This is a genomic window from Streptosporangium sp. NPDC003464 (genome assembly GCF_053588315.1).
In genome coordinates, this window is sequence record NZ_JBSFPS010000053.1 from 1 (window position 1) to 41,534 (window position 41,534).

The 41,534-nt window shown below is 71.3% G+C and carries 43 protein-coding genes, 1 tRNA gene and 1 riboswitch; of the genes, 22 read left to right on the top strand and 22 right to left on the bottom strand.

Going from position 1 to position 41,534, the window contains the following annotated elements; translation table 11 throughout:
- Positions 1 to 213: 213 nt before the first annotated feature.
- On the top strand, positions 214 to 726 hold the full coding sequence (locus tag ACWDS7_RS14525; RefSeq protein WP_451929663.1) for a hypothetical protein: 513 nt from the start codon (positions 214 to 216) through the stop codon (positions 724 to 726).
- A gap of 26 nt (positions 727 to 752) precedes the next feature.
- Here ACWDS7_RS14525 and ACWDS7_RS14530 read toward each other — a convergent pair whose 3' ends face one another.
- On the bottom strand, positions 753 to 1,880 hold the full coding sequence (locus ACWDS7_RS14530) for a sensor histidine kinase (RefSeq protein ID WP_451929664.1): 1,128 nt from the start codon (positions 1,878 to 1,880) through the stop codon (positions 753 to 755).
- On the bottom strand, positions 1,877 to 2,572 hold the full coding sequence (locus ACWDS7_RS14535; RefSeq protein ID WP_451929665.1) for a response regulator transcription factor: 696 nt from the start codon (positions 2,570 to 2,572) through the stop codon (positions 1,877 to 1,879). Before ACWDS7_RS14535 ends, ACWDS7_RS14530 begins: the two co-directional genes overlap by 4 nt.
- Before the next feature lie 117 nt (positions 2,573 to 2,689).
- On the opposite strand from ACWDS7_RS14535, the gene ACWDS7_RS14540 reads away from it, so the two are divergent.
- The 3 genes from ACWDS7_RS14540 (at position 2,690) to ACWDS7_RS14550 (ending at position 3,878) form a co-directional block, all read left to right on the top strand.
- Positions 2,690 to 2,857 (top strand): hypothetical protein, encoded by a 168-nt coding sequence (locus ACWDS7_RS14540; RefSeq protein ID WP_306861838.1) that lies wholly within the window; start codon positions 2,690 to 2,692, stop codon positions 2,855 to 2,857.
- On the top strand, positions 2,854 to 3,120 hold the full coding sequence (locus tag ACWDS7_RS14545; protein WP_451929666.1) for a DUF6412 domain-containing protein: 267 nt from the start codon (positions 2,854 to 2,856) through the stop codon (positions 3,118 to 3,120). Before ACWDS7_RS14540 ends, ACWDS7_RS14545 begins: the two co-directional genes overlap by 4 nt.
- A gap of 68 nt (positions 3,121 to 3,188) precedes the next feature.
- Complete coding sequence (locus ACWDS7_RS14550) at positions 3,189 to 3,878, top strand: YidC/Oxa1 family membrane protein insertase (protein WP_451929667.1); 690 nt, start codon at positions 3,189 to 3,191, stop codon at positions 3,876 to 3,878.
- Positions 3,879 to 3,927: 49 nt separating this feature from the next.
- Here ACWDS7_RS14550 and ACWDS7_RS14555 read toward each other — a convergent pair whose 3' ends face one another.
- Positions 3,928 to 4,416: an ATP-binding protein gene (locus ACWDS7_RS14555; RefSeq protein ID WP_451929668.1), complete on the bottom strand. Its 489-nt coding sequence runs from the start codon at positions 4,414 to 4,416 to the stop codon at positions 3,928 to 3,930.
- A gap of 124 nt (positions 4,417 to 4,540) precedes the next feature.
- Positions 4,541 to 6,463, bottom strand: a complete 1,923-nt coding sequence (locus tag ACWDS7_RS14560) for a PAS domain S-box protein (RefSeq protein WP_451929669.1) — start codon at positions 6,461 to 6,463, stop codon at positions 4,541 to 4,543.
- A gap of 74 nt (positions 6,464 to 6,537) precedes the next feature.
- Between ACWDS7_RS14560 and ACWDS7_RS14565 the strand changes: the two genes are divergently transcribed.
- Positions 6,538 to 7,122 carry a methylated-DNA--[protein]-cysteine S-methyltransferase gene (locus tag ACWDS7_RS14565; RefSeq protein WP_451929670.1) on the top strand — a complete coding sequence of 195 codons (585 nt, stop codon included), beginning with the start codon at positions 6,538 to 6,540 and terminating at the stop codon, positions 7,120 to 7,122.
- A gap of 30 nt (positions 7,123 to 7,152) precedes the next feature.
- Here ACWDS7_RS14565 and ACWDS7_RS14570 read toward each other — a convergent pair whose 3' ends face one another.
- From ACWDS7_RS14570 to ACWDS7_RS14585, 4 genes are all read right to left on the bottom strand, one after another.
- Complete coding sequence (locus ACWDS7_RS14570; RefSeq protein WP_451929671.1) at positions 7,153 to 8,502, bottom strand: purine-cytosine permease family protein; 1,350 nt, start codon at positions 8,500 to 8,502, stop codon at positions 7,153 to 7,155.
- Positions 8,493 to 8,632: riboswitch (TPP riboswitch) on the bottom strand. It overlaps the preceding gene by 10 nt.
- A 45-nt stretch (positions 8,633 to 8,677) precedes the next feature.
- A complete protein-coding gene (locus ACWDS7_RS14575) occupies positions 8,678 to 9,010 on the bottom strand; it encodes a rhodanese-like domain-containing protein (protein ID WP_306861827.1) in 333 nt (110 codons plus the stop codon).
- Between the two features lie 102 nt (positions 9,011 to 9,112).
- Positions 9,113 to 9,718 carry a TenA family protein gene (locus tag ACWDS7_RS14580; RefSeq protein WP_306861825.1) on the bottom strand — a complete coding sequence of 202 codons (606 nt, stop codon included), beginning with the start codon at positions 9,716 to 9,718 and terminating at the stop codon, positions 9,113 to 9,115.
- A gap of 208 nt (positions 9,719 to 9,926) precedes the next feature.
- Positions 9,927 to 10,523 (bottom strand): DM13 domain-containing protein, encoded by a 597-nt coding sequence (locus tag ACWDS7_RS14585; protein ID WP_451929672.1) that lies wholly within the window; start codon positions 10,521 to 10,523, stop codon positions 9,927 to 9,929.
- Between the two features lie 109 nt (positions 10,524 to 10,632).
- On the opposite strand from ACWDS7_RS14585, the gene ACWDS7_RS14590 reads away from it, so the two are divergent.
- Complete coding sequence (locus ACWDS7_RS14590; RefSeq protein ID WP_451929673.1) at positions 10,633 to 11,286, top strand: GOLPH3/VPS74 family protein; 654 nt, start codon at positions 10,633 to 10,635, stop codon at positions 11,284 to 11,286.
- 118 nt (positions 11,287 to 11,404) lie between these two features.
- Here ACWDS7_RS14590 and ACWDS7_RS14595 read toward each other — a convergent pair whose 3' ends face one another.
- Positions 11,405 to 12,385 carry an LCP family protein gene (locus tag ACWDS7_RS14595; RefSeq protein ID WP_306861819.1) on the bottom strand — a complete coding sequence of 327 codons (981 nt, stop codon included), beginning with the start codon at positions 12,383 to 12,385 and terminating at the stop codon, positions 11,405 to 11,407.
- A 634-nt stretch (positions 12,386 to 13,019) separates the two neighbouring features.
- On the opposite strand from ACWDS7_RS14595, the gene ACWDS7_RS14600 reads away from it, so the two are divergent.
- Both ACWDS7_RS14600 and ACWDS7_RS14605 read left to right on the top strand, forming a co-directional pair.
- Positions 13,020 to 14,462 (top strand): hemolysin family protein, encoded by a 1,443-nt coding sequence (locus tag ACWDS7_RS14600; protein WP_451929674.1) that lies wholly within the window; start codon positions 13,020 to 13,022, stop codon positions 14,460 to 14,462.
- A complete protein-coding gene (locus ACWDS7_RS14605; RefSeq protein ID WP_451929675.1) occupies positions 14,459 to 15,493 on the top strand; it encodes a hemolysin family protein in 1,035 nt (344 codons plus the stop codon). The genes ACWDS7_RS14600 and ACWDS7_RS14605 overlap by 4 nt, the downstream gene beginning before the upstream one ends.
- A 328-nt stretch (positions 15,494 to 15,821) precedes the next feature.
- On the opposite strand, the gene ACWDS7_RS14610 is transcribed toward ACWDS7_RS14605, so the two are convergent.
- Positions 15,822 to 15,904, bottom strand: a tRNA-Leu gene (locus ACWDS7_RS14610).
- A 157-nt stretch (positions 15,905 to 16,061) separates the two neighbouring features.
- Here ACWDS7_RS14610 and ACWDS7_RS14615 point away from each other — a divergent pair.
- From ACWDS7_RS14615 to pknB, 7 genes are all read left to right on the top strand, one after another.
- Positions 16,062 to 16,802: an FhaA domain-containing protein gene (locus ACWDS7_RS14615; RefSeq protein ID WP_306861813.1), complete on the top strand. Its 741-nt coding sequence runs from the start codon at positions 16,062 to 16,064 to the stop codon at positions 16,800 to 16,802.
- 17 nt (positions 16,803 to 16,819) lie between these two features.
- Positions 16,820 to 17,287 carry an FHA domain-containing protein FhaB/FipA gene (locus tag ACWDS7_RS14620; RefSeq protein WP_306861810.1) on the top strand — a complete coding sequence of 156 codons (468 nt, stop codon included), beginning with the start codon at positions 16,820 to 16,822 and terminating at the stop codon, positions 17,285 to 17,287.
- Positions 17,284 to 18,621, top strand: coding sequence for a Stp1/IreP family PP2C-type Ser/Thr phosphatase (locus ACWDS7_RS14625; RefSeq protein WP_451929676.1), 1,338 nt, complete (start codon positions 17,284 to 17,286; stop codon positions 18,619 to 18,621). Before ACWDS7_RS14620 ends, ACWDS7_RS14625 begins: the two co-directional genes overlap by 4 nt.
- Before the next feature lie 4 nt (positions 18,622 to 18,625).
- Entirely contained in the window at positions 18,626 to 20,005 is a 1,380-nt protein-coding gene (locus ACWDS7_RS14630) for an FtsW/RodA/SpoVE family cell cycle protein (protein ID WP_451929677.1), read from the top strand.
- On the top strand, positions 20,002 to 21,471 hold the full coding sequence (locus ACWDS7_RS14635) for a peptidoglycan D,D-transpeptidase FtsI family protein (RefSeq protein WP_451929678.1): 1,470 nt from the start codon (positions 20,002 to 20,004) through the stop codon (positions 21,469 to 21,471). Before ACWDS7_RS14630 ends, ACWDS7_RS14635 begins: the two co-directional genes overlap by 4 nt.
- Positions 21,468 to 22,907 (top strand): serine/threonine-protein kinase, encoded by a 1,440-nt coding sequence (locus ACWDS7_RS14640; RefSeq protein ID WP_451929679.1) that lies wholly within the window; start codon positions 21,468 to 21,470, stop codon positions 22,905 to 22,907. Before ACWDS7_RS14635 ends, ACWDS7_RS14640 begins: the two co-directional genes overlap by 4 nt.
- 82 nt (positions 22,908 to 22,989) lie before the next feature.
- A complete protein-coding gene (gene pknB, locus ACWDS7_RS14645) occupies positions 22,990 to 24,861 on the top strand; it encodes a Stk1 family PASTA domain-containing Ser/Thr kinase (protein WP_451929680.1) in 1,872 nt (623 codons plus the stop codon).
- Positions 24,862 to 25,212: 351 nt separating this feature from the next.
- Here the strand turns inward: pknB and ACWDS7_RS14650 are convergent, their stop codons facing one another.
- Genes ACWDS7_RS14650 through ACWDS7_RS14660 form a run of 3 tightly spaced genes read right to left on the bottom strand, consistent with a single transcriptional unit; the run spans position 25,213 to position 26,580 of the window.
- Positions 25,213 to 25,785, bottom strand: coding sequence for an anthranilate synthase component II (locus ACWDS7_RS14650; protein ID WP_306861796.1), 573 nt, complete (start codon positions 25,783 to 25,785; stop codon positions 25,213 to 25,215).
- On the bottom strand, positions 25,785 to 25,940 hold the full coding sequence (locus tag ACWDS7_RS14655) for a hypothetical protein (RefSeq protein ID WP_306861794.1): 156 nt from the start codon (positions 25,938 to 25,940) through the stop codon (positions 25,785 to 25,787). The genes ACWDS7_RS14650 and ACWDS7_RS14655 overlap by 1 nt, the downstream gene beginning before the upstream one ends.
- A 10-nt stretch (positions 25,941 to 25,950) precedes the next feature.
- Complete coding sequence (locus ACWDS7_RS14660; protein ID WP_306861792.1) at positions 25,951 to 26,580, bottom strand: class E sortase; 630 nt, start codon at positions 26,578 to 26,580, stop codon at positions 25,951 to 25,953.
- Between the two features lie 209 nt (positions 26,581 to 26,789).
- Between ACWDS7_RS14660 and ACWDS7_RS14665 the strand changes: the two genes are divergently transcribed.
- A complete protein-coding gene (locus tag ACWDS7_RS14665) occupies positions 26,790 to 27,035 on the top strand; it encodes a cell division protein CrgA (RefSeq protein WP_451929681.1) in 246 nt (81 codons plus the stop codon).
- A 49-nt stretch (positions 27,036 to 27,084) separates the two neighbouring features.
- On the opposite strand, the gene ACWDS7_RS14670 is transcribed toward ACWDS7_RS14665, so the two are convergent.
- Together ACWDS7_RS14670 and ACWDS7_RS14675 are read right to left on the bottom strand one after the other, a co-directional pair.
- Complete coding sequence (locus ACWDS7_RS14670) at positions 27,085 to 27,843, bottom strand: rhomboid family intramembrane serine protease (RefSeq protein ID WP_451929682.1); 759 nt, start codon at positions 27,841 to 27,843, stop codon at positions 27,085 to 27,087.
- 240 nt (positions 27,844 to 28,083) lie between these two features.
- Positions 28,084 to 28,620, bottom strand: coding sequence for a peptidylprolyl isomerase (locus ACWDS7_RS14675; RefSeq protein WP_370879681.1), 537 nt, complete (start codon positions 28,618 to 28,620; stop codon positions 28,084 to 28,086).
- 243 nt (positions 28,621 to 28,863) lie between these two features.
- On the opposite strand from ACWDS7_RS14675, the gene ACWDS7_RS14680 reads away from it, so the two are divergent.
- Positions 28,864 to 29,391, top strand: a complete 528-nt coding sequence (locus ACWDS7_RS14680) for a hypothetical protein (protein WP_451929683.1) — start codon at positions 28,864 to 28,866, stop codon at positions 29,389 to 29,391.
- 131 nt (positions 29,392 to 29,522) lie between these two features.
- The gene (locus ACWDS7_RS14685) at positions 29,523 to 30,614 is read left to right on the top strand and encodes a hypothetical protein (RefSeq protein ID WP_451929684.1); all 1,092 of its coding nucleotides are present in this window, start codon (positions 29,523 to 29,525) and stop codon (positions 30,612 to 30,614) included.
- A 195-nt stretch (positions 30,615 to 30,809) separates the two neighbouring features.
- On the opposite strand, the gene ACWDS7_RS14690 is transcribed toward ACWDS7_RS14685, so the two are convergent.
- Positions 30,810 to 31,430, bottom strand: coding sequence for a hypothetical protein (locus ACWDS7_RS14690; protein WP_451929685.1), 621 nt, complete (start codon positions 31,428 to 31,430; stop codon positions 30,810 to 30,812).
- A 101-nt stretch (positions 31,431 to 31,531) separates the two neighbouring features.
- Between ACWDS7_RS14690 and ACWDS7_RS14695 the strand changes: the two genes are divergently transcribed.
- Both ACWDS7_RS14695 and ACWDS7_RS14700 read left to right on the top strand, forming a co-directional pair.
- Positions 31,532 to 32,224, top strand: a complete 693-nt coding sequence (locus ACWDS7_RS14695) for a response regulator transcription factor (protein WP_451929686.1) — start codon at positions 31,532 to 31,534, stop codon at positions 32,222 to 32,224.
- 1 nt (position 32,225) lies between these two features.
- Positions 32,226 to 33,836 carry a sensor histidine kinase gene (locus tag ACWDS7_RS14700; protein ID WP_451929687.1) on the top strand — a complete coding sequence of 537 codons (1,611 nt, stop codon included), beginning with the start codon at positions 32,226 to 32,228 and terminating at the stop codon, positions 33,834 to 33,836.
- A 78-nt stretch (positions 33,837 to 33,914) separates the two neighbouring features.
- Here ACWDS7_RS14700 and ACWDS7_RS14705 read toward each other — a convergent pair whose 3' ends face one another.
- From ACWDS7_RS14705 to ACWDS7_RS14725, 5 genes are all read right to left on the bottom strand, one after another.
- Positions 33,915 to 34,877, bottom strand: coding sequence for a GNAT family N-acetyltransferase (locus tag ACWDS7_RS14705; RefSeq protein ID WP_451929688.1), 963 nt, complete (start codon positions 34,875 to 34,877; stop codon positions 33,915 to 33,917).
- Positions 34,878 to 35,018: 141 nt separating this feature from the next.
- On the bottom strand, positions 35,019 to 36,239 hold the full coding sequence (locus ACWDS7_RS14710) for a hypothetical protein (RefSeq protein WP_451929689.1): 1,221 nt from the start codon (positions 36,237 to 36,239) through the stop codon (positions 35,019 to 35,021).
- Positions 36,236 to 36,748, bottom strand: coding sequence for a SigE family RNA polymerase sigma factor (locus ACWDS7_RS14715; protein WP_451929690.1), 513 nt, complete (start codon positions 36,746 to 36,748; stop codon positions 36,236 to 36,238). Before ACWDS7_RS14715 ends, ACWDS7_RS14710 begins: the two co-directional genes overlap by 4 nt.
- Positions 36,749 to 36,849: 101 nt before the next feature.
- Positions 36,850 to 37,386: a DUF6609 family protein gene (locus ACWDS7_RS14720; protein WP_451929691.1), complete on the bottom strand. Its 537-nt coding sequence runs from the start codon at positions 37,384 to 37,386 to the stop codon at positions 36,850 to 36,852.
- A gap of 152 nt (positions 37,387 to 37,538) precedes the next feature.
- A complete protein-coding gene (locus ACWDS7_RS14725) occupies positions 37,539 to 38,456 on the bottom strand; it encodes a LysR family transcriptional regulator (RefSeq protein WP_451929692.1) in 918 nt (305 codons plus the stop codon).
- A gap of 70 nt (positions 38,457 to 38,526) precedes the next feature.
- Between ACWDS7_RS14725 and ACWDS7_RS14730 the strand changes: the two genes are divergently transcribed.
- Both ACWDS7_RS14730 and ACWDS7_RS14735 read left to right on the top strand, forming a co-directional pair.
- The gene (locus ACWDS7_RS14730; protein ID WP_451929693.1) at positions 38,527 to 39,465 is read left to right on the top strand and encodes an NAD-dependent epimerase/dehydratase family protein; all 939 of its coding nucleotides are present in this window, start codon (positions 38,527 to 38,529) and stop codon (positions 39,463 to 39,465) included.
- An 11-nt stretch (positions 39,466 to 39,476) separates the two neighbouring features.
- Complete coding sequence (locus ACWDS7_RS14735; RefSeq protein ID WP_451929694.1) at positions 39,477 to 40,370, top strand: aldo/keto reductase; 894 nt, start codon at positions 39,477 to 39,479, stop codon at positions 40,368 to 40,370.
- A gap of 76 nt (positions 40,371 to 40,446) precedes the next feature.
- Here the strand turns inward: ACWDS7_RS14735 and ACWDS7_RS14740 are convergent.
- Positions 40,447 to 41,534: hypothetical protein (locus ACWDS7_RS14740; RefSeq protein WP_451929695.1), on the bottom strand; the 1,088-nt coding region annotated here is incomplete at its 5' end.

The following is a 41,534-nucleotide window of genomic DNA, read 5'->3' on the forward strand; positions in this document are numbered from 1 at the left end:
TAGCGGCGCGGAGGCCGCTGGTCACGTTCTCTCGACTAACCCGAGTCGTCGGCCCTTTGTCCCCCGTTTCGCCCTCATGGAAACCGCGAGTGCGCGAAACTTGACACTGTGCAACACCGGCTTAGCCGGAAAGGGGGGAGACCCGGAATCTCCCGACCGTCCCTGCGCTACGTCAGTGGCGGCCGTTGAGTAGAAACGGGCTCGAACGCATCAATGAACACCGACCTTCCTGAGGATCCCCAGCGACAGCGGCTCCGGGAGCACCTGGAGTCCATGATCACCCGCACCGAGAAGGCCACCTCGTGGCACGATGCGGCCAACTCCCTGCGCGGCCTGGTGAACCGCGAGGGATACGTCCCCATCAGAACCCGCCTGGCGAGCGAGGACCTCGACTTCCTCGAAGGCGCGCGCGAGGAGCTGCTCGGCTTCGCCGCCCTCGGGGTCAGGCTCCTCGACCTGCACCAGCCCCGCGACGCGGGCGGCATCACCAGCGACGCGGCACGCCCGATCCTGCGCTGCCGCAGCTGCATGTGGCGCTGGCCGTGCCCTACCTTCCGCGCCATGGCCGAGTCCTTCGGCAGTCCCCGGCCCCCCACCTCCTGCCAGCACGTCGAACCCGACGACGGCGAGAGCGGCGACGACACGCAGGTGACGCTCGTCATACCGGTCCGGCCCGAGGGCGAGGTCGCGGTGCTGACGACCCGCACGGGGCGGCGGGAGACATGACCGCCTGACCCGGCCGCGGCCGGGGCTCAACCGGACAGCGGGAGCCGGATCTCGAACCGGCAGCCGGGCCCGGCGTTGACGACGTCGATGGCCCCCTCGTGGGCCTCGACGATGCCGCGGGCGATCGCCAGGCCGAGCCCGGCTCCCGTACCGTCCGCGGTCGGGGTCCGGGCCGCCTCGCCGCGGAAGGCGACGTCGAACACGCGGGGCAGGTCGTCGGCCGGGATGCCGCCGCAGCAGTCGGCGACCTGCAGGCGGGCGACCCCGCCCTCCGCCAGCGCGCGCACCCGGACCGTGCCGTCGCCCGGGGTGTGCCTGATCGCGTTGACCACCAGGTTGCGCAGGGCCCGGGACAGCTCCCCGGCGTCGGCCTGGACCGGGACCGCCTGGTCGACCTGGCCCGCCAGCCGTACTCCCTTGGCCCGGGCCAGCGGCTCCACCCCGGCCAGGGCGTCGGCGACCAGGTCGCCGAGGCCGATCCGCCGCCGGGACAGGCGCAGCGCGCCCGCGTGGATCCTGGACAGCTCGAACAGGTCGTCCACCATGCCCGACAGCCGCTCCACCTCCAGGCGGATCTGCGTGTGGTAGCGGCTCACCGTCCCCGGGTCGGCGACCACCCCGTCCTCCAGGGCCTCGGCCATGGCCCGCATGCCGGCCAGCGGGGTGCGCAGGTCGTGGCTGACCCAGGCGACGAGCTCGCGGCGGGCGCTCTCCAGGGCGCGCTCGCGCTCGTGGCCCAGGCGGAGGCGCTCGTATGCCTGCTCCAGCGTCCTGGCGATGGTGTCGAGCTCCGCGGGCAGGCCGCGGGGCGGCACGAACTCCCCCGAGGGCGGGACGGCGTGCACGGCGGCGACCAGCCTGCGGCTGGCCGCCACGACCCGGCGGGCGAGCACCGTCGCGACCCCCATGCCGACCAGGCCGCCGACCACGACCACGCTGAGCACGATGTCCCTGGGCGTGCCCTCGATGATCATCTTCAGGGTGATGGCCACCACGCCCCCCACCGTGGCCAGGACCGTCACCACGGCGACCACCGCCAGCATCACCCCGATCGACCGCTCCCGCAGCAGCCGCATCACGCCGAGCCCGGCCAGGGCCACCAGCAGGCCGAGCCCGGCCGTGACGGCGACGATCAGCAGGATCTCGGGGATCATGTCTGCGTCAGGGGTTCGTAGCGGTAGCCGACACCCCACACCGTGACGATGCGCCGGGGGGCGGTCGGGTCCGGCTCGATCTTCTCGCGGAGGCGGCGGACGTGGACGGTCACCGTGGAGGAGTCGCCGAAGGACCACCCCCAGACCTGGTCGAGCAGGGCGGAGCGGCTGAAGGCCTGGCGGGGGTTGCGCATGAGATGGGCCAGGAGGTCGAACTCCCGGGCGGTCAGCGTGATCTGGTCGTCGCCGAGCCGTACCTCGTGGGCGCCGACGTCGACCACGAGGGCGCCGTCCCTGAGCACGCCGGTCCCGGCCGGCACCGAGGCGCCGCGCGCCCGCCGCAGCACCGACTGCACGCGCAGCGCCAGCTCGCGGGGGCTGAACGGCTTGGTGACGTAGTCGTCGGCGCCGGTCTCCAGGCCCACGACCCGGTCGATCTCCTCACCCAGCGCGGTCAGCATGATCACCGGGACGGGCCAGCGCTCCCTGAGCTTCCTGCAGACCTGGAGCCCGTCCATCTTCGGCAGCATGAGGTCGAGCACCAGCAGGTCCGGCGGGTTGGACAGCGCGCGCCTGAGCGCCTCGGCGCCGTCTCCCACGCACTCGACCTGATGGCCGTCGCGCTCCAGGTAGCGGGCCACGACCTCGGCCACCGTCGGGTCGTCGTCGACCACCAGAATCCGCGTGCTCATGGTCCCCACGGTAGGCCCGGGCGCGGCCGATCCCTATGCCGCGTCACCACTCCGTAAGCACTGGATCGTTATGGTTCCGGCCTCCATCGGGCCGGTCGCCGGACGTACGGTGGCCTCATGAGTCGTACCGTGATGGCAGTCCTGGGCGTCATCCTCGCGCTCTACGTCGTGTTCGGGCTCGTGCTGCCCGCGCTGTTCGGGCTGCTGAAGTTCCTGGTCGTGCTGGCACTGGTCGCCTTCGTGGTCGTCGCCGTGGTCACGGTCGCGGGCAAGTTCGCCAAGTGAGCCTCCTGCTCGCCCTCCAGACGCTGTCGGTCTGGATCTTCGACGGCGGCGGCGCCGTGACGGCGACCGCCGTGGTCGGGCTGGGCGTGCTCCTGCTCGCCTGGGCGCTGCGCGTGCTGCCCCTCGCCTCCGGGGCGGGGCGGGGAGCGCCGCTGTCCCGGCGCGAGCGGGCCAGGCGGACCCTGTTCGTCCGGCAGCGCGACCCCGACGCGGCCGGGCGGTCACGGCCGAGAGCACCGTCAGCGGGCCCGGCGCCCGCGTAGCACCGCGTCGACACGTCCGGACCGCGGGCGCCTTCTGTGCTGATCCCACACCAGTCAGAAGGGCTCCCATGTTCGACCCCGTCATCGAGTTCACCGCCGGTCTCATCACCGCGCTCGCCGGGCCGCTGGGCTCCACCGCGCCGGCGATCGTCCTGTTCACCCTCGCCGTCCGGCTCCTGCTGCTGCCGCTCAGCGTCATGCAGGCCAGGGGCGAGCGGGTCAGGGCACGGCTGGCCCCCCGGCTCCAGGAGCTGAGGAGCAGGCACGGCCGCGACCCCGAGCGGCTCCGCCGGGAGCTGGCCGCGCTCTACGCCGAGGAGAAGGCCTCCCCGCTGGCCGGCTGCCTGCCGGGCCTGGCCCAGCTGCCGTTCCTCATGGTGACGTACCGGGTCTTCACCTCCTCGGTGATCGCCGGGCACGCGAACGCCCTGCTCACCCACGGGCTGTTCGGCGTGCCGCTGGGCCAGCAGCTCGCCGGCGCGGTCGCCGGGTACGGGCTGCTCAGCGGGCCGACGCTGGTCTTCGCCGGTCTCTTCCTGCTGCTGCTCGCCGTGGCGTCGGTCACATCGCGCCGGATGCGGCGCACGATGGGCGACCAGGTCCAGCCGGAGGCGCTCCGCAGGGTGATGCCGCTCCTGCCGTACGCGACGGTGCTGGCCGCGGCCGTGCTCCCGCTCGCGGCCGGGATCTATCTGCTGGTCACCACGGCGTGGACGGCCGGCGAGAGGGCGCTGCTGTACCGTCCGGCCCCCGCCTGAGAATAATCACGATCTTGTCCCGCTTCACGGCGATGAAGCGGGACAGGACCTATCCGCACTCCCGCAGCGCGGGCTCGGGCATGGAAACCTGACCATTACCGTTACTCACAGTGCTGACAGTCGTGACCACCGCCCAGACAGTGGTGATCTCACCGTCGTGCCTGACCCCCCATTTGGCGGCCAGATACTCGACGATGCCGAGACCCCTGCCCCCCAGTGAGGAGAGCGTGGGCCGTCCGGCGCGCGGCTCTGTGGCGGCCCCTCCGTCACTCACCGCAACCTCGACGTATCCGTCAGTCCAGCGCCACGCCACCCTGATCTGACCGGACGGTAAAGGATGCGCGTGCCGGAGCGCGTTGCTCAGCAGCTCGCTCACCACGAGGACCGCATCATCTATCGCGGTCTCGTAGACCCCCCATTCCTGCAGGTCAGAGCAGAGGCGTTGGCGTGCGACGGCGACGCTGGACGGTGCATACGGCAACAACACGACGCTCGACGCACTCACCTCCCCGTATCCCTGTTCCCCCCTGAGGAACACACCCCAGTACGACCGAAATGCCCCGTTAGATGGTCTTAGAAACCGGGCGTCAATTACAGCTTGTGCACATTCGACAATAGATCAGCTCATCCGTTACCGGGTCGTTACCGCATCGGCGTGTCACTTAGGTAAGGGCGCCTGGCGTGTCGGCAATGCGTAGGGCCAGGCGCATGCGGGTGCCGCCGCCCGGCCGAGGGTGCGCCGACACCTCGGCCCCCTGGGCCTGGGCCAGGCTGCGCACGATGTAGAGGCCCAGGCCGACCCCGCCGAACCGGCGGCGGTCGCTGCTGTCTCCCTGGACGAAGCGCTCGAAGACGCGTTCTCTGCTGGCCGGGGCGATGCCCACGCCCTCGTCGTCGACGACCACCACCACCCGGTCGCCGGCCGCCCAGGCCTCGACCCTGATGAGGCCGCCGTCCGGCGAATACTTGAACGCGTTCTCCAGGAGCTGGCCGAGCATGATGTCGGTGGCCAGCGCGTCGCCGGAGACCGGGGGCAGGTCACCGGGGACGCTCACCTCGACCCGGTGCAGGTCCGACAGGACCGGCAGGCCCAGCGTGGCGGTCCGGAGCAGCTCGCCGAGGTCGAAGCCCTCGATCTTGAGAGTGAGCTCGCCCGCCCCGGCCCGGGAGCCCAGCAGCACGTGGTCCATGAGCTGGCCGAGGGAGCGCGCCCGCTCGGCGATGGTGTGCACCGCGGCCCGGCGCTCGACGTCGGTCATGCTGTCCCAGCGCGAGTCGAGCGTGCCGGCGAAGCCGCGTACCACTGTGATCGGGGTGCGCAGCTCGTGGCTGGTGGTGGCGAGGAAGAGATCTTTGGCCTCCTCCAGCTCCTTGGCCCGGGTGATGTCGCGGAAGTCGACCACGATCTCGCCCGTCTCCACGATCTCCGCGCAGAGCACGTCCAGCCAGGCGCCCGAGGGCAGTTGGAGGGTGAGCTTGTCACCCGGCTCCGGCAGCGGGAACGGCGGCGGCCCGCCGATCACCTCGGCCGCGGGGAAGCCCGTCAGCTCGCCGGCCGCCGGGTTCCACTGGATGACCCGGCCGGTGCTGTCGAGGACCGCGATGCCGTCGGCGCTGGCGTCGAACACCGCCCGCTCGTGGGCGCGCTGCCGTACGGCCTCCTGGTAGGCCATGGCGTTGCCGACGGCGATCCCGGCGTGCCCGGCGAGGAGTTCGAGCAGCTCCAGCTCGACGTGGCCGGCCTTGCGCTTGGCGAACAGGGCGTACAGCGCGCCGTACGGCCGGCTGCCCACCGCCGCGACGCCGAGCGCGATGGTGTGCAGGCCGGGCAGCTGCGACCAGATCAGCTCGTCCAGCCGGGCCTGGTCACCGGTCTCCAGCATCACGGTCCGGCCGGTGCGCAGGAGCTTGCCGACCAGGCTCGTGCGCAGGTCGGCGGTGGAGTCGCGCAGCGAGTCGGGGAGCCGGTGGCTGGCCACGAGGCGGACCCGGTCGCCCTCGATGAGCACGAACCCGCCCGCGTCGGCCCCCGTCAGCTCGGCGAGGCTGGCGGCGATCCGGTCGAGGACCGCGGGCAGCTCCCGCTCGGCGTTGATGTCGGCGACCACGTCGGTGAGCCTGCGGACCAGCTGCGCCCGGCGGACGACCCGGTCCTGGGCCGTCTCGTCGTCCTGGGTCAGGTGGTAGACGCTGACGTAGCCGAGCAGGGCCCCCGCCTCCGACCGCAGCGCGCTGGTGTCGACCCGCACGTCGACCAGGCTGCCGTCCCGGCGGAACCGCTTGGTCCGCAGCGAGACCTGGCCGCCGGTGCGGACCCGCTCCAGGACCGCGTTGTGCTCGGCCATCAGCTCCTCGGGCACCATCGGGGCGCGGCGGCCGAGCAGCTCCTCCGCCGGCCAGCCGAACAGGCGTTCGGCGGCGGGATTCCAGGCCAGGACCGTCTGGTCCCGGTCGAGGGCGACGATCGCGTTGGGCGCGCCGGCGACGACCGCACGGCCGATGCCGTCGTCACTGGCGGCCCTGATGTCACCCACACACCCATAGTGCCGTGTCAACCGGCCTGATCTTGGCACTTTCGTCCGCATGTGCTGACACTCGTTGGGGTGATCCGTCCGATACGCTGCGGTCACCACACGCCTGGATACGAAAGGGTGGGGCCATGTCATCCGGTGACATCGACGCGCTGCTACGGGTGACCTCGCCCGACTACATAGGGAACACCCACCCCGACATCGCGTTCGGCACCCTGGACGGCCCGGTGGGGCGTCTCGTCCTGGCGGTGACGCACCGGGGGGTGGTGGCGTGCAGCTACGAGGACGAGAACGTCGTCTTCGAACGCGTCAGCCGGGAGGTCGGCTCGTTCATGGGGCCGGACGCGCGGCGGCTCGACCCGGTCCGCCGGGAGCTGGACGCCTACTTCTCCGGACGGCTGCGTGCCTTCACCATCACGGCCGACCTGCGGCTGGCGACCCCGTTCGCCAGGACCGTGCTGCAGAAGATGATCGCCGTCCCGTACGGGACGGTGACCACCTACCGCGAGATCGCCGAACGGCTCGGCCGGCCGCGGGCGCTGCGCGCGGTCGGCAACGCGCTGGGCAGCAACCCCGTCTGCGTGATCGTGCCCTGCCACCGGGTGGTCGAGAGCGAGGCCGTCCTCGGCGGCTACGCGGGCGGGGCGACCGCCAAGGAGCGGCTGCTGCGCGTCGAGGGGGCGGGCCGGGGCCGGCCGCCCGGCACCCCGTAGCCCCGGGACCCGGGCGGGCGGCCCCGCCCGCTACGGGCGGCGGCGGCGGAGCGCGCCGAGGCCGAGGGTGACCAGGCCGGAGACGACGAACGCGCCGACGGCCGCGCTCATCCACGGCTGCGGGGTGAAGCCGACGGCGTCCCGGGCGCCGGTCCAGATCGCCGCCCACCACGACACGGTCGAGGGCGCGGCGAGCATCCACCAGGTGACGAAGCCCAGCAACCACGGGACCACCATGAGCCAGCGGGAGGGCGCGTTCTCGGAGGTGTCCCAGTCCTTGCCGTGGCCGAGCAGGAAGTAGTCGACCGCCAGCACGCCGAGCATCGGCACGAACACCGCGCCGATGATGCCGAGGAAGGCCCCGTAGGAGTTGACGTCGACGACGAGGGCCATGCCCGTGGTCAGCACTCCGATGCCCACGGAGAAGATCCGACGGTCCACCCGGGGCATCAGGTTCTGCAGCGACATCGCGGTGGAGTAGACGTTCGCGAACGACTGGTCGGTCTCGCGCAGCACGAGGACGCCGAAGAACAGCGCGCCGAGCGGGGCCGCCACGAACGGGGCGAACACGGCGGTCGGCTGGCCCAGCACCGCGCCGTGGCCGGCGAGCGCCACCGCGTAGACGCCGACGGCCAGGCACGCCACCTGGGCGACGGTGTAGCCGCCGACGACGCCGGTGAAGGCCGCGCGGCTGGAGCGCGAGTGCCTGGCGTAGTCCGCCGCGACCGGCACCCACGACACCGACAGGGCGATCACGAAGTCGACGGCCGAGGCGAAGGCGTCCCAGGATCCGCCGGTCTGGGCGGGGGTCTCGCGGACGAACACCACCGCGAACCAGACCACCGAGATGATCACGCCGGCCGTGACGAAGCGCCGGATCAACCGGATGGCGCCCAGGGGATAGATGGTCAGCGCCGTCGTCAGGACCCCGGCCGCGATCGCCCAGACCGCGTAGGGGACGGACGTTCCGAAGATCGCCTGCGCGCCCATCGCGACGACCCACAGCTCGAACGCGCCCCAGCCGATCATCTGGATGATGTTGAGCACGGTCGGGACGGCCGAGAGTCTCGCGCCGAACAGCCCGCGCAGCAGCACCATCGCGGGCTGGCCGGTCTGCGCGCCCGGGACCGCGGCGAGGCCGACCATGGCGGTGCCGATGAGGCTGCCGACCAGGGAGGCGACCAGCGCCGCGGTGAAGGTGAGCGGGTTGTCGTCGAGCAGCGGGTTGATCAGGAAGAGCGCGAAGGAGAACCCGAGCAGGCTGACGCCCAGATTGGCCCAGAACGCGCCCTGGTCGAGCGCGCCGAGGGTCTTCGGCGGAGCTTGGTCGAGAGTGAGAGGCGCCTCGGCATGCTTGGCATCGATGACGTCAGACGTCATGGAAAGCTCCCTACGCCGGCATTACCCGGACAGGTTCATGCGGTCGGCGGCGCGTCGGAGGGCCTGCCCGGCCCTCTACGTGGTTCCGCCCTCTCAGCCCGGTTGCGCCCGAGCTCCCGCGGTAGATGATTCGCCGTGAATTATGTCATTTCCTCCCTTCTGCGCAAGGGCCGGGTCAGGCCACGAACGGGTCCTGCCCGCTCTCGCTGACCATCGGACGGCCGGCGGACTCCCAGGACTGCATGCCACCGCCCACGTTGATCGCGTCCCAGCCGACGTGCCCGAGCCAGGCGGCGGCGTGCGCGGAACGGCCGCCCACGCGGCAGACCACGTAGACGGGCGCGTCCTTCGGCACCTCGTCCACCCGGGCCTGAAGCTCGCCGAGCGGGATGTGGACGGCCGCCGGCGCGTGCCCGGCCCGCCACTCGTCGTTCTCTCGTACGTCAAGCAGGAACGCACCGTCCGGCACGTCCCGCGCATCGACCTCAGGAACACTCATGACAACCATTCTTTCAAGTCCGTCACCAGATGGGGGGTAAAGCGGCTCGTCCGCCCGTGACCCCGCCAACATATGCGCGCGGGCCACCTGGACCGGCCCCGGAGGGCCAGGTCAGGGCACGTCCCAGAAGGCCAGCTCGTGGGCCATCCCCTCGGTGAACAGCTCCTTGGCCCGGCCGAGATCGGGCACGGCCTCGTCGATCATCACGGCGATGCGTCCGGTCAGCGCGGCGAAGTCGGGATGCGCGTAGGTGTCGACCCAGGCCCGGTAGCGCGGCTCGGCCGGGGGATTCTCCGCGAGGACGCGGCCGAGGGTGGAGTAGCCCCACATGCAGGGATACAGCGCGGCCAGACCGTCGGCGTAGTCCGCCGCGGAGCCGAGCAGGAACGAGGTGTAGGCGGCGCAGGCCGGCCCCTTCTCGGCCCTGTCGAGGTCGGCGCCGAAGCCCGCCGACAGCGACCGGTGCAGGTTCAGCTCCTCGTGGAAGGTGGCGTGGGCCAGGTCCACCAGGTCACCCAGGTGCCCGTCGGGGGCCTGCCAGGCCAGCCGGGAGAACACCCGGACGTAATCGAGGAGGAACAGGTAGTCCTGCTCCAGCCACGACCGGAACACCGGCTCCGGCAGGTCCCCCCGGGCGATCCCCACCACCGTCGGGTGGGCGAGCTGCGCCTCGACGAGCGGGCGGCCGATGGCGTGGAGTTCCGCAGAGATGCTCATAAGCCGAGCATTGTCTCAACCCAGGACCCCGGCGCCGATCTCCGCCCCGGGCAGCCCCGCCGGCTCCGGGCCAGAGCCCCGGCGTCCGACTCGGACCGAGGGCCGGCGCCGATCTCCGCCCAGGACTCCGACCCCGACCCAGCCCCGGCTGCCCCGGACCAACCCCGGGCAGCACCACCGGCCCCGGACCGGAACCCCGGCGTCCGTCTCAGGCCAGAGCCGCGGCGCCGAAGGAGACGCTGAAGCGCCTGCACCAGATGGTGACGGTCTTCAGGCTGTCCAGGTCGGCCCCGGCCGGGATGGCGTAGTTCGCGTTGCCCCGGTTGCCCTTGAGCTCGCCCAGTTCGAGGTGCTCGCCGTCGTCGAGGTTGAACCACCCGGCCCTGCCCTCCTTGACGGGCTGGTCGCTCAGCCAGACCCGGAGGTCGGGGCCGTCGGAGGTGTCCAGGTCCTCGATCCTGAGCACCCGGCTCCCGTCGGGCAGTTCGAGCACCCTGGCCCTGCCCTCGGTGCTGTGCTCGTGCGAGACGAACGTGCCCGTGGCCAGAGTCTCGGGCCGCTCCGCGGCCTGCCCGGACCCGCCCCGCGACGGAGTGGCCGTGGCCCGCGGGGAGGCGCCCGGCGGGACAGCGGTCTCCGGGGCCGCGGTCCGCGGGGCCACCGCGACCGGCACGGCCTCGTTCACCTCGACGGTGGTGAACAGGCGCCAGGGCTGGAACAGATACAGGGCGACGCCGAACGCGACGGCGCCCAACGTCATGACCACCCAGGTCGCCGGGTGCCGGAGCAGCTTTCCGATCCGCATGATGTCCTCCGGGGCCCGGTCCTCGAAGCGTCCTCCAGGCCCTGGTGCGAAGCTATCCCGGCCGGCCGCCACCGGCGATTACGTAGTGCTTACGGCATAGGGTCGGAGCATGACGACCATCGCCGAAGAAGTTCTCCTGCTCGCCTACAGCGAAGCGGAGGGCAGGCAGCTGGTCAGCTCGTCGGAGCTCGACGCCGCGCTCGGCGGCGCTCTTCTGGCGGAGCTGACCGTCAACGGCCGGATCGACCTGGCCGGCAAGAAGGTGACCGTCCTGGACCCCACCCCTCTCGGCGAGGAGGAGCTGGACGCGACACTGGCCAGGATCGCCGCCGACACCAAGGAGCGCAAGCCCGACTGGTGGATCTACAAGCTCCACTCGGCCAAGCTCCGCAAGCGCCTGCTCTCCCGCCTGGCCGAGCGGGGTGTGCTGGGCGAGGAGACGCGGAAGATCCTCGGGATCTTCCCCAGCACCCGCTACCCGGAGCGTGACCCCAGCGTCGAGCTGGCCGTGCGCGAGCGTGTCCAGAGCGTGCTGTCCGGGGCCGTCCCCGACAGGCGGATCGCCGTGCTGATCGCCGTCCTGCACGCGGCCAAGATCGACCGCAAGGCGTTCCCGGGCGCGAGCAAGGAACGCATCAAGGAGATCACCGAGGGCGACTGGGCCGGCGAGGCCGTCGCCAAGACCATCGCCGCGATCAACGCCGCCGTCATGGCCGGCGTGATCGCCGCCTCCGTCGCCGCCTCCACCAGCGCGTCCACCTGAGCCGCCGCCCCGGCCAGGGCCGGGGCGACCGGGGCCGGGCCGGGAATCCGTGACATCGGCCCCGGGAGGCGGCGGGCAGGCGACCGGCCGGGACGCCGGCCGGGGCCGGGGCGGGCCGCTACTTGCCGAGGGCGTCCTTGGGGACCGGCTTGTCCTGGGCCAGGGCCTCGAACATGCGCAGGGCCTTGGTCCGGTCCCACTTGACGACCGACTGGCCGTTGATGGTCGGCAGCGAGCCGACCGGGACGACCGTGGTCACCGGGTTGTCACCCATGGCGAGGCCGAGGGAGAGCAGGTTGAAGGCACCGGTCTCCTCGCCGACGGACACGGAGTCGGCGGCGTTCAGCGCGAGCGGGACGGAGCGGAAGGGGTTGATCAGCACTCCGGGGCTGGCCGCCTTGTTCACCACCGCGGAGAAGAACTGGCGCTGGCGCTGGGTCCGGTCGAAGTCGGGGATGGCGCCGGTGGCGCGGGTGCGGACGTAACCGAGGGCCGTGCCGCCGTCCATCGTCTGCAGGCCCTTCTTCAGGTCGATGCCCGCCTTGGGGTCCTTGATGGCCTGCTTGACGTTGATCTCGACCCCGCCGATGGCGTCGACGATGCCCACGAAGCCGCCGAAGCCGATCTCCATGTAGTGGTCGATGCGGAGCCCGGTGACCTTCTCGACGGTCTTGGCCAGGAGCTTGGGGCCGCCGTCGTCGTAGGCGTAGGCGGCGTTGAGCTTGTCGCTGCCGTGGCCGTCGATCGGCACGTAGGAGTCACGCGGGAGGCTGACCAGGGTCGGCCGGTCGCCGCTGTCGGGGATGTGCAGCAGCATCATCGTGTCGGTCCGGCGGCCGATGGAGTTGCCGGTGGCGAGCTTCCTGCGCTGCGCCTTGGTCAGGCCGGCGCGGCTGTCGGAGCCGACCAGCAGCCAGTTGGTGCCGGGGGTGTCGGCAGGGCGGCCGTCGTAGTCGGTGAGCGCCTCAATCCGGGTCAGCCGCGAGTTGACCGTGAAGTATCCGCCGACGGCGAGCACCACCAGCACGACGAGCAGGCCGATGAGGATCCGTGCGATCAGCCTGCCCGGCCGCTTCGGGCGCCAGGTCGTGCTCGGCATCCGGATCCCGCCTTTCCCTCCTGAGGAACCACCTGAGGAACCACCTGACGGACCGCCCGGACGGTCGCCCGGGGGGCCGTCCGGCGGCACGGAGTGCGCGGCCTGGCCCGGGAGCGGCCGGACCGGGCCGGCGCCCTCCCTGGCCTTGCCGTAGACCCGCGAGGTCGCCCGCGGCCGCGTGTCGTCGGCCCCTTCCCGCGGCGTCTCCGGGCCGGGTCCGGCGGCCGGCCGGCTCCGCCCCGGCGCCGGGTGGGCGGGCTGTCCCGCGGCTCGCGGCGGCCCGGGCTGGGGCGATCGCAGCGCGCGTGTGCGATCGTCGTCTTCCGGCCTGTCACCCACGTCGTATCCCCGCCACTTCTTGAACACACGATGAGAACGTCATTATCGACGCTACGTCGTGGTCCCGTCGCGCGCAGACGTCTCTCCAAGCTTCCCCCATGTAAAAGTACGCAGAAGGATGCTTAGTCACCAACGATGTGATCGTTGGCCGATCCGGAAACATCGACCCCCACATGGGTCGTTACGGTAAGGGACGACCTCTGCCCGAAAGGATGATCGTGTCCACTCCGGACTCATGGAGTACCTGCCCGTGCACATGCACGGGGACCGCTGACCCAACCGGGAGAGCCGCCCGGTGAACACGGCTCTCGGCCTGCTGGCCGTACTCCTCCTCACCTTCGCCACTGGTTACTTCGTCGCGCAGGAGTTCGCCTTCGTGGCCGCCGACCGCGGCGTGCTGCGCGAACAGGCCGACGCCGGTGACACCGCCGCCAAGCGCGCGCTGGAGGTGACGGGACGCCTGTCGTTCATGCTTTCGGGCGCGCAGCTGGGCATCACCGTGACCGCGCTGCTCGTCGGCTTCATCTCCGAACCCGCCATCGCCACGGTCATGCGCCCGGGGCTGGAGGCCGCGGGGGTGCCGGCGGCGGCCGTGCCGGGCGTCTCGTTGGCGCTGGCCGTCGTGGTCGCCACCGTCATCCAGATGGTGCTCGGCGAGCTGGCCCCCAAGAACCTGGGCATCGCCCGCCCCGAGCCGGTGGCCAAGTTCCTCGCCGGCTCGACCATCGTCTATCTCAGGATCGCCGGGCCCGTCATCCGGCTGTTCGACTCCGCCGCCACCGGCCTGCTGCGCCGGGCGGGCGTGGAGCCCGTGGAGGAGGTCGAGCACGGCGCCAGCCCCGAGGAGCTGTCCCGGATCATCTCCGAGTCCGCCACGGCCGGCGACCTCCCGCCGCGGCTGTCGGAGCTGCTGGAGCGGGCGCTGGAGTTCGGCGGCCGCACCGCCGAGGACGTCATGGTGCCGCGCCCCCGCCTGGTGCTGCTGCGGGCCGAGCGTCCGATCTCCGATCTGGTCGAGGCCATCCGCGAGCACGGCCACTCCCGCTACCCGGTGCTCTGCAAGGAGAACGGCGAGGACGTGGTCGGCGTCACCGGTGTGCGGGAGCTGCTCAGGTCCGGCCTGAGCGACGGCCCGCTGGAGCAGATCACCCGTTCGGCGCTGCTGGTCCCGGACTCGCTGCCGCTGCCGGTCGTGCTGGAGCGCATGCGCGCCGCCGGCGACGACCTGGCCTGCGTCATCGACGAGTACGGCGGGCTCGCCGGCGTGGTCACCGTCGAGGACCTGGCCGAGGAGCTCGTCGGCGAGCTGATCGACGAGAACGACCCCGAGCCCGCCGGGGTCGTCGCCAACGACGACGGCACCTGGGACCTGCCGGGCACCCTCCGGCTCGACGAGGTCGAGCGGGCGACCAAGCTGGCGCTCCCCGAGAGCGACGGCTACGACACCATCGCCGGCCTGGTGCTCGCCACCCTCGGCCGGATGGCCGAGCCCGGCGACCAGGTCACCGTCACGCTGACCCTGGAGACCGACCTCCTGGAGAACGACAGCGCGGACGAGGCCGACGCGGTGCTCACCGTGCTGTCGGTGCACCGCAGGGTCCCCGAGTGGGTACGGCTGGCGCCCGCGCCGGCGGAGGCCGCCGAGGACGGCGGCGAGCCCGCGATGACCGCGCCGCGGATGATCGGGCGGGGCGCCGACACACCCATGATCGAGCGGAGCGCGGTGGACGGCCGATGAGCATCACCGGAGCACTGCTGCTGGGCGTGGCCCTGTTGATCGGCAACGCCTTCTTCGTCGCCGCCGAGTTCGCGGTCATCTCGGCCCGCAGGCATCGCCTGGAGGAGCTGGCGGGCAAGGGCGGCCGGTTGACCCGGGTCGCCGCCCGCGCCGCCGTACGCGGCGGCAGGGAGCTCTCCCTGATGCTGGCCGGCGCCCAGCTCGGCATCACGCTGTGCTCGCTCGGCCTGGGCATGGTGACCGAGCCGGCCATCGAGCACCTGCTGGAGCCGGTCTTCGCCGCGGTCGGCCTGCCCGAGTCGCTGCGGGTGCCCATCTCGCTGGTGATAGCGCTGGCGCTGGTCACCTTCCTGCACATGGTGATCGGGGAGATGGCCCCCAAGTCGTGGGCGCTGACCCACCCGGAGATCGCGGCGATGGGCCTGGCGCTGCCGTTCCGCGGCTTCACCTGGCTGGTCCGGCCGGTGCTGGCCTCTCTCAACGCCCTGACCAACGCGGTGCTGAGGCTGTTCGGCGTGCACCCCAGGGACGAGCTGGCCACCACCAGGACCCCGGTCCAGCTCGCCATGCTGGTCGGCGAGTCCGGCCGGATGGGCCTGCTCGACCGGGACGAGCACGACCTGCTGACCCGGGCCCTGCGGGTCCACCAGCAGCCGGTCGAGCGCCTGATGCTGCCCATCGGGCAGGCCACCTGCGTGACCCGGGACGCCACCGACGAGCAGGTGCGCCGTACGGCCGCCGACAGCGGGCACCTGCGCCTGCTGGTCAACTCGGGCAGGCCGGACGACGTCCTGGGCGTGCTGCACGTCAGAGACGTCCTGGTCCGCCCGGGGGCGAGCCCAGCCGAGCTCGCCCGGCCGGTGCCCAGGCTGGACAAGAGCACGACGATCCCCGAGGCGGTCTCCGTGCTCCAGGACGCCCACGCCCATGTGGGCCTCGTCACGGACGGCGGCGGCAAGGTGGCCGGCATGGTCAGCCTCACCGATCTGCTCGGCGAGCTGTTGGACGTCCGGGTCCTCGTCACGGGTTGACGGACAGGACGGGCCGGGGGGAGAGACTCCCCCCGGCCCGATTTCTCTGTCAGCGTAATCGGCCCGGATGGACGGCATGACGTGTGCAAGCGGCCGGAAAGTGATCGTCAAGCGGGGCGGGGTAGAAGAGACGCACGCCATACCGGCACAGAATCGAGAAGACACCCACGTAACCGCCGGGACTTCTCTATAACGGAGCGAACGGCTACTTTGATCGATGATCACCCCGACCGGCACCAGACCCACGGACGGACCGATGAACGCGCGGATTCCCCGGAAAACAAGAGAGCCCCGGTGCGCTGACCGCGCTTCCGGAGCTCTGCTGGAGTGGGCGAGGAGGGATTTGAACCCTCACGTCCTTTCGGACACACGGACCTGAACCGTGCGCGTCTGCCGTTCCGCCACCCGCCCTTTTGGGTGCGGTGGAAACATTAGCACGGATCAGCCGGTACCCACGAACCCGGATACGATCCTCCTAGACGCGGAGCGGAACAGCTGGGTGCGAGAGAGCGAGGAACAAGCCCCCAAGCGGCCGTGACCTAGTTAGACGGAGGAAGGGAGGTACCCGGTGGGAGTCCTTCAGCGCTTCGAGCGGAGGCTCGAAGGTTTGGTTGAGGGAGCCTTTGCGCGGGCGTTCAAATCTGACCTTCAGCCGGTCGAGGTTGCCAGCGCGGTTCAGCGTGAGATGGACGAGCGTGCGGCGATCGTCGCACAAGGGCGCACGCTCGTGCCGAACGACTTCGTGGTCGAGCTGTCCACCACCGACAGCGAGCGCCTGGAGGTCTACGCCGACAGCATCAGCCACGAACTGGCCAACCTCGCCAGGGAGTACGCCAAGGAACAGGGCTACTCCTTCGTGGGACCGGTCCGGGTGCGCTTCGAGACGGCGGACGACCTGGCGGTCGGCCTGTTCCGGATCCGCTCCGGCGTGATCCGCGGCGCGACGGTCGAGCAGGACGAGATCCGCCAGCCGGTGAGCGACGTGCCGGCGGCCAAGCCGCACGCCTTCGGGGGCCGTCCCCGCCTGCTGGTCTCCACCCAGGACGACCCGCAGGGGCAGCGGTCCTACGACCTGACCACCCCGGTGACCCTGCTCGGCAGGGGCACCGACTGTGATCTACGGCTGGTCGACCCGGGTGTGTCCCGGCACCACGCCGAGCTGCGCGTGGAGGGCCCCCAGGTCGTGCTCGTCGACCTCGGCTCCACGAACGGCACCTTCGTCAACGGCCAGCCGGTACGCCGGGTCGAGCTCCAGAACGGCACTCGCGTGACGCTGGGGCGGACGACTCTGGTTTTCCGGCGCGATTAAAGGTAAACAGACGGTCCATGTCCGAGCTCACGCTGCTGCTGATCCGGCTCGCGTTCCTCGCGGTGCTGTGGTTCTTCGTGATTGCCGCGGTCGGCGTGATCCGGACAGACTTGTTCGGATCCCGCACGACCACCGCCGCCCCCGCGCGCAAGGCTGCCAAGCCGATCAAGCCCGCGGCCAAACCCAAGAAGGGGGAGCCGCGGCAGATGGTCGTCATCGGTGGTCCCCTGCAAGGCACCACCATCACCCTCTCAGAGACGCCGATCACCATCGGCCGGGCGACCGACGCCACGCTGGTAGTCAGTGACGACTACGCCTCCAGCAAGCACGCCCGGCTCTTCCCCCAGGACGGTCAGTGGATCGTGGAAGATCTCGGTTCGACCAACGGCACATACCTCGACCGCTCCAAAGTCACCCGTCCGACCCCGGTGCCGCTCGGTGTTCCGATCCGCATCGGCAAGACCGTCATCGAATTGCGCAAATGACCATCGCACTCCGTTACGCCGCCCGCTCCGACGTCGGCCTCCTCCGCGAAGGTAACGAGGACTCGGCGTACGCCAGCGGCCGACTGCTCGCCGTCGCCGACGGCATGGGCGGCCACGCACACGGCGAGGTGGCCAGCTCGGTCGCCATCGCCGCGATGTCCTCCCTCGACGAGGACCCGCAGGGGGGTGACCTGCTCAGCGCCATCGAGGCGGCGGTCAGGGAGGCCAACCGCAGACTGCACGACATGGTGGGGCGCGACCCGAGCCTCAAGGGCATGGGCACCACCCTGACCGCCATGCTGTGGTCCGGCACGAGGGTCGCCCTGGTCCACGTCGGCGACTCCCGCGCCTACCTGCTGCGCGCCGGGGAGCTCTACCAGATCACCCACGACCACACCCTGGTGCAGTCGCTGGTGGACGACGGCCGGATCACCCAGGAGGAGGCCGCCACCCACCCGCAGCGGTCGATCCTGCTGCGGGCGCTCGACGGCAGCGGCGAGGTCGACCCCGACCTGTCCCTGCGCGAGGCCCAGGTCGGCGACCGCTACCTGCTCTGCTCCGACGGGCTGTCGGGGGTGGTGAGCGCGGAGACGATGCACCAGACGCTCTCCACGATCGACGACCCCGAGACGGTGGTCCGCGCGCTCATCGACCTGGCCAACCGCGGCGGCGGCCCCGACAACATCACCTGCGTGCTGGCCGACGTCCTGGAGGTCGACGAGGGGCTCGCCCTCCCCGTCGAGGCCGCCGTGGTGGGCGCCGCCGGGTCGGCCCGGCCGCGGACCCCGCCGCCGGACACCCCGGCCGGGCGCGCCGGCATGGTCACCATGCCCCAGCCCGTCATCGTCGACGACGATCCCGAGGAGCCGGTCGTCAGGGCCGCCGGCCGGCCGGTCAGACGCCGCCGGGTGTGGCCGCTTCTGGCCTCGGTGGGAGGCGTCGTCCTGGTCGGCGGCGGCCTAGGCTGGTACTTCGGGAGCCAGTGGCTCGACGATCAATACTTCGTAGGGGCGAAAGGGGATGAGATCGTGGTTTTCCAGGGCGTGAAGACCAATATCGGCCCCATCGAGCTCTTCGACGTCGCCCGGAGCACCACCGAGTCGATCAAAGCCCTCGGCGCGTTCCAGCAGGGCCAGGTCCGCGACGGCATCCCCGTCGCCAGCGTCGACGCGGGCCTGAAGAAGATCCAGGAGCTCAAGTCGTCCGCGGCGAAGCCTGACACCAAGCCCGAGACGAAGCCCGACACCAAGCCCGAGACCAAGCCCGACGGGAAGACCAGGCAGACCTCCCAGCCGGACGGCACCGCAACCCCGGAACCCACAAGGTCACAGTAGACACATGAGCACCCCAAGCGTCGAGCCCGTCCCCCTGCCCGCCAAACGTCGGCTGGCCCAGTTGGCGATGCTCGCCTTCGCGGTCGTGATCGTGATGTTCGCCTACGCCAACGTGGGGCTGGCGATCGACAAGCAGATCCCCTCGGGCATGCTCACCTACGGCCTCAGCCTGGGCGGGTTCATGCTGGCCGCCTACCTCGTGCTCGCCAGGTTCGCACCCTGGGCCGACCCGCTGATCCTGCCTCTGGTGACGCTGGTCAACGGCCTCGGCCTGGTGATGATCTACCGCCTCGAACAGTCCAAGGCGTTCGGCGCCTCGGCCACCACCCAGCTCCTGTGGACGGCCGTCGGGGTCGTCCTGTTCAGCGTGACGCTGATCGTGCTGCGCGACCACCGCGCGCTGCAGCGGCTGACCTACACCGCCGGAGCCGTCGGACTCCTCCTGCTGATCTCGCCGCTGCTGCCGTTCATCGGCAAGAACATCAACGGCGCCCGGATCTGGATCGAGATCCCCGGTGTGGGCCAGCTCCAGCCCGCCGAGTTCGCCAAGCTCGCCCTGATCGTCTTCTTCGCCGGCTACCTGGTCGCCAAGCGTGACGTGCTGGCGCTGGCCGGACGGCGGCTGCTCTTCATCGACCTGCCCCGTGCCCGCGACCTCGGCCCGATCCTCATCGTCTGGGGCTTCAGCCTGGGCGTGCTGATCCTGCAGAAGGACCTCGGCTCCTCCCTGCTGATCTTCGGCACGTTCATCGCGATGCTCTACATCGCCACCCAGCGCACCTCGTGGGTCCTGATCGGCATCCTGCTCTTCGTCGGCGGCGCGATCCTCGCCGGGGCGATCTTCGAACACGTACATGCCCGCTTCGAGGTCTACCTCAACCCGGAGGACCCGGAGCTCTTCAACAAGGTCGGCGGCAGCGAGCAGCTCATGCAGGGCCTGTTCGCCATGGCCACCGGCGGGATCCTCGGCACCGGGCTCGGCCAGGGCCACCCCGACAGGATCCCGCTGGCCATCTCCGACTTCATCTTCCCCGCCACCGGCGAGGAGCTGGGCCTGACCGGGCTGATGGCCCTGCTGATGGTCTACGCCCTGATCGTGGAGCGGGGCCTGCGCACCTCCATCGCGGCCCGCGACCCGTTCTCCAAGCTGCTGGCCGGCGGCCTGTCGTTCATCCTGGCCTGGCAGGTCTTCATCATCGTCGGCGGCGTCACCAACCTGATCCCGCTGACCGGCCTGGTCACCCCGTTCATGTCGCAGGGCGGTTCGGCGCTGCTGGCTAACTGGATCCTTATCGCGCTGTTGGTACGCATGTCGGATGCGGCGCGGAAACCGCCGCCCCAGGCCATCCAGGACGAAGGAATGACGCAGGTGTTCCAGCGATGAACAGTCCCCTCAAGCGCGTCGCCCTGGCCTGCCTGCTCATGTTCGGCCTGCTCATGCTCAACGTGAACTACCTGCAGGCCGTACGGGCGGACGACCTGCGGGCGGACTCGCGCAACGTCCGCAACTTCTACGACCGCTACCAGGTCGAGCGCGGCCGGATCACCGCGGGCGACAAGGTGCTCGCCGAGTCCGTCGACACCGGCGACAACACCTTCCGCTACGCACGGCGCTATCCCGAGGGCAAGGTCTACGCGCCCATCACCGGGTTCTTCGCCCCGGAGAGCACCCGCGACATGGAGCGGGCCGAGAACGACCTGCTCGACGGCACCAGCGCCGACCTGCTCATCCGGCGCAGCATCGACCTGTTCACCGCCAAGAAGACCAAGGGCGCCAACGTCGACCTGACGATCAACCCCAAGGCGCAGGAGGCGGCCTACAAGGCGCTCGGCGCCAGCGGCAAGAAGGGCGCACTGGTCGCGATCGAGCCGAAGACCGGGGCGATCCTCGCCATGGTCTCGATCCCCAGCTACGACCCCAACCCGCTGTCCAAGGCGGACAAGGCCGCGGTCAACAAGGCTTACACCAAGCTGGCCGAGGACAAGGACCAGCCGCTGCTGAACCGGGCGATCGAGCGCACCTACCCGCCGGGTTCGACCTTCAAGGTGGTCACCATGGCGGCCTACCTGGAGAGCGACGACACCCTCGGGCCGCAGAGCCAGGTGGACGCCCCGCAGCGGCTCGACCTGCCCGGCACCACCGCCGACCTGCCCAACTACGGCGGTGCGGCGTGCGGCTCCGGACGCGTGACGCTGTCGTTCGCGCTGGAGCGGTCCTGCAACACGCCGTTCGGCAAGATCGCCATAGATCTGGGCTACGACGCCGTCAGCGACCAGGCCTTCAAGTTCGGCATCGGCGGTGACCCGCTGGCCATCCCGATGCCGGTCGCGGCCAGTGCCTTCTGGAACAAGAAGGACAGCGAGGAGGACAAGGCCGCGCTCGCCCAGGCGTCGATCGGCCAGCGCAGCAACCAGATGACCCCGCTGCAGATGGCCATGATCGCCGCGGGCATCGCCAACAACGGCGTGGTCATGAAGCCGTACCTGGTGAACAAGATCGCGGACGCGGAGGGCGGCGAGATCGAGGGCGCCGACCCCGAAGAGTTCACCACCGCGATCAGCGAGGACACCGCGCGCAAGCTCCAGGAGATGATGGTCAACGTCGTCAACAACGGCACCGCGAACGCCGCGCAGATCCCCGGGGTGGCCGTCGCCGGCAAGACCGGCACCGCCGAGACCGCCGAGGGCCGGGACCCGCACGCGTGGTTCATCTCCTTCGCCCCCGCCGAGGACCCCAAGGTCGCTCTCGCGCTCATGGTCGAGTCCGGCAGCGCCGGCGACGACGCCTCCGGAGGTCACACCGCCGCGCCCATCGCCAAGAGCGTGATGGAAGCGGTGCTGGGTAGATGACCGCGTTGCTCGGGGGCCGATACCGCCCGCTGGGGCGGATCGCGACGGGCGGCATGGGCGAGGTCTGGCGGGCCAGGGACGAGCTGCTCGGCCGCGAGGTGGCGGTGAAGCTGCTGCGCCGGCACGTGGCGGCCGATCCGGCCTTCCGCGAGCGGTTCCGCCGCGAGGCCAGGATCGCGGCGGGGCTGGCCGACCCCGGCATCGCCCAGGTCTTCGACTACGGCGAGGCCGACGACGTCGCCTACCTCGTGATGGAGCTGGTCCCCGGCGAGTCGCTGGCCGGCATCCTGGCGCGCGACGGCAGGCTGAGCGCCGGCAACACCCTCGACGTGGTCTACCAGACCGCCAGGGCCCTGCAGGCGGCGCACAGCTCGGGGATCATCCACCGGGACATCAAGCCGGGCAACCTGCTGGTCACCGGGGCCGGAGTGATCAAGATCACGGATTTCGGCATCGCCAGGGCGCTGGAGGGCTCGTCGATGACCCAGACGGGCACCGTGCTCGGCACCGCCCAGTACGTCAGCCCCGAGCAGGCGTCAGGAGAGCCGCTGACCTTCGCGACCGACGTCTACTCACTCGGCGTGGTCGCCTACGAGTGCCTGGCCGGCCGCCCGCCGTTCGTCGCCGAGACGCAGGTGGCGATCGCGCTCATGCATCTCAGCGAGGATCCGCCGCCGCTGCCCGGGAGCGTGCCCCGGGCGGTGCGGGAGCTGGTCACCGCGTGCCTGTCGAAGGACCCCGAGCGGCGGCCGGCCGGGGCCCGGGAGCTGGCCGGCCGGGCATACGCGCTGCGCGGCTCGCTCGCCCCGGCGGGCGCCGCCGACCTGGCCATGCTCACCGATCCGGCGGGATGGCGGGCGGAGCCCGCCGGCGAATGGCCGCGAGAGGTCACCTCCGCCCTGGCCGCCTCCCCGCCGGCGCCTCCCGGCCCGGCCGCGGGGTCCGGCCCCGGCGGACCGGCCGGGGACTCCCGTCCGGCCACCGCGAGGACGGCACGGACCGTCCCGCGACGCCGGGGCCTGCGCCGGAGGACGGTGATCGCCGCCGCCGCGGGGTGCGCCGCCGCCGTCGGACTGGGCGCGCTGGCGGTCCACAACCTGACCGACCGCCCCGGCGACAGCAGGCCGGAGGAGCCCGCCGTCCGGCTGAGCCCGATCACCAAAACCCCGACGGTCCGGCCGAGCAGGACCAAGCCGGCGACGAGCAGATCGCCCGTCCCACCGGCGAAGCCGACCCGTCCTTCGCCCACGCCGTCGGCTACGGTAAGCACATCGGTCAAACCCAGCCCCCGGCCGACCACGTCGCCATCGCCCAGCCCCAGCCCCAGCCCGACTACCTCGACTCCGACGCCCACCGCCCCGACGGCGACACCGAGCCTCACACCGAGCACCACTCCCGGCACCGGCGACACAGAGCCGCCAAAGGGGGAGACGTGATGCGGCGAGGGGTCGATGATGGACACCGGTGGCCCAAGAGCTCACCGGCACCCAAGATGAACGGTAAGGGACAGTGCAGGAAATGACTCAGCCTCGACGCCTCGGCGATCGCTACGAGCTTGACGGCGTCGTCGGGCGTGGCGGCATGGCCGAGGTATATCGCGCCCGAGACATCCGGCTGGATCGGATCGTCGCCATCAAGACCCTCCGCGCGGACCTGGCGAGAGACCACATCTTCCAGGCCCGTTTCCGCCGGGAGGCGCAGTCCGCCGCGTCGCTGAACCACCCGTCCATCGTCGCTGTCTACGACACCGGCGAGGACGTGGCGGGCGGGGCGCCGGTGCCGTACATCGTGATGGAGTTCGTCGACGGCCGCACGCTGCGCGACCTGCTCCGCGCCGACCGGCGGCTGCTGCCCGAGCGGGCGGCCGAACTGGTCGACGGGATCCTGCGGGCGCTGGACTACAGCCACCGCGGCGGCATCGTCCACCGGGACATCAAGCCGGCGAACATCATGATCACCAACAACGGCGACGTCAAGGTGATGGACTTCGGCATCGCCCGCGCGATGGCCGACTCGGCGGCGACCATGACGCAGACCGCCCAGGTCATCGGCACGGCACAGTATCTGTCGCCGGAGCAGGCCAGGGGCGAGCGGGTCGACGCCCGCAGCGACATCTACTCCACCGGCTGCGTGCTGTACGAGCTGCTGACCGGGCAGCCGCCGTTCACCGGCGACTCCCCCGTCGCGATCGCCTACCAGCACGTGCGCGAGGACCCGATCCCGCCGTCGCAGATCGACCCGGACATCCCCAAGTGGGCCGACGCCATCGTGCTCAAGGCGATGGCCAAGGACCCCGCTCATCGCTACCAGAGCGCCGGGGAGATGCGGGCCGACATCCAGCGGGCGATGTCCGGCATGCCGATGGACGCCCAGACGATGGCGCTGGCCAACAACTACGGCGCGGCCACCCGGACCATGCAGCAGGCCCCCGCCCCCGGCGGACCGGCCACCCAGCGCACCACCGCCGTCCCGGCCTATGACTACGGCACCGAGGAGGGCGGGCGCGGCGAGCGCGGCCGGCGCCGGCAGCAGAGCGGCGGGGGCAACACCGCGGTCAAGACCGCCGCGTGGATCCTGGTCCCGCTGCTGGTCATCGGCGCCTTCATCGGCGTGGGCTACATGTTCCTGAGCTCCCCCGGCGACTCCACCGCCGGCAGCAAGGTCAAGATCCCGTCACTGACCTCGCAGACCGCGGCCTCGGCGACCAAGACGCTGGAGGGGCTGGGCCTGAAGGTCAAGCGGGTCGACAAATACGACGAGGAGCTGGAGAAGGGCACGGTCATCGACACCGACCCGGCCTCCGGCACCGAGGTCGACAAGAACAGCGAGGTCACGCTCACCGTCTCCAAGGGTGTGGAGAAGGTCGAGGTGCCCAACGTGGTCAACATGACCGCGGATGAGGCCAAGGCGGCCCTGGAGGGCGCGGGCTTCGTCCCGAGCCTGCGGACCAAGGTCTCCAACGCCCCGCAGGGCAAGGTGATCGAGAGCAACCCCGAGGCGGGCAAGCAGGCCCCCAAGGGCAGCACGGTCCAGATCTACGTCCCCAAGGAGGCCACTGAGGTTCCGGGCGTGGTCAACCTCACGGTCGGCGACGCCAAGCGGATGCTCAAGGAGGCGGGCTTCCGATACAAGGTCGTCGAGCAGGAGAGCGACCTGCCGGAGGGCACCGTGCTCAGCCAGGCGCCCGAGGCCGGTGCCAAGTACCAGCCGGGCACCACGATCACGCTGGTCGTCTCCAGCGGGCAGGCCCCGGAGCCGACCGAGCCGGCGACGCCCCCGACCCAGGACCCGAACATCACCGAGGACCCGCAGCCGGACACCCAGCCGACGGATCAGCAGACCGAGGACCCGTTCGTCGAGGACCCGCCCAGCGACGACCTGGGCGGCTGACCGCCGGCCCGTGAGGGCCCCATGAGGACGGCCCCCGCCACCGGCGGGGGCCGTCCTGTCGTCGTAGCACGGGGGCCAGTTCTCCGGGGCCGGGGACAGGGCCTGGCTGGGACGTGAGGGCCCGATCTCCTCGGGGCCGAGGCCCGGAGTCCGGTGGACCCGGTCTCTCCACACTCGGGCTTTTCAGCGCTCAGGCTTCTCAGCGCTCGGACTCTCCACGCTCAGGCTTTTCAGCGCTCGGGCTTCTCCGCGGTCCGGGGCGCTCGTCCTCGGGGACGAGAAGAGCCCTTCCGCCACTCGGGGGCGATGGCGGAAGGGCTCACTGGTTAGTCGTTCAAGACGGTCGTGGCGTTACACGATTCCCGCGAGCCAATTTCCGAGCAGTCCGTGGCCGTGTTCGGAGATCACCGATTCGGGGTGGAACTGCACACCCTCGACGGGCGCGGTGCGGTGGCGCAGGCCCATGACCAGGCCGTCGCCGGTGGTCGCGGTGATCTCCAGGATCTCCGGGACCGTCTCCGGCACCACGGCCAGCGAGTGGTAGCGCGTCATGGTCACCGGGGACGGCAGCCCGGCGAAGACGCCGCGGCCGTCGTGCGTGATCGCGCTGGTCCGGCCGTGCATCAGCTCCGGAGCCCGCGCCACGGTGGCGCCGTGGGCGACCGCGATGGCCTGGTGGCCGAGGCAGACGCCGAGCAGCGGGATGCCGTGGGTCTCGCAGTGACCGACGAGCGGGACGCTCACCCCGGCGTCCTCGGGGGTGCCGGGCCCCGGGCTGATCAGGACCCCGTCGAAACCCGTCGCGTCCTCGGGCACGACGTGGTCGCGTGGGCGCACGTCGCAGGTGGCGCCGAGCTCACGGAGGTATTGGACGATGGTGTGGACGAAGCTGTCGTGGTTGTCCACGACCAGGATGCGGGCCATCAGCCCACCGTGGTGTGGTCGAAGGAGACGCGGGGTTCGAGCCAGGGGAACACGACATACCAGAGTACGGCCGCCGCCAGCCCCGCCAGCACCACCGCGACGAACACCTTGGCCGCCGGGCCGCCGGGGAACAGCCGCCAGATCCAGCCGTACATGGGACTCTCCTCATCTGCGACGGTCCTCACTCTCGTCCAGCTCCCCGAAGACGATGAGCCGCTGCGCGGCGGAGTACTCCGGGTGACAGGTGGACAGGGTGATGAGGGCCCTGGTGGGCTTGCGGCCGGGCTGGCCGGGGACCGGGGCGATGACTCCGACCTCGGTCGGTTCGACGACGCGGGTGCCGGTGACCCGGTAGGTGTAGCGGGCCTCGCGGGCGTCGACCACGATCTCGTCGCCCCGGCGGAGCTCGTCGATCCGGTTGAAGGGCGCGGCGTAGGTGGTCCGATGCCCCGAAAGCACGAAATTTCCAGTCTTTCCTGGCATGGCGGAGCCGGGATAGTGGCCCGGACCCATCCGCAACTGGTCGAAGCCGACCCCCTCCACGACGGCGTAGCCGTAGTCGTCTCCGAACCGGGGGATGCTCAGCAGCGCCATCGCCCCGCCGAGCCGGATCCGGCCGGGCCCGGCGGGCTCTTTCCGCTCCTCGGCGAACTCCTTGAGGAGCTGCCCGCGCAGCACTGTCTGCTGCTGGACCGTGTAGGTACCGGTCCCCCAGAGGAGATATGCGCAGAAGAGCAGAATGATCACCCCTGCGGTGATGCTCAGCTCCCCGAACGTTCTCAGGGCGGCTCTCATGGGCTCAGGCTAATGACGGCAGATCATCCCGGACGGGTATGGACCGCGCGGTTGGCCCAAGGTTTGCGCTGTGATGATCCCTTCTGGGATCGCCATGTCCCGTGTGTGCCGACTATTCTTACTCGGGTCTTCGCCCACCAGCGATTACGCTAGCTGACACACCCTGCGCGCGATCCGGATCGCGCAGGGTCGACGCAGGAGAGACCCCAGTGCCCAAGCCCAAGACTCGTAAGAAGGCGGTCTACACCCCGCCGCAGACGACCCAGCAGGTCAAGATGAGCCCGCGCTGGCTGGCGCCGGTCATGGTGGCCTCCTGGATCATCGGGATCCTGTGGATCGCCGTCTACTACGTGGCGCCCAGCGCGCCCTTCATCGGCGCCCTCACCAACTGGAACCTGCTGATCGGGTTCGCTTTCATCATCTTCGGTGTGGTGTTGTCCACCCGCTGGCGTTAGTTTTTTCCACAGAATTTATCCACACCCTGGGGAAGCATCAGGGTGTGGATCAGCCGGAGAGGCCGTACGCGGCCTGGAAGGCGTACGGCGGCAGCAGCGCGACCAGCGCGAGGAGCACCACGAGCACCGCCACGCAGCCTCCCCACTGGACCGCGTTGCGGCTCTTCGGCGGGGCGTAGGCGAGGATCCCGCTCACCAGGGCGCCGGTGATCAGGCCGCCCAGGTGTCCCTGCCAGCTGATGTTGGAGATGACGAAGGTCAGCGCCGCGTTGATGCCGATCAGCCAGAGCACGCCGCGGGCGTCGTAGCCGAGCTTCCTGGAGACCACGAACAGCGCGCCGAACATGCCGTAGATCGCGCCCGAGGCGCCTACCGCGATGTTGCCGAACAGGTAGATGGCGACGGAGCCGCCGAGCGCGGACAGCAGGTAGAGCGCCAGGAAGCGCAGCGAGCCGAGGCGCCGCTCCAGCTCGGGGCCGATGGCGTAGAGGGCCCACATGTTGAACAGGATGTGGGTGAGCGCGAAGGAGCCCGAGCTCAGTGGCATGTGCAGGAAGGCCCCGGTGATCAGCCGCCACCACTCGCCCCCGTAGGCGACGTTGCCGGAGCTCATCGCGAAATGGCTCAGCACCCAGTCGGGGCTGAGGGTCTCCGCGGCGTAGGCCAGGATGTTGACGATCAGCAGCGCCCAGGTGACCCGGGGCGTGGTGACCGCCCGGCCGCCGAAGACCGACTGCGCCTGCCGTACCGTCTTGTTGCCCTGGGACACGCACTCGGGGCACTGGAAGCCGACAGAGGCGTCACGCATGCAGTCGGGACAGATGGGACGGTCGCAGCGCTGGCAGCGCACGTAGGTCTCACGGCCGGGGTGCCGATAGCACGTGGGAACGGCGGCGGTGTCAGGCTCGCTGGGTGGCTGGGTGGTCATGGCGTCTCGCTGGCCCCTTCGACCGTGCTGTTATCCACAGACTGCCAGCCTATTCATGATCCTGAGTGTCCGGGCACGTGAAACGGCGGCCTCCTCGCGGAGACCGCCGCTCCGCGGGCGTCAGCCCTGGACGCGGTCGATGGTGACCGACTCCAGCACGACCGGGTCCTTGGGCCGGTCACGGGCGTCGGTGTCGGTCTTGATGATGGCGTCGACGACGTCCTGACCCTCGACGACCTCGCCGAAGATGGAGTGCTTGCCGTTGAGGTGCGGCGTGGGCACCACCGTGATGAAGAACTGCGAGCCGTTGGTGCCCTTGCCGAACTGGATGCCGGCGTTGGCCATGGCGAGCAGGTAGGGACGGTTGAAGTAGAGGTCGGGGTGGATCTCGTCGTCGAACTTGTAGCCCGGGCCGCCGGTGCCCTGGCCGAGCGGGTCGCCGCCCTGGATCATGAAGCCGTCGATGACCCGGTGGAAGATCGTCCCGTCGTAGAGCTTGTCGGTGGTCTTCTCGCCGGTCTGCGGGTTCACCCACTCCCGGGTGCCCTCGGCCAGCTCGACGAAGTTGCGCACGGTCTTGGGCGCGTGGTCCGGGAAGAGCTGGATCTTCACGGTGCCGCGGTTGGTCTTCAGGTTCGCGATCAACTTCTCAGCCACGATCGGATTGCCCCCTTCTGGTATTGGCTAAAGCCTCTGCAACATAGTGCTCTTGTGGTGTTTTAACGGTTGCGGCCGTAGCCGGTCCATCTAGCATCCTCCCACGGCTGGTCATGATTGAGCCTCGCCCGATCGGGCAGGGGAGGCAACGGGGCCCCGACGACTGGGGAGGTTGAAGTGCCTCTTGCACAATTTGGAAAGCGCCACATCGAAATAGTGATACCGGACACGCGGCTGGGTTACATGAAGGCTCAGCTCGCACGCGCCGCCGACCGGGTGGGCCCGATGGCCACCCACGCCCGCGACACGGCCGCCCATGCCCGCGACGCGGCGACCAACGCCCGCGTCGCGGCCAACGAGAAGGTCTATCTGGCCAGGGGATGGGCGGCACCCAGGCTGGACGCCGCCGCCCACTCCTTCGAGGAACAGCTCGCACCGAAGGTCAGCGCGCTGCTGTCGCAGGCCGCCACGAAGATCGATCCCACTCCGGCGGCCAGGTCACGCAGATGGCCGATGGTCCTGCTGTTCACCGGTCTCGCGGTCGGGGCCATCGGCTTCGCGATGTACCGCAAGAGCACCGACCAGTGGACCGAGGCGATGAAGGACAGCACGTCCGACGCGTCCCGCTGGATGAGTGAGAAGGCGCACGCCACGGCGGACAAGGCCGTCGAGATGGCGCACGGCGTCAGGTCGAAGGCCGGTTCCACGGCAGGCGGGCCAGGCGACAAGGCCGAGACCGAGGCGGATCAGGCCTCCACCAAGATGCCCTGATTTATCGGATCACTCCGGTTATCGGAGTACGGCCTGCGCCCCGGTCGCGGGCCGTACTCCTGTGTGCCGACCGTGTTGACTCTCGCACCAAGCGCTTGTTAGAACGTGTTCCTCAGGCCGAAGGAGCACCGATGACGCTGTCGCCGCTCGACGACTACCCCGTCCACCAGTCGCCCGACGTGATGCGGCACGTCGTGACCTCCGACCGCAACTTCTACGACCGGTACTACTTCAACTGTCACGCCGGCTCCGACGAGCTGATGCTGATCGTCGGAGCCGGCCAGTACCCCAACCTCGGCGTCACCGACGCCTTCGCCTGCGTGCGCCACCGGGACCTGCACCGGGTCGTCCGAGCCTCCCGAGAGCTCGGCGACGACCGGATGGACACCCGGATCGGCCCGTTCCGGATCGAGGTGATCGAGGGGCTCAGGCGGCTGCGGATCGTGCTCGACCCCAACGAGCACGGCCTGTCCTACGACCTGACCTGGGAGGCGACCATCCCGGCCACGCTGGAGCCCCGGCACCATGTGCGCAGGCAGGAGCGGGTCGTGTTCGACTCCTCCCGGATGGCCCAGACCGGCCGGTGGAGCGGGCACATCCTGATCGGCGACGAGCGCGTCGAGGTCACCCCCGACCGGTGGCAGGGCACCCGCGACCGCTCCTGGGGCATCCGGCCGGTCGGCGAGCCCGAGCCCCCCGGGATCCAGGCCCGCGACCCGGGCACCTTTTACTGGCTCTACACCCCCGTCCAGTTCGACGACCACGCCATCCTGTGCATCCTCCAGGAGGACGACAAAGGCCGCCGGGTGCTGGAGGAGGCGGTCAGGGTGTGGGGCTTCGGATCTCCCCGGGAGGGCGAGCAGGAATACCTCGGCCGCCCCGAGTACCGTCCCGAATACGTGGCCGGCACCCGGGACGTGCGAGAGGCGACGATCTCCTTCTCGCCGCCGGGCGGCAGGCCCTTCGACGTGCGCTGCACCCCGATCCTCCCGGTGCACCTGATGGTGGGCACCGGATATGGCCTGGAACCGGACTGGAGGCACGGCATGTATCAGGGCCCCGGCACGGTGGTCCAGGGCGTTACCCACACCCTGCCGGAGGACGCCGCCCGCATGTGGGGCCTGGTCGACGCGGTCGGCCGGTTCGAATACGACGGCCAGGTCGGCTACGGCCTGTACGAGTACTGGGCCCTGGGCCCGCACCCGTCCTTCCCCGACGCCTGATCCCGCCCGGTGCGGGCCGCGCCGCCGGAGTCCCGCCCAGGCTCCCACCGGGTACGGACCGCACCGCCGGAGTCCCGTCCAGGCTCCCACCGGGTACGGCCCGCACCGCCGGAGTCCCGCCCGGCGCGGACCGCGCCGCCGGGCTCCGTCCGGTACGGCGCCGGGCCCTGTCCGTCACGGCCGCGCGTCACCGGGCTACCGGCCGCCGGCCTCCTCGGCCGGCTCCGCCTTGAGGTCCTCGGCCCGCTCCGCCTTGTGGAAGCAGGTGACGATCGCGCCCTCGGCGGGCGGCACGGCCTTGCCGGCCTCTACCTCCTCGGCCGGGAGGACCCTGGCCGCGACAGTCTCGTCGTCCTTGGGCGAGAGGATCCCGCCCTTCTCGGTCCCGGCCTGCTCCGACGAGTCGAGCGGGGTGGCCGGCAGGGCGGGGACGGTCTTCACCGCGTCGGTGGACCCGGGGGCCTCCGCTCCCTCGGGGAGCTTGGCGATCTCCGTCCCGTCGGGCAGCTTGGTGACCGTCACCCCCACGGTGAGCTCGGGGATCTCCGCCCCCTCGGGGAGCTTGTCGATCTTCATCCCGGTCGCGGGCATGGTGGCCTTCGCCGGCGTGCCGCCCTTGGCCTGGAGCTCCTTCACCTCGGCCTCGGTGAGCTTGCGTGCGAGGACGGCATGACCCTCGGCCCCCTCGCACGTGACGGTGACGGCCTTGTCCGGCGTGGTCGGGGCGGGGGCGTCGGAGGCGCTGGCCGCCCCGGTCAGGGTCGCCATCAGAGCGCCGGCGGTGACCACGGCCGCGGCGAGGTAACGGATGCGCATTCTTGCTCTCCTCGGTTGATCGGATCTGACGGCCACACCGTCCCGCGCGCCACCTGAACCCACGCTGAACGCGGCCGAACCCGTCTTCAGGTTGGCTTTAGGTGGGGTACGGCACGCTGGGCGGCATGCGCGTGCTGCTGGTTGAGGACGAGAAGCGCCTGGCCGACCTGCTGAAGGGCGGCCTGGCCGGCGAGGGGTTCGCCGTAGACGTCGCCCACGACGGGCGCGACGGGCTGTGGATGGCGAGCGAGAACGCCTACGACGTGATCGTGCTCGACGTCATGCTGCCCCGGATGAACGGCTACACCGTCTGCGCCAGGCTCCGCGAGGCGGAGAACTGGACGCCGATACTGATGCTCACCGCCAAGGACGGCGTGCACGACGAGGCCGAGGCCCTGGACACCGGGGCCGACGACTTCCTGTCCAAGCCGTTCTCCTACGTGGTGCTGCTGGCCCGGCTGCGCGCGCTGGTGCGCCGGGGCGGCCAGGCCAGGCCGGTCTCCATCACGGTGGGCGACCTGACCGTCGATCCGGCCGGGCTCCGCTGCCGCCGGGGCGAGGTGGAGATCTCCCTCACCCCGAAGGAGTTCGCGGTCCTGCACGGTCTGGCCCGCAGGCAGGGTGAGGTGGTCTCCAAGAGCGAGCTGCTGGCGCAGGCGTGGGACTTCTCCTACGACGGCGACCCGAACATCGTCGAGGTCTACATCAGCGCGCTACGCCGCAAGATCGACGCTCCGTTCGGCCGGTCGTCCCTGGTGACCGTGCGCGGCGCCGGATACCGGCTGGAGGCCTGAGATGTCGCGCCTGTCGGTCAGGGTCAGGGCGACTCTCGCCGCCACCGCCATCGTCGCGGTCGCGCTGGGCGTCGCGGCGGCGGTGCTCGTCGGCGTGCTCCGGGGCAGCCTCGTGGAGAGCGCTTCGGCCGACGCCGTCCGGCGCGCCGACGTCACCGCCGGCCTGATCACCGCGAGCCCCGGCGTCCTCGTCAGCAAGCAGGCCGAGTCGCTGGATCCCGACATCCAGGTCCTCGACAAGGACGACCTTCCGGCCGGGGAGTGGGGAGCGGCCATCGCCCAGCCTGTCCAGCCAGCCCGGCCGGTCCCCCTCGGACCGACCGCCTACGGACCGACCGTCTGCGGACCGACCGGCCCGGAGACGTCCGGTCCCGGGCCCGGCGGCCCCACGCCGGGCGGCCCCGGCTCGGGCGTCACCCGGCCGGGTTACCTCAAGTCGGACACCACCCGGCCGGGTTACCTCAAGTCGGACACCACCCGGCCGGGTGACCTCAAGTCGGACACCACCCGGTCGGCCAAGTCCGAGCCGGACGCCACTCGGTCAGACGACCTCGGACTGGACACCACCCGGCCGGTCACCGGCCGGGAGGCGGCTGTCCTGGAGGCCGCCGTGGCCGCCGAGCGGTGGGCGCCCGCGAGCATGTTCACGGTGGCCACCATGCCCGTCGAGACCGTTGAGGGCACGCTGCTCGTGCGGGCCAGGGCCTCCCTGGAACCCGCCAAGGCCGCCCTGGAGAGCCTGAACGGACTGCTGCTGCCCGGCATCCCCGGACTGCTCCTGCTGGTCGCGGCCCTGACCTGGCTGGCGGTCGGCCGGGCGCTCGCGCCGGTCTCGGCCATCCGCGCCGAGATGGCCGACATCACCGCCAGCGATCTGCACCGCCGGGTCCCGGTGCCGCGCTCCCGCGACGAGATCGCCCGCCTCGCCGAGACCATGAACCGCACGCTCGACCGCCTGGAGCTGGCCGTCGACCGGCACAAGCGCTTCGTCGCCGACGCCGCCCACGAGCTGCGCAGCCCGCTGGCCGTCCTGCGGACCCGACTGGAGCTCGCCCCACCCGGACCGCTGGCGGCCGAGGCGCTGACGGACGTGGAGCGGATCCAGGCGCTCACCTCCGACCTGCTGCTGCTGGCCCGCCTGGACGCCGGTGAGCCGGCCTGTCACGGCGAGGTGGATCTCGGCCAGGTCGCCGCCGAGGAGGCGGCCCTGTCCCGGCCCAGGCCGGAGATCCGCGTCGGGCTGGAGGTGGCCGCCGACGTGGTGGTCCGCGGCTCCGCCGAGGAGCTGCGCCGCCTGGTGGCCAATCTGGTGGACAACGCGGTACGGCACGCGGACTCCGCGGTCACCGTCCGCCTGACCCTGGAGGACGGCGAGGCCGTACTCGACGTGTGCGACGACGGACCCGGCATCCCGGCCGAGCACCGTGAGGCGGTCTTCGACCGGTTCACCCGGCTGGACGAGGCGCGGGACCGGGACGCGGGCGGGTCCGGCCTCGGCCTCGCCATCGCCCGGGACATCGCGGTACGGCACGGCGGCGGCCTGCACGTCGCCGAGGGAGACCTCGGGGCCCGGCTCCGTGCCCGTTTCCCGCTCAGTCCGCCGGCCGGGTGAAGGGCCCGTCCCCGCTCAGCCGATCGGTAGGGCGGGAGGGGCCGTTCCCATCCGGCCGGGTGAAGGGCCCGTCCCCGCTCAGCCGATCGGCAGGGTGTAGGTGGTCGTGCGCTGCTCGACCTCGAATCCGGCGCGGGTGTAGACCCCCAGGGCGCCGGTCGGGTTGTCGGCGTCCACCCCCAGCCCGGCCTTCGCGTAGCCCTGGGCGCGGAACTCGGCGAGGGCGTGGGCGAGCAGCGCGCCGGCCACCCCCTTGCCCCGCCACTCCCGCAGGGTGCCGATGATCTGGATCCACGCCTCGCGGACCCCGGTGGCCTCGGTGTCGGCCTCGTAGTAGTAGGTGAGCAGCACCGCCACGCTCCCGCCCGACCGGTCCCGGACGAGGAAGGAGCTCTCTGGACGGAAGGCCCGCACACCGACGACGGCGCGCCTCCAGCTCTCCGGGGTGTGGGGGGTGCTGCCCCAGTGGTCGGCGAAGGACGCGTTGTACACCTCGCGGGCGGCCTCCTGGAGATCCCCGCGACAGGTGACGATCTCCAGGCCGCCGGGCAGGACGGCCGCGGGCGGCGCCACGCCCAGGTCGCGGCTCATGCCGTAGAACCACCGGGCGGGGGTCATCCCCTTCCGGACGGCCAGCGCGGCCGCGCCCTCGTTGCTGTCGAAGGCGTGGAGGTGGAGTTCGAGCGGCCGGCCGGGGAAGCGGCGTCCGTGCAGCACCGGCGTGGTGCGGACGGCCCAGTCGAGCAGGTGGCCGCCGAGGCCGCGGCGCCGGTACGCCGGGTGGACCGCGCCCCACAGGGTCATCTTGTGGACCGGGTCGGCGGTGGGGCGGCAGGCGGTGACGCCGAAGGCCACCATCCTGTCCCCGTCCCACGCGGCCAGGGTGCCCTCGGCCAGGTCGAGCAGCGGGTTGTCGAGGTCGTCGGCGAGGTCACCGGCGCCGTAGTTCTCCCCGACCCGGTCCGCCCTCTCGACCTCGGCGAGCAGTTCCGCCCAGCTACCCGCGTCGTCCCTGGTCAGCGGAGCCCAGTCGAACATCATGATCAACAGCATATGTTGACATACGGCCATACGGCCAAGGATTTTCACCGCCGTGCGGGCCAGTCCGTACAGCGGGCCGGGGCCCGCTGTACGGTCATCCAGGACGGCCCGCACGGTCACCAGGGCGGCCCGCGCGGCCGTTCAGCGGCGGGTGAAGACGGGCACCCACGAGCCGGGCCGCTGACTGTTCTCGCGGTAGCCGGTGAGCGGCACGGCCTCGCCCCCGTTCACGTCCACCAGGAGCAGCCGGTTGCGGAACTCGCTGCCGACGCAGCTGTTGAACCCCTTGGACTCGCACGCCCACGTGATCACGTGGTCGTCGTCCGCCCAGGCGACGAGCTGCTCGACCCACTGCCCCTCGATCGGCTTGACCGATATGACCTCGCCGGTGCGCACGTCCTTCAGGCCCATGGCCGCGTTCTTGTCCGGGCTCCGGGCCGCGATCCACCGGCCGTCGGGCGACACCCCGGCGGTCTCGTAGGTGTCGGCCGCGCCCGGCGGCCCCTGCCGCGGGTTTCCGTCCAGGTCGTAGAACTTCTTGGTGCCGGGCGGAGTGCTGTTGTGCTCCCAGACCAGGGTGCCGTCCGTGCTCCAGGCGAAGTCCAGGCGACCGCCGAAGCGGTTGTTCTCGTCCGGCTCCAGCGGGTGGAACGCGGCCTGCCCGCTGTCCATGTCGACGACGGTGTAGCCGGTCCGGGTCGTGGGCAGCATCTCCCGGCTGTTGTTCACCAAGGGGTAGGACTCGTCGGGATTGCCGCCGTAGTTGGTGACCAGCAGCTTCCTGGCGTCGGGAGACCAGCTCACGGCCCCGGCCGGGCGCTCCAGGTCGATCCACCGGACCTCGTCCCCCGGGGTGGTGATCACCCCGACCCGCCGTGCGGGGACCGTCTCCATCACCGCGACGGACTGCCCGCCCTGCGCGACGTCGAGCCACGCCCACGGCGTCCGCTCGTAGGTCTGCCGGCCCTTGTCGTAGCGGTACCAGGTCCGCCTCAGCACCTGCCGTCCGTTGGGGATCCTCTCCTCGTCCCAGACGTAGTAGGAGTAGAGCGCCGTACCGCCCGCCGCCACCAGGGTCTTCGGCGGCGTGGACTCCAGGTCGCCCACGGTCTCCGTGGACGGGCTCGGATCGGTCAGGACGGCGATGGCGGGCCGCGCGTCGCCGCCCCCCGCCCCCTGGAGCAGCGCCGGGACCGTGAGCGCGCCCGCCACGACGGCCGCGGTCGCCCCCGCGACCACCGCGAACGTCCTGCCCCTGGCACGCCGGCGCTTCCCGAGCGCCTTCGACGCCAGGTCCGTGGGGACCTGCGCCTCGTCGGACCAGTCGTGAAGGGTCCGCCTGACGAGCTCGTCGATGGTCATGCCGTGGCCTCCCCGAAGATCGTGTACGGCTCCCGCAGCTCGGGTGCGAGCTCGCGCAACCTGGCCAGGGAGCGGTGGGCGGTGCTGCGGACCGTGCCCACCGAACAGCCGAGGATGTCGGCCACCTCGGCCTCCGGCAGGTCCTCGTAGTAGCGCAGGATCAGCACGGCCCGCTGCCGGGCCGTCAGCCGGGCCAGCGCGCGACGCATGACCAGCTGCAGCTCGACCCCGTGCGTGCCGTCGGCCACGGCCCGGTCGGGCGGCTGGGCGATGACAGTCTCCCGTCGCCGCCGCCACCAGGAGACCTGCTGGCGGTACATCGCCCGACGGACGTATGCCTCGGGTGCGTCCACGCTCCGCCACCTGACGACCGTTCTGGCCAGCGCGGTCTGCAGCAGGTCCTCCGCCGCGTGCTGGTCGCCACCGGTCAGCAGGTAGGCCAGGCGCATCAGCGCGGGGGACCGCGCCGAGACGAATTCGCGGAACCGTCGCTCCTCTGCGGCGTCCACGATCACCTCCACTGTGTGGTTACGCCCTACAGACGCACCGGGTGGCCGCCGCTATGCTCCGTGTGCCGTACGGATCCGGAGCGGTGCCGCCCCTTGCCAGGTCACGTGTAGGTGAGCGCGGGGTACAGGAACAGCATCCAGGAGCCCACTCCGACCTTCAGCAGCGCGTCGATGCCGCCCACCAGGCGGAGCGGCGACCTCGGCGTCACCTTCAGCCCGATCCAGGCGTTCAGCGACGTCACCACGCCGAGGATCGCGATCAGCGGCCCGTGCGCCATCCCCATGACGACGAAGTGCAGGCCGACCACGAACAGGATGCTCAGGATCATGGTCCGGTCGTCCCGGTCCTTGAACGTGGTGACCACGTAGTAGATGAGACCGGCCTCGACGACGAAGGAGGCGACCAGTGCGGCGATCTGCACCGGGGAGGGCGTGCCCAGGGACGGCTTCAGCAGCGCGCTGAGACCGCTGGCGACGAATCCGGTGACGAACCCGCCGATGCCGAGCGGTATCCACTTGCTGGGGAAGATCCAGCCGAGCAGGAAGCCGAGGCCGACGAAGATGAGGAAGAGGCCGCCGCCGCGGATCAGCGGATAGGGATGGGGCGGGACGGCGTCCAGTGCGAGCAGGGGGATCATGACGCTCTTTCGGTCAGCGCATTGACTCTGGCAACCTGACCTTAAAGCCATAAACGAGATCTATCGCGTTTTGACCAGAAATGTGATCACGCCCGCACCGAGGGTGACCTCCGGCCCCCTGTCGCGCGCCCGCCGCCCGGCCGCCCAGGACCTCACCCGCCGCAGTGGACCGCGCCGCCGGGCACGGCCAGGCGCAGCGCCTCGGCGAGCGCGGCGACGTGCGGCCGCGTCAGGCGCCGGCGCGCGACGGCCACCCCGATGTAGCGGGCGGGGCGCGGCGGCCTGACCGGTACGGCCACCAGCTCCGCGGACGGCCGGAGCGCGACCTCGGGGATCATCGCGATACCCACGCCGGCGGCGACCAGCACCTGGGCGAAGAAGTAGTCGGTGGTGCTGGCCGAGACGCGCAGCTCGGAGCCGGCGAGCGTGGCGTAGCGGTGGAGGAAGTCCCCGGTCTTGAGGCAGCCCAGCACCCATCGCTCGGCGACGATCTCGGCCAGGTCGACCGACGCGCGGCCGGCGAGCCGGTGGCCGGCGGGCACGACGACGGACATCGGGTCCTCCATCAGCGGCATCCACGTCAGGCGCGAACGGTCGCCGGGCCGGACCGGCGGCGGACTGTCGAAGTGGTAGGCCAGCGCGATGTCGGCCCGCCCCTCGCGGATCATCGGCAGGCTGCCCTCCGGCTCGTGCTCCAGCACGGTCAGCTCGACCTCCGGGTGATCGGCGGTGAAGCGGGCGAGCGCGGCCGGCAGCAGATAACGGCCTCCGCTGGTGAACGTCGCGACGGTGAGGGTGGCGCGGCCGGTCGTGAACCGGTCGATCTGTTCCTGGGTGTGCCGCAGCTCCGCCGAGATCGTCTCGGCGGCCTCGACGAGCAGCCGGCCCGGCTCGGTGAGCACCGCCCCGCGGGTGCTGCGGTGGACCACCGGCGTCCCGAGCGTCCGCTCCAGCGCGGCGATCTGCTGGGAGACCGCCGACGGGGTGAGCAGCAGCGCGGCGGCGGCCCGGCTGAAGCTGCCGTGCCGGGCGACCTCGCTCAGGATCCGCAGCCGCTGGACATCGATCATCAGTTTCCCTAACAGCCGCTTAAGCAGATCACCACTTCTGCTTAAAACCGTATATGGACAGGATGAAGGCATGAAAGAGGTATGCGTCATCGGCGGCAGCCGCTACTTCGGCCGGCACCTGGTCGTAGGGCTACGGGACCGGGGCGTCGACGTCACGCTCGTCAACCGCGGCTCGCAGGCGCCGCCCCCGGGCGTGACCCACGTCGTGGCCGACCGCGACGACGAGCGGGGGCTCGCCCGGGCACTGGGCACCCGCACCTTCGACGTGGTCGTCGACCAGGTGTGCAACACGCCGCTCCAGGCCGCCGTCGCCGCGCGGGTCTTCGCCGGACGCACCGGACGGTATGTGATGACCTCGACCATCGAGGTCTACGACCACTCCCCGGCCGGCGGCGTCCCCGCGTCCCCGGCCGGTGGCGTCCCCGCGGCCGTTCCCGGCACCCCGATGGCCGAGACGGCCGTCGACCCGGAGCTGTGGCCGGTGGATCCGGGCCTGCCCTGGCACGACCGGGCGTTCCTGGAGAGCCAGTACGGCGAGGGCAAGCGGCAGGCCGAAGCGGTCTTCACCCGCGAGGCCGCGTTCCCCTTCGTCACCGTGCGGTCCGGTCACGTCATGGGCGGCGGCCCGGCCGACTTCACCGGCAGGCTCCGGCACTACGTCGAGCGGATCCGCGCGGGCCGCCCCATCGTGGTCCACCGTGACAACCATCCGTCGTCGTTCGTCCACCACAGGGAGATCGCCGAGTTCCTGCGGTGGACGGCGGGCGCCGACTTCACCGGCGCCGTCAACGCCCGTTCCCACGGTGAGTTCGACGTCTTCGAGCTGTGCGACCGGATCGCCTCGCACACCGCCGCCCGGCCGGTCTACGACAGGTCCGGGGGCGCCGAGGTCTCGCCGTACTCGTTCGGCCACTACTACGGCATGGACAACAGCCGGGCCGGCCGGCTCGGCTTCGCCTTCTCCCACACCCGCGACTGGCTGCCCGACGCCGTCGCCCAAGCACTGTGAGGTCACCGGACATGCGTACCCGCCACATCGGCGACGTCCCGGTCAGCGCCGTCGGACTGGGCGCCATGCCCCTGTCGATCGAGGGCCGGCCGGACGACCGCCGGGCGGTCGCCACCGTCCACGCCGCGCTCGACGCCGGCGTGACGCTGATCGACACCGCCGACTCCTACCACTGGCACGCCGGCGAGAGCGGCCACAACGAGGAGCTGGTCGCCCGCGCGCTCGCCGCGTACGGCGGCGGCACCGCGGAGGTGCTCGTCGCCACCAAGGGCGGCCGGGGCCGGCCGGGCGACGGCTCGTGGACGGTCGACGGCTCACCGGACCACCTCAAGCGGGCCTGCGAGGCGTCGCTCAAGCGGCTCGGCGTCGACACGATCGGGCTGTACCAGCTCCACAAGCCGGACCCCGCCGTCCCCTGGGCCGACTCCGTCGGCGCGCTGGCCGAGCTGCTCGACGAGGGCAAGATCCGCATGGCCGGCGTCTCCAACGCCGACGCCGGGCAGATCCGCCAGGCGCACGACATCCTGGGAGGCAGGCTGGCCTCGGTGCAGAACCGGTTCTCCCCGGCCGTCCGCGCCGGCGAGCCGGAGCTGCGCCTCTGCGAGGAGCTGGGCGTCGCGTTCCTGCCCTGGAGCCCGCTCGGCGGCATCTCCCGCAGCTCGCTCGACGGCCGGTCCCGCTCCGGCGCGCCCGACCCGGCGTACGCCGCCTTCCACGCGGTCGCGCGTGAGCACGGGGTGAGCCCGCAGCAGGTCTGTCTCGCCTGGCTGCTGGCCCGGTCCCCGGCCACCGTCCCGATCCCCGGGGCCAGCCGCCCCGAGACGGCCCGCGACTCCGCGGCGGCCGCCGGCCTGGTGCTCGGCGCGGACGAGATCACCCTGCTGGAGGCCGCCGGGAGCCGGTAGGCCCTCCTGAGCCGGTAGGCCCTCCTCCCGGTGGCCGCCCGGCCGGCCACCGGTCCTGACGCCGCGTCACCCGGCGTCAGGAGGGATCGTCACGGAGACCGCTCGCCGACAACCTCTGCCGGCGTGCGGCGAGGCGGCGGAAGCCGAAGACGAGGAACGGCACCGCGGCGGCGAGGGCCACCAGCCCGGCGAGTGTGACCGTCAGCATCAGGGGGGAGTCCAGCGAGGCCGGCGGGCCCCAGGTGCCGGCCTTCTCCGGGAAGGTGAGGGTGCCGGTCACCGTGTGCTTGACCCGGCCGCTCTGGAGGGCGAGATGGAACTTCCACGGCCCGTCCGGGAGGCCCTCTCCCAGGACCACGGCCATCTCCCCGCGCTCTCCCGGCGCCACGGTCACGTTGCGGGCGGCCCGGAAGGGGCCGGCGCTGAGCGAGCTCGGGCCGTCGGACAGCGACAGCTGCCCGCTGATGTCCAGGGCGCGTTCGCCCGTGTTGAAGACGCTCGCCACGATCCGCGGCCGGCCGTCCTCGGCGCGCTGCGGGAGCACCTCGCCGACCCGGAAGTCCGACGGGGGTTCACCGCCCGGCCCGACGTCGAGATAGGTGCGGATCCCGACCCGGTTGACGAGGGCGACGTTCCCCTGCGGACCGGGGGCCGACGAGGAGACCTCCGCCCAGATGACGGCGTATCGCTCTCCCCTGACGGCCATCGCCGGCACGTCGATCGTGGCCTTGGCCGTCGCGCTGCCGTGCGCCTTCAGGTCGACCGCGGAACGGCTGAGCCTGATCCACGAGCTCAGCTCGTTCGGGGTGCGGGCCGGCGCGAACGCGAAGCCGCCCTTGCCGACGGAGGCGCCGCTCGCGTAGAGCTCGACGTGCTGGGGCCTGGACGAGCTGTTGGTGACCTTGAAGCGCCTCGTGAACTCGGTGCCGGGGTTGACGTGGTCGACGATGAAGATGCGGGCCCGCGGGTCGTCCATGCGGTTGGCCGGGGCCTCCAGGAGCATGATCCCGATGGACTCCTTCCCGGCCCCGCGGGTGTCCTTCCCGGCCGTACGGGAGCCCGGTCCGGCAGGACGGGAGCCCACGCCGGCCGGATGAAGATCTCCGGCCGTACGGGAGCCCGGTCCGGCAGGACGGGAGCCCACGCCGGCCGGATGAAGATCTC

What these genes read in the sequence shown, in the direction of transcription:
- ACWDS7_RS14525 (WP_451929663.1), top strand. Translation starts at nt 214, where the DNA reads ATGAACACCGACCTTCCTGAGGATCCCCAGCGACAGCGGCTCCGGGAG.
- ACWDS7_RS14530 (WP_451929664.1), bottom strand. Translation starts at nt 1,880, where the DNA reads ATGATCCCCGAGATCCTGCTGATCGTCGCCGTCACGGCCGGGCTCGGC.
- ACWDS7_RS14535 (WP_451929665.1), bottom strand. Translation starts at nt 2,572, where the DNA reads ATGAGCACGCGGATTCTGGTGGTCGACGACGACCCGACGGTGGCCGAG.
- ACWDS7_RS14540 (WP_306861838.1), top strand. Translation starts at nt 2,690, where the DNA reads ATGAGTCGTACCGTGATGGCAGTCCTGGGCGTCATCCTCGCGCTCTAC.
- ACWDS7_RS14550 (WP_451929667.1), top strand. Translation starts at nt 3,189, where the DNA reads ATGTTCGACCCCGTCATCGAGTTCACCGCCGGTCTCATCACCGCGCTC.
- ACWDS7_RS14560 (WP_451929669.1), bottom strand. Translation starts at nt 6,463, where the DNA reads ATGCGGACGAAAGTGCCAAGATCAGGCCGGTTGACACGGCACTATGGG.
- ACWDS7_RS14565 (WP_451929670.1), top strand. Translation starts at nt 6,538, where the DNA reads ATGTCATCCGGTGACATCGACGCGCTGCTACGGGTGACCTCGCCCGAC.
- ACWDS7_RS14570 (WP_451929671.1), bottom strand. Translation starts at nt 8,502, where the DNA reads ATGACGTCTGACGTCATCGATGCCAAGCATGCCGAGGCGCCTCTCACT.
- ACWDS7_RS14575 (WP_306861827.1), bottom strand. Translation starts at nt 9,010, where the DNA reads ATGGTTGTCATGAGTGTTCCTGAGGTCGATGCGCGGGACGTGCCGGAC.
- ACWDS7_RS14580 (WP_306861825.1), bottom strand. Translation starts at nt 9,718, where the DNA reads ATGAGCATCTCTGCGGAACTCCACGCCATCGGCCGCCCGCTCGTCGAG.
- ACWDS7_RS14585 (WP_451929672.1), bottom strand. Translation starts at nt 10,523, where the DNA reads ATGCGGATCGGAAAGCTGCTCCGGCACCCGGCGACCTGGGTGGTCATG.
- ACWDS7_RS14590 (WP_451929673.1), top strand. Translation starts at nt 10,633, where the DNA reads ATGACGACCATCGCCGAAGAAGTTCTCCTGCTCGCCTACAGCGAAGCG.
- ACWDS7_RS14595 (WP_306861819.1), bottom strand. Translation starts at nt 12,385, where the DNA reads ATGCCGAGCACGACCTGGCGCCCGAAGCGGCCGGGCAGGCTGATCGCA.
- ACWDS7_RS14605 (WP_451929675.1), top strand. Translation starts at nt 14,459, where the DNA reads ATGAGCATCACCGGAGCACTGCTGCTGGGCGTGGCCCTGTTGATCGGC.
- ACWDS7_RS14620 (WP_306861810.1), top strand. Translation starts at nt 16,820, where the DNA reads ATGTCCGAGCTCACGCTGCTGCTGATCCGGCTCGCGTTCCTCGCGGTG.
- ACWDS7_RS14625 (WP_451929676.1), top strand. Translation starts at nt 17,284, where the DNA reads ATGACCATCGCACTCCGTTACGCCGCCCGCTCCGACGTCGGCCTCCTC.
- ACWDS7_RS14630 (WP_451929677.1), top strand. Translation starts at nt 18,626, where the DNA reads ATGAGCACCCCAAGCGTCGAGCCCGTCCCCCTGCCCGCCAAACGTCGG.
- ACWDS7_RS14635 (WP_451929678.1), top strand. Translation starts at nt 20,002, where the DNA reads ATGAACAGTCCCCTCAAGCGCGTCGCCCTGGCCTGCCTGCTCATGTTC.
- ACWDS7_RS14640 (WP_451929679.1), top strand. Translation starts at nt 21,468, where the DNA reads ATGACCGCGTTGCTCGGGGGCCGATACCGCCCGCTGGGGCGGATCGCG.
- pknB (WP_451929680.1), top strand. Translation starts at nt 22,990, where the DNA reads ATGACTCAGCCTCGACGCCTCGGCGATCGCTACGAGCTTGACGGCGTC.
- ACWDS7_RS14650 (WP_306861796.1), bottom strand. Translation starts at nt 25,785, where the DNA reads ATGGCCCGCATCCTGGTCGTGGACAACCACGACAGCTTCGTCCACACC.
- ACWDS7_RS14655 (WP_306861794.1), bottom strand. Translation starts at nt 25,940, where the DNA reads ATGTACGGCTGGATCTGGCGGCTGTTCCCCGGCGGCCCGGCGGCCAAG.
- ACWDS7_RS14660 (WP_306861792.1), bottom strand. Translation starts at nt 26,580, where the DNA reads ATGAGAGCCGCCCTGAGAACGTTCGGGGAGCTGAGCATCACCGCAGGG.
- ACWDS7_RS14670 (WP_451929682.1), bottom strand. Translation starts at nt 27,843, where the DNA reads ATGCGTGACGCCTCTGTCGGCTTCCAGTGCCCCGAGTGCGTGTCCCAG.
- ACWDS7_RS14680 (WP_451929683.1), top strand. Translation starts at nt 28,864, where the DNA reads ATGAAGGCTCAGCTCGCACGCGCCGCCGACCGGGTGGGCCCGATGGCC.
- ACWDS7_RS14685 (WP_451929684.1), top strand. Translation starts at nt 29,523, where the DNA reads ATGACGCTGTCGCCGCTCGACGACTACCCCGTCCACCAGTCGCCCGAC.
- ACWDS7_RS14690 (WP_451929685.1), bottom strand. Translation starts at nt 31,430, where the DNA reads ATGCGCATCCGTTACCTCGCCGCGGCCGTGGTCACCGCCGGCGCTCTG.
- ACWDS7_RS14700 (WP_451929687.1), top strand. Translation starts at nt 32,226, where the DNA reads ATGTCGCGCCTGTCGGTCAGGGTCAGGGCGACTCTCGCCGCCACCGCC.
- ACWDS7_RS14705 (WP_451929688.1), bottom strand. Translation starts at nt 34,877, where the DNA reads ATGATGTTCGACTGGGCTCCGCTGACCAGGGACGACGCGGGTAGCTGG.
- ACWDS7_RS14710 (WP_451929689.1), bottom strand. Translation starts at nt 36,239, where the DNA reads ATGACCATCGACGAGCTCGTCAGGCGGACCCTTCACGACTGGTCCGAC.
- ACWDS7_RS14720 (WP_451929691.1), bottom strand. Translation starts at nt 37,386, where the DNA reads ATGATCCCCCTGCTCGCACTGGACGCCGTCCCGCCCCATCCCTATCCG.
- ACWDS7_RS14725 (WP_451929692.1), bottom strand. Translation starts at nt 38,456, where the DNA reads ATGATCGATGTCCAGCGGCTGCGGATCCTGAGCGAGGTCGCCCGGCAC.
- ACWDS7_RS14730 (WP_451929693.1), top strand. Translation starts at nt 38,527, where the DNA reads ATGAAAGAGGTATGCGTCATCGGCGGCAGCCGCTACTTCGGCCGGCAC.
- ACWDS7_RS14735 (WP_451929694.1), top strand. Translation starts at nt 39,477, where the DNA reads ATGCGTACCCGCCACATCGGCGACGTCCCGGTCAGCGCCGTCGGACTG.